We start from the raw sequence: 57,671 nt of genomic DNA, 5'->3' as shown, positions 1-57,671 counted from the left end.
CCACAATCCGTGCGCCTTAGCTCGTAGGTCGGCGCGGTCAGCGTTGTGCCCCAAGGCCCAAATGTCATCGGCTATCCGTGCGAGGGCCGTCAGGTGGTCGGCGTAGAGTTGGTGGCGCATCGTCCCACGGCGATCTGCCCTCAATCTGGCAGCACGAATCCGCTCTGTTAGAAGAGTGGAGCCGACTCCAATCACCGCACCCAAACTTGTGGCTAGAAGTGTGACCCACTCCATCGTCCGCCTCCTCGGCCGTGATCCCACCTTGAACCCGATTTAGGAGTTCGATCGGGGCCTGCTCCGGCTGCCACTGCTCACTGACACGACGGCCGGACAAGGAAGCTGACGTACATCTCCGTCCGGAGTCGTTGATGTCAGCCGTGGATGTCGGCGAGCTTCTGATCCGTAGCTCTCTGCGGATAGGCAGGGCGGTCATGCCGTCGCTCCGGTGTCTCCGGGGGACGTTGCTGGTCGAAGGCGGTGCTGGGGTTACTGTGCTGAAAGCGGACCCTACCGATTCTGCATCAGGCTCTCAACGTTGTCCCAGGCGATGGCCCGAATCTCTGGGTTTGCGTACAGGTAGAGGGCTCCGCCCACCAGTAGGAGTAGCAGGAGAATCCCCAAGGTCTTCTTTCCGCCGCTGGTACTGCCAGCATGGTGCGTGCTTCGACGCACGCGCCACATGTCATTTTGGGCACGCCACTGTTGATCGATCTGCTGCATGTGGTGCTTGTGGAACTGCTTGCGTGCTTGCTCGTGGGCAGAATTTTGATTCACAGGTGTTCCTCTCGCACTCCGTGATCGAAGTACCGGCGATCGGAATCCATGTGCAGGAGCCGAGCAACCAGTCGTCGGAGTAAGAGACATACACCTCTTCAGGGACGGTTCCGTTTTCAGGTAACGATCCTAAAATTTCGCCGTCATGATTCCATTCAATTGCCTCAATCGGCGCTTGGCCAACATGGTTCACACTCTAAACTCTGGTTGATTATCTGACACGGACACGCAATCAAAGATTGATTCATGCCCAATCTCTTGCTAAATGGGGATCTCAGGAGGATGCTCTGATGAGCGGCTGCTTGATACGGGTGACGACCTTCCCGGGGCGCTGCAATGCAGCACCCGAACGGTGGTATCAATGTCCACACATTCCATGTCTATGCCGCAACTGAAGATGTTGAATGGCCAGGTTTCGGGTCACATCTTCTATATCCCACAGGGACGCACCGAGATAGGACGCCTTCCCAATACCACAGTGCGAATCGACGACGATGGCGTGAGCCGCCGCCACGCCGAATTATGGCGCAACGGGGATCAGGTGGTTCTGACCGACACTGGCTCGAGTAACGGGACTTTCGTCAATGGACAGCGGATCTTCGGCAGCGCATGTCTGGCGGACCGCGACCGTATACGGGTGGGTAAAACTGTGCTGCTTTACTCGATCAAGCCGGTGGATTCCACTACAACAATGCCGCCTCCCGGGGTGCGTGACAGCAGGAGATACGGATTCGGAAATGTTCACGGACCAGTCCAACTAGGCAACGGTAGACAGAATTTGGCGGGGCGGGATCAGCACATATTTCATGGAAGTCAGATTCACGCAAACGACAACAGGGTCAGCGTGGACGCTAATGGCGATCCCATAGATGAACTGTTCCGGGGGCGAGGTTTTGGACGCGCAATGATGATATTTGGCACTTGCATTGCGCTGATAGGTTTCGGAATCTGGATGTATTTCATATTCAGCGCCACGGGCCATGGTCCGGATGGAGAGTTCGAGGACCCATTTAAGCGAGAGTTGATCCCAGGGGTATCAGTAGCAGTCGCGGGGTTCGCTCTTTTCGGTGGTGGTGCAATCCTTGCGGCCATGGGAAGCGCCACGTCAAAGGCATCTCGCATAAAGGCACAAGATCGCGAAATTCGATCTATTCGAAACAACTACTGGAGAGAGTGAGCTGCTATGGGGGACGCGCGCTACAGCTTTGGCAACGTTCAGGGTCCCATCCAAACCGGATCTGGATTCCAGAACGTTGTAGGACGTGATCAAGTGATCCACGGGGAGCAGAGCGGAGCGGTAATCAACGAAGTGGGCCGGTTGCGAGACTCCGTCGCGCAGCTCCAGCTGACCTCCGGCGAACGTAGTAGTGCTGAGCATGCGTTGATGACAGTGGAAGATGCGTTGCGCAGTGAGACCCCGGACAGTGAGCAGGCGGGACGCGGCCTGGAAGCTCTTACTGCGGGACTCCAAGATGCAGGCGCTCTCGCGTCCGCGGGATCGTCCCTCATTGAAACCTTGAGCAAGCTCGCACGCTGGCTCGGCCCCATGGGCCGTGGCGTGCTCACGCTGCTGGGCGCCTGACAATTGCGCGGCAGTTTAGGACGAGATGCGGGGCCGCCGCGGCGATGACGCTGTCGGCTGCAGCCCGGCACCCGCCTACTGTGGCACTCTCAGCCGCTAAGAACTTCCGCTGTTCGTGGTTTACCGCGTTGTTGTGGCACACCTGTGACACCTCGCAGTCGTTGGTCGCCTGCTGGAACTGCTACCGACAACGGCCTCGATCACGTGTCAAGGAATCCCATTCCTCGCCCAGAACCCAGCGCAAGGCTAAGAAATTTCTATGCATAGCACCCCACTCCCGGTAATTCACCAGGGGAAGGCCATCCAGCCCATAATTTTCCTCGATGCGGTTTCGAGCAGAAGTGAAGGTCTGCTTTAGCTCTTCCAAGAAGTCCGGATCTATTTACCCGCCCTCGGTATCCCTCGTCAGGCTTCGCCGTACCCGATCTTGTCGAAGCGTTCTTGCTCGGCAACGAAGTCGGACAAGGATTGAGTTTCCGATGCGCTTTGAATTAAATTGACTTCCTCAGCCTAGTCGAAGTAATCACTCCCCAGTCGATCGCCAGGATTTCAGTTAGACCATCGACAGCGTAAACACAGCTAGAATGCTCGCCTTCGAAGATATCTGCTAGGTCTGAATGTGGCTGCCGACGATCGCCTTTGGGAGCTGAGAAGTCTGTGTAGTTCGAAGTCGCAAACGCGTACTGGGCCTCCCGCCCTCGAGCCTTCACAGCTGTTGCGTACTGCTCGATGGGCAGCGCGTCCGCCGCGCCGCGTCGCACAACTGTGCCGAATGCGACGTACCGTCGAGCCATCGATGACTCGGTGTCGTCACTGTGCAACGCCGCTGTTGATGACGGAGTGATCAGGGCGAATCCCTGCCGCGCCCAGTCGGTCAAGGCTCCGGAGCCCGAACCCCGGCTGATCCATCCCTGCCCCGAGGAGCGCGTGTTCGCTGTTCGCGCAGGACTCCCACCGGTATGCCGCCACCGTGGACGCGGGCGGTGGTTGCGGGCTCCGTCAGGGAGAGGTGTTCGGCCTCGCTGAGGAGAACATCGATCTCGACACGGGCTGGGAGCACGTCCGTCAGCAGATCAAGCGCGTACACGGCACGCTGGTCTTCGCTCCGCCCAAGCGGGGCAGCTCCGGGAAACGCCACTCAGTCCGGTCGTAGCGACAGGCTTCCGTGAGCACATGGACCAATTCCCTCCGGTCGAGGTCACCTTGCCGTGGGAGACGCCGGACGGGCCGCTCGTGACCCGGAAACTCATCTTCACCAGCACGGTGGGCAAAGCCATCTGGAGCAGCTATTTCGACGATTAGGTCTGGAAGCCCGCCTTGGCCGTCGCTGGCGTGATTCCGCCCAAGGCGCGCGGCGAGAAGCGCTTCGCAGCCGCACCGGACGACGGCATGCACACCCTGCGGCACTTCTGCGCCTTGGTACTCCTGGACGCCGGTGAGAGCATCAAGGCGTTGAGCGTCTACCTGGGGCACTCGGACCCCAGGCTTCACTCTGCGGATCTACACGCACCTGATGCCGAGCAGCGAGGCCCGGACGCGGACCGCCGTATCCGCCGTCTTCCTGCGAAAGTCCGCCCCGGTCGTCGCCTCAGCGACCTGACGGCCCACAGACGGCACGCGGCCCGGCTCCGGCCACTGGTTAGCGGTTCCTCCGCTGGTCAGGGGCTACTTACATGATCAGGCTCGACAAAAGCACCCCCGGTAACCAGCCTGTCACTACCTGTCGACGTCGGCCGCTCCGGTGCGATGAACGTCCATCCGCTCAAGCAGTCAGTGCAGCCACAGGCTCATCAGGATGAGCGTGACGGTGGGCAAGGACGTGCCTGCTGCGCTGAGCAGCCAATAGTTCCGAGCGGTGAGTGCGGTCCGGCGAGCGAGCGCGCGGTTGGTGACGCACCACACCAGCGTGTAGAGGCCGACGATGGGCGCGATGATCACCAGCCAAAGCGCCATGCCGTCGTTCTCTTCCGGCTCGGGGCCCGTCACCCAGTTCGACGCGAGGAACCAGAGCAGCCAGATAGGCACCACCCCGGGGATTCCAAGCAGCAGATTCACGCCCACGGCCATCGGCCATCGTCTGAACATCGCTGTCCCTCCCCCGTGATCAACTGCGGAGACGGAAACGGAGACGGCACAGCGCAGGCCGGTGCTCCTTGGCGCCCCTGATGCGGCGGGAACCGCCGGGCCCCGCACGGTAGGGGCACAACTACCGTGCGGGCGCGGGCAGGTTCGCTTCTCAGTCCTCGGTCGGCGTCTCCGCCGTGGTCGTCGGGTCCTTCTTCTTGCGGAGGAAGAACATCGCCGCCGCGCCGAGCACGACCATGGCGACCGCTATTCCGGCGATCATCGGCGTCGCGCTGGAGCCGCCCGTTTCCGCGAGGTCGCCGCCACTGGTGCCGGTGCCGCCCGCTGATGCGGGGCTGGGGGCGGCGACAGGCTCCGTCTTGTTGCCGATCGTGCTGCCCTCGGTCTTGCAGTCGAGCACGCCCGTGAACCGCTTCTCGAAGCCGTTCGGCCCGTTGATCGTGAAGTCGTAGGGCTGGTCCTCCTGCAGCGGGATCGTCACCGTTCGCGACTCGTCGGCCTCGATCGTGTGCTTGAGGCCCATGAGGCGGAAGGTGAACGGCTCGTCGCCCTTGTTGCTCGCCGTGATGTCCACGCCGCTCTTGGCGCAGTTCTTCTCAGCGGAGAGCGCCGGTATCGCACCGTCCTTGGCCCACGTGGCGCTCGCCGTCGCGGAGACCGTGGACTCGCTGGAGCCCGCGAGGATCTGCGTCTGGCTCCGGGTCTCTGAGGCGAAGGCCCGGCCGACCGGCACCGTGGTCGACGCCTGTACGGCGAGTGTCGCCGAGCCGTCCGAGGCGTCCTTGGGGATGTCGAAGAACAGCTGGCTGCCGTTGGCCGCGGTGGTGACGGGCTTGCCGTCCTTGCCGACGACCTTCACTCCGCTCGCCGCCGAGTCCGCGGGCGGGGTCACGGACACGGTGCCCGCGTCCGTCCGCACGGTGACCGGACCGAGCCGCTCCCCCGCGCGCCCGGATACCGCGGGCGGGTCGAGCGTCAGCGAGGCCTTGGGCTCCGCCGCACCGCGGGCGCTCTTGTAGAGGTAGTCCGCGAGCTTCTCGGCCTGCGGGTCGGCCGCCTCCACGTCGGCGCCGTCCGAGTACCGCCAGATCGCCACCTGCGTGCCGGCCGCCGCCGTCTGCTCGGTGAGCGCTCGCGCGCCCGCCTTGTGGGCCAGCGCGGCGAGGTCGTTCACCTGGGGGTAGGAGTTCTGCAGGATCCAGCCGATCCTGCCCGCGTTCTTGTTGCCGTTCAGCGAAGTGCCGCTCCAGGGGGTCTCCTGGTACTTCGCGTCCTTCTGCGTGGGGTTGAGGATGTCGATGCAGTACGTCTGCAGGGTGCCGCCGCCGTCCACGGACATCTCGAAGAGTCCGGCGGGCACCTGCTGGCTCGACCCGTTGTCGCGGATGACCGCCTGGTCATACGTCTGAAGCCCGCCCAGCGTCGCGACGGCTCCGCCCCGGTGCTGAGGAACCTCTTCCGCCGCGGCGGGAACCGCGGTGGCTATCGCGCCCGCAGCGACGGCTCCGGTTGCCAGCGTCACCGCGGCGAGGCGCGCGGCGCCCCGTCTCCGCCGGGACGGCGCAGAGCACGCACGCCCCCCGGAGAGAGCAGAGAACGCAGAGAACACAGAACGCGCAAAAGACACAGAATTCCCCTCCGGACGGGACCCGTTCACTTCGAGGGGGGTGATCCCGCCAGCAGATCGAAAAGGGGCAGAATCACCTGCCACCTGCGTGGCATCCACTACCAACTGCCCCGTTAGCTACGTTCGGCATCCTAGGGAAGCGGCTGACCACGGTCCCCAGTACTGCCGTTCGATAACTGATCCGACTCGGAATCGTTATCGCCAACACCCTTTCCGAACTGGGCTTATCGACAAATCAACGGCACCCATTCGCCGATAAGCCGCACATCGGTCGCCACCCCCTGTCGGCCCATCACCCCACTGGCTCGGGCACCGGATCGGGCATCGGCTCGGGCATCGAATCGGGCTGCTGCTCGCGCGCCGTCGCCGGTTCCGTCAGTGACCCGTTCGCCTTGAACACGCGCCGGAACGCCGCCGTACCGCGCGAGAGATCGTGGCCCACGGTGATCGCGTCGATGTCCGCCGAGGTCCAGTGCTGGCCGCTCCGTTCCTCGTCGCGCACCTTCAACCTCCCCTGCACGATCACCGGTTCACCGATCGTCAAAGAGCCCTGCACATTCGATCCGAGCGATCGCTTCGCCCACACCGTGAAGAAGTTGGTGTGCCCGTCCGTCCAAACGTTCCGCACGGCGTCGTAGTACCGCGCGGTCACCGCGAGCCGGAACCGCGCCACCGGCCCGGATGCCAGCTCCCGGAACACCGGCGTCGTCGCGACGTTCCCCACCACCGTCACCAAGGTCTCGTTCATGCCGAACCCCTCCCTCATCCACTCCGCCTCCGCCGCCCGCGGCGGTCGGTCCCACGGCGGTCGGTCCCGCGGCTTCAGTTCCGCGGCTTCGATCTCAGAGTGGACCGGTCGGCGAGATGCCGCTGAGCCCTGTGGTCTACCGGGCGGTTGTGGAAAACTCCCTCACCCGAACAGGGGCCGACCGGGACCCGACCGGGGGCAGGGTCGGGACCCGACCGGGGGCAGGGTCGGGACCCGACCGGGGGCAGGGTCGAGAACAGGATCGGGGGCAGGGCCGAGGACAGGATCGGGCCCCCGTTTCAGCCCACCGACGCCCCCGTCACACGCACGTACTGCTCCCGAACCTCCCGGTAACGCAGCAGCTCCGCCGCCACCGGATCCAGGACCCTCGCCCGCCCGCACCCGGCAGCCGCCTCCCGCAGCCGTCGTTCCGCGTCCAGGCCGTAGCGTCTCGCCGGCCCCCGTGCCGCCATCCGGCTCCCCCACTCCACGCAGGGGCCGCCCACGATGCCGGCCAGCATCAGCAGTACCGGCACGCCCAGGTTCGGTACGGCGACCCCGATGATCTGTGCCGCCAACCACAGCCCGCCCACGACTTGGAGCAGCGTCATCGCTGCCTGGGCGAGCACCGCGACCGGCCACCACCCGGGCCGCGGCGGCTTCCCCTCCGGCACCCCGGCCGTCACCGTCAGCTGGTCGAGCGCCTCCGGCAGACCTTCCGCACCGCGCACCGCCGCCTCCCGCACGGCCTGCCCCCAGGGCTGGGGCAGCCCGGAAGCAGCCTCGTCGGCCACCGTGCGCACCGCGTGCTCCACGCGCTGCCGAGCCGTGGCCTCCTCGTCGGCCGGTACCTGCGACACGGGCCAGCCGAGACTCTGCGGCGAGCGCTGGGCCTCGTACCAACGCCACAGCCGTAGCCAGGGCGTCCCGCACGCCTTGCCCGCGTGGCGGCGCCAGGCGCGCTCGGCGGCCTGCCCTGCCGCCGCCGCGCCCACCGCGTCCGCGAGCCGGTCGGCGAACTCCTCGCGCGCCTCTTCGCTGAGCCCGATCCGCGCCCCGCCCCGGCCTCCGCCCGCCCCGGCCGCGTACACGGGCCACAGCCTGTCGGCGGCGGCGTCGAGGTCGGCCGAGACCCGTCGGGCGGCAGCGCCCCGCTCCTTGGTGAATTGACCGAGTGACTCCCGAAGTTCACCGACTCCGTCGCCGGTCAGCGCCGAGAGGGCGAGCACGGTGGCACCGGGTTCGCCGTGCTCGCCGAGGGCGATACCGTCCTCGTCGAGCAGCCGCCGCAGGTCGTCGAGCACCTGGTCGGCGGCGTCGCCCGGGAGCCGGTCCACCTGGTTGAGCACGACGAACGTGACCTCGGCGTGCCCCGCCATGGGCCGCAGATAGCGCTCGTGCAGCATCGCGTCGGCGTACTTCTCGGGGTCGACGACCCAGATGACCGCGTCGACGAGCGTGAGGATCCGGTCCACGTGCGCGCGGTGCTCGCCGACCGCCGAATCGTGGTCGGGCAGGTCGATCAGGACGAGCCCCTCCAGCGCGCTCGTGTCCGGGCCCTGGAGCGGGCGTCTGCGCAGCCGCCCCGGGATGCCGAGCCGGTCCAGAAGCCCCGCGGCGCCGTCGGTCCAGCTGCAGCCGATGGGGGCCGCCGTGGTCGGCCGGCGGACGCCGGTCTCCGAGATCGTCACCCCGGCCAGGGCGTTGAACAGCGTCGACTTGCCGCTCCCCGTGGCTCCCGCGATGGCGACGACGGTGTGCCGTCCGGAGAGCCTGCGCCGGGCCGCGGCCTCGTCGAGGACCCGGCCCGCCTCGGCGAGCGTGGCGCTGTCGAGGCGGGTTCGGGAGAGCCCGACGAGTTCGCGCAGGGCGTCGAGCCGGGCGCGCAGGGGCCCTTCGTAGGCGGTCGAAATGCCGGGCGGGGTGCTGGAGGGCGCACCGGACGGCGTACTGGAGGGCGCCCCGGAAGGGGTCTCCGCCGGAGCGTACGCGTCGGCGCCGCCTCCCATCCCGTGCACTTCACCACCGCGCACGCCACCACCGCGCACGCCGCCACCGCCACCGCCGCGCCTCGCGATCAGCCCGTCGTCCCAGACGCCTTCGGAGCCGTCACGGGCGTCACGGGTGTCACGGGTGTCATGGGCGTCACGGGCGTCTCCGGCAGCCCCTTCAGGACCTCTCGGCTCCTCGGAACGCTCACCGGAACCACCGGAACGCTCATCGTGCCGGCGCCCGTTCTCGCACTTCTCGCACCCGCCCTCGCGCTCACGTTCGTGTTCGGTGTGATCAGTGATGGCAGTCACCGCGGTCACCTCTCCTTCTGCAGTACGGACAGCGCGGCGATCAGGTCCGCCTGGGGTTCGGGGTTCACGTCGAGGGCGTCGAGAGGGGCGAGGCGTCGCTCTCGCTCCGCGTCCAGGACGTTGTCCAGGTAGGTGGTGAGCAGGCATCCGCCCCGGTCCCGCAGCCGGAGCGCTCCCTGGGCGCCGATCCGCTCGGCGAGCGTCTCGCCCGCCGAGCGCCCGCGATCCCCGCCGAGGAGGGCCGTGGCGAGCAGGGCGGCCACCATCTCGGGGTCGGGGAGGAAGTTCTTCTCGATCCTGTCGAGTCCGCGGATCTCTTCCTCGGCGTACTCCTCCAGGACGCGCCGCCAGCGTCGAACCGCCATCCCGATACGGTGCTCGGCGCTCTCCGCCTCCCGGTCGCGGTCGCCGAGCCCGGGGGCGTCGGCGGCCGGTTCACGCCGCCACGCCTCGTCGATCCGCTCGTCGGCGGCGGTCACCGCGCACAGCAGCAGCGCCTCCAGGCTCTCGGCGACGGCTTCCAGGAGCTCGCCGGCGCCGCAGTCCAGGGGGTAGCTGCGCCAGCGCTTGAGCGCGTCGCCCGCGAGGACGGCCCCCGTCTGCAGACGCTCCCGCACGCGCGCGTGCTCGTGTCCGTACGCCTCATCGACGGTGGAGGTGAGCCGCAACGCGGCCGCGTACTGCATGGCGACGGCGCCCGCGAGCTCCGGGACCCGCACGTTCAGGGACTGGATGACGCCGTACGCCGTCCGCGCGATGGCCTGTGCACGGGCCGTGGGCTCCTGGGACCGGTGGGTGAGCCAGGCCCGCAGCGGCGCGACGGCGGTGGACGGAAGCAGCCCGCCGCCGCCCGCGGACTCGGGCAGCTCGGGCACGGTGAAGCGCGGCACATCGCCGAGGCCCGCCTTGTCGAGCAGCGCTCCGTACTGCCGGGACACCTCGGCCACCAACTGGTGCGGCACCCGGTCGAGAACGGTGACGAGGGTGGCGTCGTGCTCCTTGGCGGTACGCAGCAGATGCCAGGGCACGGCATCCGCGTACCGGGACGCGGTGGTCACCATGACCCAGACGTCGGCCGCGGAGATCAGCTCGGCGGCGAGGATCCGGTTGTCGGAGAGGAGCGAGTCGACGTCGGGGGCGTCCAGGAGCGCGAGCCCGCGCGGCAGGGTCTCCGCGGTCTCGATGCGCAGCGCGCGCTCGCCGTCGGGCCCGATCGGCAGCAGGTCCTCGCTCCCGTCGTCCCCGTCGTCATCGGCATGCGAGGGGTCAGGACGCGGCACCCATACGCGTGTGAGGTCGGGCAGTACGCGCATGTCGGCGAACCAGTGATGATCCTCCGGATGGCACACAAGGACGGGCGTCCGAGTCGTCGGGCGCAGCACCCCCGCCTCACTGACCTGCCGCCCGACCAGGGAGTTCACCAGGGTCGACTTGCCCGCCCCGGTGGATCCCCCGATCACGGCGAGCAGCGGTGCTTCGGGGGCCCGCAGGCGGGGCACCAAATAGTCGTCGAGCTGGGCAAGGAGCTCGTCGCGGTTGGCACGCGCGCGTGGCGCCCCCACCAAGGGGAGCGGAAAGCGTGCGGCGGCGACACGCTCGCGCAGGGCGGAGAGTGCGTCGAGCAGTTTAGGCCGTACGTCCAAGGTCACCACATGCGAAGAATGCCCAATTTTGGCGGCATTATGAAGCATATGGGCACTACCTGCGCGCCGATCGGACACATGGGACGGAAGGGGCGACTGGGGCGCAGGCATAACGAGTGCACAACACCCGGGGCGTGAGACGCCAAAAGCGATGCGAGATTCGCACCTGCCTGCGATTATCAGGACCGCTTCACTGAACCTCCACATAGCGCCTCGGAGGCGAAGCACCAGGGACAAGGACCCGGGAGCCCTATCCTTGTCCCCGGCAAGGTCACGGCTCGTCCCCACCCGGGCTCCAGGCCACCGGCCACCATCCGGCCCCCGTAGCTCAGTGGATAGAGCAGGCGCCTTCTAAGCGCTTGGCCGCAGGTTCGAGTCCTGCCGGGGGCGCTTCAGCCATCCTTGTTCGGCCCTCCTCACCGGGAGGGCCTTTTTGCTGGTCAGGGCAACGTAGCGAGTGGCGGGTAGCGGACGCGTAAGTGCTCGGCCGCCCCCAGGTCAGCATGGGGGCGGCCGGGTGCTGTCCGGCTGTCACCGGTTTCCGCGGGTCGACAGAAGCGCGGAGTCCTCCTCAGCCGAGTTGTTCGGCAAGACCGACGATGATGCCCTCCGGGCCGCGGACGTAGCAGAGCAGGTAGCTGTCCTCGAACCGGGCCATCTCGCCGACGAGTTCTGCGCCGTGCGGGCGCAGGCGGGCGACGGTGTCCTTGATGTCGTCGACGGCGAACATGACGCGGTGCGTGCCCAGAATGTTGTGCGGCTGATTGCGCGGCTCGGTGCCGGACGCCGCGGGGCTGCGGTACCTCGCCAGCTCGAGCCGGCTGTGACCGTCCGGGGTCCGGACCATCGCGATGTCACAGTGGACGCCATCGAGTCCGGTGCACTGGTCGGCGACGGGGCCCTTGACCTCTGCCCTGCCCTCCAGCTCCATACCGAGTTCCACGAAGAACGCGATGGCGGCATCCATGTCCTCGACGACGATGCCCACGTTGTCCATCCGCTGAATCGCCATGCTGGTTTCTCCCTCTTCGTCGTACGGCCCGTGGTGGCCGCTGATGTCCCTGGGACGGAGCCGGTGACACGTTCTCGACATCCGCAGACTGCCGAACTCCGAAAAATTCCGGACCGCGCCTCGGGGGAGATTCATCCGGATGCACCAACCCACCCCGCACCCGCGCCCAGCAGGAACGAAGAAGCGCCGGACCGCCCCCAGGTCATCCGCGGGGAGGGTCCGGCGCTGCTTCTTTCAGGAGCGGTCAGCCATTGACTACTGCTTGACCGGCGGGCACGTGCCCGTGTCCTCGCCGATCGAGTTGATCTCGGCGTTGGAACGCGAGTCACCCGCGTAGTCGATCTGGTCCGTGCACTTCGTGTCGGCGTCCTTCGGCGTACCCGACGCCTTGTCGGACTTCTGGACCGGCGGGCACGTGCCCGTGTCCGCACCGATGGAGTTGATCTCCGCGTTGGAACGCGAGTCACCCGCGTAGTCGATCTGGTCCGTGCACTTCGTGTCGGACGGCGACTTCTGGACCGGCGGGCACGTGCCCGTGTCCGCACCGATCGAGTTGATCTCCGCATTGGAGCGCGAGTCACCCGCGTAGTCGATCTGGTCCGTGCACTTCGTGTCGGACTTGGCGGGCGCGCCCGACGACTTGCCGTCCGCGGAGTCGGACTTCGAGCTGTCCGACTTCGGGGTGCTCGCGGCGGACGACGATGAGCTGCTCGAGGAAGAGGACCCGCTGTCCGCGCCGTCGTTGTTGCATGCCGTCAGCGCCAGGCTGAGGGCCACCGCGGTCATGGTCAGTACCGAGATCTTCCGAGTGCGCATGTTGGTTCTGTCCTCTTCGTGTGGGGGTGTCGCTCCTGAGGAGCGGGCGGGCGGGCGAGCAAGCGGTCAAGCGGTCAAGCGGTCAAGCGGGGCGACTGTTCGGCTGTGTCGCTTTCTGCCCTCTTAGATAGTCAGTGTGGTTGCCTCAGTTGCCTCTTGATCGTTCTCAAGACACGTTCGTGACATGACAGTGGCCGCGTCGTGAAGTACGCATCAGGTGTGGCCTGCCGACCGGGCGTGCGGCCACAGGTTCGCGTCCCGCCAGGCCCCCCCCACAGGCGCCGACGCGTTACCGCGCTACCGACGCCCGTGGTCGGGCAGTACCGGCCGTGGAGGGGAGCTCAGCGCGGGCGGTACGCCCTGCATCCACCGTCCTCCCCCGACCGGGCACAGAACGGAGGAGACCGTCGCATTTCCTCTACGTCATGAGGCTCCCTGAGCGGCCTGCCCGCTCGGGGCCTACTCGGGGGCTCTACTCCGGTAGGCGCGGTTCCCCGTATGCCCCCGTCGCCTCACTCGCCGTAGAGCGCCTCGATCTCGTCCTCGTACGTCGCCGCCACCGCATGCCGCTTGATCTTCAGCGACGGAGTGAGCAGTCCGTTGTCCTCGGTGAACTCGCCCTCGATCACGCAGAACTTGCGGATGGACTCGGCCCGTGACACCGCCGTGTTGGCGTAGTCCACCGCCTTCTGGACCTCCGCGATCATCTTGGGATCCCGGCACAGTTCGGCGAGCGGGGTGTTCTTCGGGCGCTTGCGTACGGCGAGCCAGTGTTCGACGGCCTCCGGGTCCAACGTGATGAGCGCCCCGACGTACGAACGGTTGTCGCCGACGACGATGCACTGTCCGACCGGCGTCCGGCTGCGCAGCCGGTCCTCCAGGATCGCCGGGGAGACGTTCTTGCCCCCGGACGTGACGATGATGTCCTTCTTGCGCCCGGTGATCGTGAGATAGCCGTCGGCGTCGAGCGCCCCCAGGTCGCCGGTCGCGAACCACTCGTCCCGCAGTACGGCATCCGTCGCGGCCGGGTTGTTCCAGTACGAGCCGAAGACGATGCCGCCCTTGATGAGCACCTCACCGTCGTCCGCGATGCGCACCGCCGTGCCCGGCACCGGAAGGCCCACCGTGCCCGGGCGGGGCTTCAGCGGAGGCGTGATGGTCGCGGCGGCCGTGGTCTCCGTCAGGCCGTAGCCCTCGTAGATGACGATCCCGGCGGCGAAGAAGAAAAGGTTGAGGCGCCGGTCGAGAGGTGAGCCGCCGCTGATCGCGTACCGCAGTCTGCCGCCGACCTCCTTGCGGATGCGGCGGTAGACGAGCGCTTCGTACAGCGCCCAGCCGAGGCGGAGCCCGATCGAGGGGCCGGGGCCGCGCCTGTCGAGGAACTTGTTCAGATACGCCTCCCCGAACCGCACCGCGATCCCCTCGGCCCGGTCGAAGGACGCGCCGCGCCCGATCTTCTCCGCGGTCGCGCGGCCCGTGTCGTGGATCTTCTCGAAGAGGTACGGGACGCCGACGACGAACGTCGGCTTGAACGAGCGCAGTTCGGGACGCAGATCGTCCGGCTTGATGCTCGGGCAGTGGGCGAGTTCGATGCGGGCGAGCATGCAGGCGATCTGGATGGTGCGGCCCAGGATGTGGGCGAGCGGCAGGAAGAGGAGCGTGGAGGCGACCTGGCCCGTGATCTCCTGGAAGATGGGGTGCAGCAGGTCGACCGTGTTCGCGGCCTCGGCGTGCAGATTGCCGTGGGTCAGGACGCAGCCCTTGGGCTTGCCTGTCGTGCCCGATGTGTAGCAGATGGTGGCGACGGAGTCCGGAGTGAGGGCGGACCTTCGCTTGGTCACTTCCTCGTCCGGCAGATCCCGTCCACCGGCTTCGAGTTCGCTCAGAACGGCGTCGTCGACGCAGAGGACGCGCGGCGGCTCGGCGAGGCCGCCTATCGCGGATTCGGCCGTCGCCACGTTCTCCGCCGTCTCCGTGACCAGCAGCGTCGCGCCGGAGTCCCGTACGATCCACTCGATCTGCTCCGCCGCCGACGTCGCGTACACGGGCACGGTCTGCCCGCCCGCCGCCCAGATCGCGAAGTCCAGTACGGCCCACTCGTACCGCGTGCGGGACATCAGGGCGACCCGGCCGCCCGGTTCGAGCCCGGCGGCCATCAGCCCCTTCGCCGTGGCCGTGACTTCGCGCGCGAAGGCCGCCGCGGTGACCGGATGCCACTGGTCGCCCCGCTTGCGGCGCATGACGATCGCGTCGGGCGCCTCGGCGGCGTTGGTGAAGGGGATGTCGGCGGTGCTGCCCGCGGTGGCCTTCGCCGCGAGCCGGGCGGTACGCGCCTCGCGCACGGTGCCGTGCTCGTCCCGGACGAGCTCCACCGTGGTGCGCTCCGCCAGCTCGCCGTGGCGTTGTGCCCGTTTCAGATCCTTGCGTACACCCATGACGGCTCCCGGCTCCCGGCGGCTGCTACCAGCTGACGTGCAGAGGTGGTGCGTGGTGCGGAGGTGGTGCGTGGTGCGGACGTCGTACTTACTGGGAGGTCAACTTACTCACGCGTAAGGAAAGTTCAATGGGGCGGGCAGCGAAGAAGGCCGTAGGCGGTCGTCACTTCGGTGACAAAGGGCGGCCATCACGTCGGTGACAAAAGGCGGTCATCACGTCGGTGACATGAGTGCTCACTCGGGTGAGGAAGTCGGCGCGGAGGCCGGTTCGGAGTACAGCGCGCAACCATGGGCGGAGTACGGCGTGCAACCGTGGGCGGAGCCCAGCGCAACCATGCGCGGAGCCCCTGCCCGGGTCACTCTCCGGGCACCCAGACCTCGCCCTCGAGCACCCGCCCCATCCCCACCCACACCATGTTCATCAGCCGCAGCGTGACGCCTTCCGGCGACTGGCCCGGGTGGCCGCTCATCCAGTCGGTGAGCGAGTCCGCCGCGCCGACCAGCGCGTACGCGACGAAGTCGGCGTCCTCGTCGTCGAGTTGCGAGCCACCGGCGCTCTCCGTGATGCCGTCCCGGACCAGGCCCGCGACCTCGGCCATCACCGCGCGCCGCGCGTCGGCGACCGCTGACGCGATCGCCTCGCTCAGTTCCGACGCCTGGCGGTGCAGGACGACCCAGCTGTCGCGGTGCTCCGCGACGAAGGCGAAGAACGCCGAGAGGCCCGCGTGCAGGCGCAATTCCGGCGCGCCACCACCGGCCTGCGCGCCCCCCACCGCCTGTGCGGCGCCCTGGAAGGCGGCCACGAGGCGGTCGGCCTCGCGTCGCAGGCAGGCGAGGAAGAGCCCCTCCTTCGAGTCGAGGTAGAGGTAGACCATCGGCTTGGAGATCCCGGCCAGTTCGGCGATCTCGTCCACGGACGCGGCGTGGTAGCCGCGCTTGGCGAAGACCGCCACCGCCACATCGATGATCTGCTGCTCGCGCTCCTGGCGCGGAACGCGCTTCCGCCGTCCCTCAGTTCTCCCGTTGACCGTCACCCTTGCAGCCTCCCAGACTCGGGGCTACCTTACCCTTTAGTAAGTTTACTGTTGAGTAAGGAGATTGCCATGACGGACGGTGTCGGCGGTGTCGGCGGTGCGGAAGGTGTGGCCGGTCTGGACTTCGCGAGCGTCACCCCCGAGGAGTTCGCGAAGATCGTGAAGGGCCTGTCCGGCAAGGAGCTCACCGAGATCGCCCGGGACGCCGAGCTGCGCGCCCGCGTCCTGCAGGAGGTGTTCGGGCGGATGGGCCGACAGTTCAAGCCGGAGGCCGCGGGCACGCTCAAGGCCCTGATCCGCTGGAAGATCACGGGAGTCGACGAGGCGGCCGAGGTGGTCTACGAGACGGACATCTCGGAAGGCACCTGCACCGTCCGCGAAGGCCGCTCGAACGCCGAGCCGCGCGTCACGCTCGTCCTGGCCGACGCCGAGTTCCTCAAGCTGGTCTCCGGCAACGCCAACCCCGTGACGATGTTCATGATGCGCAAGCTCAAGGTCGCGGGCGATGTGGCGCTCGCCGCCGGGCTCACCCGCTACTTCGACATCCCGAAGGCCTGACCCGATCTCTCCCCTCCCCCTCCCCTCCCCTCCCCTCCCCCACACACGTTCCGAACCCGACACGCCGACTGGCACACCGACTGACACGTCGGCTGACACACCGACCGTCACACCGACTTCCGGAAGGGGCCGCACCATGGCCTTCTCGCTCGAACTGACCGAGGAACAGCGGGACCTGCGCGGCTGGGTGCACGGCTTCGCGGCCGATGTGGTGCGGCCTGCGGCCGCCGAGTGGGACGAGCGCGAGGAGACGCCCTGGCCCGTCATCCAGGAGGCCGCGAAGATCGGCCTGTACGGATTCGAGTCCCTGGCCGATCTGTTCGGCGACCCCACCGGGCTCTCGCTGCAGATAGCCAACGAGGAACTGTTCTGGGGCGACGCGGGCATCGGGATGGCCCTGTTCGGCACGTCGCTCGCGGTGGCCGGGATCTTCTCCGCGGGCACGCCCGACCAGCTCGCCGAGTGGGTACCCCAGTGCTTCGGTGACGAGGACGAGCCCAAGGTCGCGGCGTTCTGCGTCTCCGAGCCCGACGCGGGCTCGGACGTGTCGGCGATGCGAACCCGCGCGACGTACGACGAGGCACGCGACGAGTGGACCCTGTCCGGCCAGAAGGCGTGGATCACCAACGGCGGTATCGCGAACGTCCATGTGGTGGTCGCGTCCGTCGATCCGGCCCTTGGCTCGCGGGGACAGGCGGCGTTCATCGTGCCGCCCGGCACGCAGGGCCTCGAAGGCGCCAAGAAGATAAAGAAGCTGGGGCTGCGGGCCTCGCACACCGCGGATGTCTTCCTGGACGACGTACGCGTGCCGGGGCACTGTCTGCTCGGCGGCAAGGAACGGCTCGACGCCCGGCTCGCCCGGGCCCGCGAGGGGAGCAAGACGAGTTCCGGAGGCGGCGCGAAGGCGGGTGCCGGAGGCGGAACGAAGGCAGGTGCCGGAGGCCGCGGGCAAGCCGCCATGGCGACCTTCGAGGTGAGCCGGCCGACGGTGGGGGCGCAGGCGCTCGGCATCGCGCGGGCCGCGTACGAGTACGCCCTCGACTACGCGGGCTCCCGGGTCGCCTTCGGCCGCCCCATCATCGAGAACCAGTCCATCGCCTTCGCGCTCGCCGATCTGCGGACCGAGATCGAGGCGGTGCGGCTGCTGATCTGGCAGGCGTCGTGGATGGCGCGGAACGACAAGTCGTTCGACGCGGGGCAGGGCTCCATGTCCAAGCTGCGGGCCGGGGAGCTCGCGGTGGCGGCCACGGAGAAGGCCGTGCAGGTGTTGGGGGGCGCGGGGTACAGCAGGGAGCATCCGGTGGAGCGGATGTATCGGGACGCGAAGATCTACACGATCTTCGAGGGGACGAGTGAGATTCAGCGGCTTGTGATCGCTCGGGCGATTTCTGGGCGGCAGATTCGCTGAGGGGGCTGGCCGTGGGCCTGGAGCCGGGGCCCTGGCGCTGTGGGCCTTGCGCTGTGGGCCTGGCGCCGTGGGCCTGGCGCCGCAGGCCTGGAGCTGTGGGCCTCGCGCCGTGGCCAGAGGTCGTGGCGCCGTGAGGTCGTGGGTTCGTGGCGCCATAGCCAGAGTCGTGGCGTCGTAGCGCCGTAGCCAGAGATCGTCGCGTCGTGGCGTCATGGCGTCCTAGCCAGAGATCGTCGCATCGTGAGCGCCGCGATCACCGGCTTCGCCTGGGCCGCCCCCAGGCGCCGTGCGGGCCGGATATCGAGCCCGTCCCGGTTCCGCCAAGGTGCCGGATCGAGGAAAATCCTTCAAGCAACCCCTGACCTGCGCCGATGAAAAGATCATGACGTCGACGCAACCCTCACTCCGCGAGCCCGACGCCGTCCTCGGGCTGCTCAACAGCCGCCGCGACATCGGGCGCAGTATCCGGCGCGGCGTCCTCTGTCTCCTCCCGGCCTGCGTCATCGCGTTCGCCGGGTTCCAGCGGCGCTGGATGTCCGACGACGGGCACATCTACGTCCGTACGGTCCGCCAGATCCTGGCCGGCAACGGCCCCGTCTTCAACGCGGGCGAGCGCGCCGAGTCCTCCACCGGCACCCTCTGGCAGTGGCTGCTCGTGCTTGCGGGGCTGCCGGGCATCGACATCGCGAGGGCGGCGATGTACGGGGGGCTGCTCCTGACCGCCGCCGGGTTCGCGTTCGCCTCGCTCGGGGCGCTGCGGCTGTACGCGGACAAGGCGGTCCTTCCTCTCGGCTGCCTCGTCCTGCTCGCCCTGCCTCCCGTCTGGGACTTCGCCACCTCCGGCCTGGAGACCGGCCTCGCCACGTGCTGGATCGCGGGGGCGTGGCTGCTGCTCGTCTCGCGGGCGCACTCACCCGCCACCTGCGTGGTCATCGGACTCGGCCCGCTCGTACGGCCCGACCTGGCGCTGGTGTCCGCGGTCTTCCTCGGGGCGCAGTGGCTGATGGTGCGGCCCTCGCGGCGGACCGCTTTCGGCGGACTTGGAGCGGCCATCGCGCTGCCGGTCGCGTACGAGATCTTCCGGATCGGGTACTACGGACAGCTGATGCCGCTGCCCGGCGTGACCAAGGAGGCCTCGCAGAGTCTGTGGGGGCGCGGGTTCGACTACCTCGTGGACTTCGGCGGGCCCTATCTGCTCTGGATGCCCGCGCTGTTCCTGCTCGCGGCCCTGCTGCCGTCGGCTGCGGAGAGGCGTGACGCCGCACCGCTCGTCCCCGCGCTCGCGCCCGTCGTCGCGGGGCTCCTCTGCTGGGGCTACGTCATCAAGGTCGGCGGCGACTTCATGCACGGCCGGATGTTCCTGCCGGGGCTGCTGCTCATGCTCCTGCCGGTCTTCCTGGTGCCGCTCACGCGCGCGTGGGCCATCGCGGCGGTGGGCATCGGGATCTGGGCCGTGGCCTGCGCGAGCTTGCTGCGGATCCCGTACGAGGGGCGGATCGGGCCCGGCGGGGTGGCGGACGAACGCGGTGTGTACGTCCAGCAGAACGCCGCCGCTCACCCCCTCCACCACGACTTCGCGGGCTATCCGGGCAACGTCGAGTACGCACGTCTCGTACGCGACGCCGGTCGCGCGGGAACCCCGAGCCTGTTCCTCGCCAGAACCCCGGCCGCCGCCAACTCCCCCACCGTCACCGGCGTCTACAGCACCCTCGGCTTCAGCGGAACCGTGGTCCCCTTGAACGGAGCCGCCCTCGATCCGATCGGCCTCGCCTATCCGCTGGCCGCCCACTCCGAGCGCATCGACGGCCGCGTGGGCCACGACAAGCGGCTGCCCGACACGTGGATCTTCGCCGACCGTGGACGCGGCCCCCTCCCCGATGGCCTCGACCCGGCGGACGTCGCCGCAGCCCGGCGGGCACTCGGCTGCGGGCCGCTGGCCGAGCTGCGGGCGGCTACGCGGGATCCGATGACACCGGGGCGGTTCCTGCGCAATGTCACCGGGGTGTGGGAACGGACGTCGTTCCGCTTCCCGAACGACCCGGTGCGGGCCGAACGGGAGCTCTGCGGCGACTGACCGGAGCGAGCCGGAACAAGCCGGAACAAGCCGTGATGATCCTGGATGAGCCGAGCCGAGCCGGTACCAGCAGGACACACCTGGGCGATCCAGAGCGATCCACAACGACCCACAACGACCCGGAGCGATCCCGAGCGCCCCTGTCGACGGCTGGATCACGCCGGTCCCGTGCGACCCGTCGAACGTCAGATTCCGCTGGCTACACGGGTCTTGAATGTTGAGTGGTCGCGTCCGATGCTGGCGGTTCTTGTTGCCTTACGTTCGGAGTTGCAGCATGGGCGCACGTCTGCCGAGCCGTCGATCGTTCCTCGCCACCGGCACCGCCCTCGTGGGCTGGGCCGCCTTCGCAGCGCAGAAACAGGCCTTCGCAGCGGAGGCGGAGGCGAAGGCCGCTCAGACGCCCGAGTGGAACGCCGACCCGCGCGTCTTCCAGGTCAACAGAGAACCCGCCAGGCCACAGCTCGTCCCGTACGCCTCCACGGCCGACGCCCTGCGCGGCGAACTCACCAAGTCGCCGTACTACCGCTCCCTGAACGGCAAGTGGCGCTTCCACTGGTCGAAGAACCCGGAGCAGCGCCCCACCGGCTTCGAGGCCGACGCCTACGACGTCAGCGGCTGGGACCACATCCCCGTGCCCTCCAACTGGGAGATCGAGGGCTACCCGGAGCCGATCTACCTCAACATCAAATATCCGTGGGAGGGCTACGAGAAGCCCGACTTCCCGGACGTGCCCAAGGACTTCAACCCCGTCGGCTCCTACCGCCGCACCTTCACCGTCCCCGACGACTGGTCAGGGCGGCGCACCCTGATCTCCTTCCAGGGCGTGAAGTCGGCCTTCTTCGTCTGGGTCAACGGCAAGAAGGTCGGCTACAGCGAGGACAGCTACACCCCGGCCGAGTTCGACATCAGCCCCTATCTGCGGCCCGGCGCCAACTCCCTCTCGGTGGAGGTCTACCGCTGGTCCGACGGCAGCTGGCTGGAGGACCAGGACATGATCGACCTGTCCGGGATCTTCCGGGACGTGTATCTGTACGCGGTCCCCCTCGTGCATGTGCACGACGTCTTCGTACGGACGGATCTGGACGCGGCGTTCCGCGACGCGACGCTGTCCGTCACCACCGTCGTACGCGACCGGACCGGCAAGGCGCGCAAGGCGGAGCACCGCGTCACGGCCCGGCTCCACGACGCCAAGGGCCGCCCCGTGCCGGGCACGGAGCTGACCGGCGTGCCCGAATTCGACGAGCCGCTCACCCTGAAGACCGATGTCGACGCGCCCGCCCTCTGGTCCGCCGAGGACCCGAATCTCTACACCCTCGTGGTCACCCTCACCGACGGCAAGGGCCGTACGACCGACATCCAGCGGACCCGCATCGGGTTCCGCCAGGTCGACTTCGGCCCCGGCAAGTGGACGGTCAACGGCAAGCACGTCATGCTCCACGGCACCAACCGGCACGAGTCGACCCCCGAGCACGGGCAGGCCGTACCGGAGTCGGTCATGGTCGAGGACGTCCTGCTGATGAAGCGGCACAACATCAACGCCGTCCGGACCTCGCACTACCCCAACCACCCGCGCTGGCTTGAGCTGTGCGACGAGTACGGCCTGTACGCCATCGACGAGACCAACCTGGAGACGCACGGGGTGCGCGACAAGCTCCCCGCCTCCCTGCCCGACTGGACCGACGCCTGCGTGGACCGGATCCGCTCGATGGTCGAGCGCGACAAGAACCACGCCTGCGTGGTGGCCTGGTCACTGGGCAACGAGGCCGGCGAGGGCGACAACTTCAAGTCGATGGCGGACTGGGTGCGCTCCCGCGACGACTCCCGGCCCGTGCACTACGAGGGCATGAACTCCGTCGCCGACGTGCACAGCGAGATGTACACGAAGCCCGCAGACGTCGAGAAGTACGGCAAGTCCGGCAACCCCAAGCCGTACATGCTCTGCGAGTACACGCACGCGATGGGCAACAGCAACGGCAATCTGCCCGAGTACTGGGAGATCTTCGAGAAGTACCCGAACCTGCACGGCGGTTTCGTCTGGGACTGGGTCGACCAGAACATCAGCCTCCCCATTCCCGGCGACCGCAGGCACAGCTATCTCTCGTACGGCGGTGACTGGCACCCCGGCTATCCCACGGACAGCAACTTCAGCTGCAACGGTCTTGTGGCGTCGACCCGCGCACCCCACCCCGGCCTCATGGAGATCAAGAAGGTCTACCAGCCCCTTGCCGTCACGGCCGACAACCTCGGGAAGGGGACCGTCAAGGTCCGCAACAAGCACCTCTTCAGCGGTCTGGACGCGTACGAGCTGCGCTGGAGCGTGACGCGCGACGGTAAGGAGGTCCAGCACGGCACCCTCCGCGCGCCCGATGTGGCGCCGGGCACCTCCGAGGCCGTACGCATCCCGTACAAGAAGCCGGGCCGCCTCGAACCCGGGTCCGAGTACTGGCTCGACGTCACCTTCACCCTGCGCCACAAGACCCGCTGGGCTCCGGCGGGGCACACCGTCGCCGCCGAGCAGCTCCCCCTGGACTGGCACGCCCCCGCCCCCGCCGACCCCGGGCCCGGCTCACTGCCCGCCCTGGAACTCACCGAGAGCGGCACCGAGGTGAAGGTCACGGGGCGGGACGTCGAGGTCGTCCTGTCCAAGGAGACCGGCACCCTCTCCTCGTACAAGGTCAAGGGGAAGGCGCTGCTGGCGAGCGGCCCCGTACCCAACTTCTGGCGCGCCCCCACCGACAACGACATCGGCCGCAAGTTCCACGAGGAGGCGGCCACCTGGCGCGAGGCGGGCGCCAAGGCGAAGATCACGGAGGTCAAGGCCGCACGGCCATCGCCCGGCGAGGTCACCATCGAGGTGAGCTCCACGCTCCCGACCGAGCCGCAACCGTCCTCATGGCACACGGTGTTCACGGTGCGCGGTGACGGCGAGGTGCGGGTCAGGCACACGCTGAAGGCGGCGGCCGGGCTGCCCGACCTACCCATGGTGGGCGCCCTGCTGACCGTGCCCGCCGGGTTCGAGCGGATCGACTGGTACGGGCGTGGGCCGCACGAGAACTACCAGGACCGCAAGTCGTCGGCGTTCGTGGGCCGTTACCGCTCCACGGTGAACGACCAGGTCGCGCCGTACGTCCGGCCGCAGCAGACCGGCAACATGACGGACGTACGCCGCTTCTCGCTCGCCGACCGCTCGGGCGGCGGCCTGACCGTGCTCGCCGACCCGGCCGAGGGCGAACCACTCCTTGAGACCAGCGCGCTGCACCACGCACCGACGGACCTGGACGGACCAAGGCACCCGCACGAGGTGAAGCGACGCAAGGAGACGGTACTCGGCATCAACCACCGTCAGATGGGAGTCGGCGGCAACGACTCCTGGGGCGCACCACCACTGGAGGCGTACCTGCTGCGTTCTGGCCGAACCTACACATACGCCTACCGCCTCCGCCCCCTAACCCCGTCCTGATCGGTGGACTGCAGGAAAGTCCCGCCCGGCCACGGTGTGTCGTGGCGTGTCGTGGGACTTTCCTGCAGCTGACCCCGTGAGGCGCCCCCTCAGCTGACCACGTCCTTCCGCGCGAACCCCCGGAACGCCAGCGCGAACAGCACCAGCGCGTACGCCACCGAGACGGCCGAGCCCTGGATCATCCCGCCCCACTCCATCTTCGGCTGGATCGCGTCCGCCCACGCGAACTGCCAGTGCGCCGGCAGGAAGTCGCGCCAGCTGCCCAGTGCCGTCACCGCGTCCAGGACGTTGCCGACGATCGTCAGGCCCACCGCGCCGCCCACCGCGCCAAGCGGCGCGTCCGTCTTCGTCGAGAGCCAGAACGCGAGCGCCGCCGTCACCAGTTGGGAGATGAAGATGTACGCCACGACGATCACCAGGCGCTGCGCGGCCGTGCCCGACGGGAGGGTGCCGCCCGTCGGGATCTGCAACGGCCCCCAGCCGTACGTCGCCGATCCGACCGCCAGGGCGATCAAGGGGAGCAGTACCATCGCCGCCGCGCTGAGGCCCAGCGCCACGGCCAGCTTCGACCACAGCAGGCGGGCCCGTGGCACCGGAGCTGCCAGGAGGTAGCGCAGGGACGACCAGCTCGCCTCCGAGGCGACCGTGTCCCCGCAGAACAGGGCGACGGGGATGACCAGGAGGAAGCCCGCCGAGACGAACAGGCAGGTCGCCGCGAAGTTCGCGCCGGATGCGGTGGCCGTGTCCATCAGCGTCACTCGGCCGCTTCTGGACTCCGGGGAGCCTGCGATGGTGAACGCGAGGACGAGGACGAAGGGCAGCAGGCCCATCACCCCGGCCATCACCAGCGTCCGGCGCCGCTTCAGCTGACGGATCGCCTCGACCCGTAGCGGCAGTGTGCGGCTGGGGCGGTATCCGGGAGCCGTGGCGCGTGCCGTGCGCGGTTCCGTACCCGGCTCTGTGCCCGGCCCCGTGCCCGGCCCCGTAGCTGTGGCGCTCATGCGGTGCCTCCGTCGATCAGGGTCAGGAACGCGTCTTCGAGGCGGCGGTGCGGGCCCATGGACTCCACGGGCAGTTCCAGGCGCACCAGTTCGGCCAGGAGGCGTGCGGCGCTGCCCGACTCCGTGCCGTCCAGCCGTACGAGGAGGCCGCCGTCCGCGCGGACCGCCGACGCGACGCCCGGCAGCGCGGCCACCTTCTCGACGAGGGGATCGGAGATGTCCTCCGCGAGCCCCACCAGGAGCGTGTCGCCGGAGCCGACGATCTCGGAGACCGGGCCCGCCTGGATGAGACGGCCGCGGTCCATGACCACCAGATGCGTGCAGGACTGCTCGACCTCGGCGAGGAGGTGGCTGGAGACTATGACCGTGCGGCCACCCCGCGCGTACCGGATCATGACCTCGCGCATCTCGCGGATCTGTGGCGGGTCGAGGCCGTTGGTCGGTTCGTCGAGGATCAGCAGGTCCGGCATGCCGAGCATGGCCTGGGCGATCGCGAGCCGCTGCCGCATGCCCTGCGAGTACGTCCGCACCGCGCGGGCCAGCGCGTCGCCCAGCCCGGCGATCTCCAACGCCTCGTCCATGCGGGCGTCTTCGGCGGGGCGTCCCGTGGCCTTCCAGTACAGCTCCAGGTTCTCGCGCCCGGAGAGGTGCGGCAGGAAGCCCGCGCCCTCGACGAACGCGCCGACCCGGGAGAGGACGGGTGCGCCCGGCCGGATCGCCTGCCCGAAGACGCGGATCTCGCCCGCGTCGGGGCGGATGAGGCCCATGAGCATGCGCAGGGTCGTCGTCTTGCCCGCGCCGTTCGGGCCGAGGAGGCCGAGCACTTGCCCCTTCTCGACGCTGAAGGAGACGTCACGGACGGCGTAACGGTCCACCGACTTCGCGTACCGCTTGCTCAAGTCCGTGATCCGCAGCGGTACTTCAGCGAGCTCCGGGTCCGGCGCGGGCGCCGTCGTCCGGCGCCGTGCGGTGATCAGGAGCAGCACCGCGATCACCGCTCCGGACGCCGGGAGCCACCACACCCAGGCGGGCAGCGGTGTCGCGGCCGTCTTCACGCCGGGCGCGGTGGGGACCGACAGGTCGCCCTTCATGGACACCGTGTACGTGGCGGGCTGCGTCGGGGAGGCGTAGCCCAGGTCCGTCGAGGCGAGGACGAGGCGGAGGCGGTGGCCCTTCTGTACGTCGTGGTCGACGGCGGGCAGGGTGACGGTGACGTCCTTGCCCGCCTTCGCGCCCTCCACGCGGATCGGCGAGACCAGTTGGGAGGGCAGCACCTTCTGGCTGCCGCCCGGCCCGACGTCGTACACCTTTCCGAAGAGCACGGCGTCCTCGCTGCTGGACTTGACGTGCACCCGCGCCTTCGGCGATCCGGTGATGCGCAGGTCGTCCTTGAACGGCGCCGACTCGAAGCTCGCGTTCTGGCCGGGGAAGTCGAGGGAGACGCCGACGCCGAGCGAGGAGAGCTGGTTGAGCCCGCCGCCGCCCGCGCCCGGGAGCGCGGAGATGGCGGGTGGTGCGGCGCCCGCGGGGTTCGCGAAGCGCTGCGGCTCGCGCCCGGTGAGCGCGATCTTCCGCTGCCCGCTCTCCAGGCCGGGGTACCGGTCGCCGCTCGCTCCCCGCGTCGTCGCCGACCCATTGGTGGAGTCCATGCCTCCGGTGCGGGTGACCCGGAACCCGGGGCCGGTGTCCGCGCTCTTGTCGTCCTTCAGATAGCGGTCGAACCACGATCCGATACGGCCGTTGATCCGTCCCGTCTCGGGGTTGCCGCCGTCGTGGCCGCCCGAGATCCAGTCGACGGAGACGGGTGCGTGGTTGGCGCGGATCGCCTTGGCGGTGGCATCTGCCTGGCCGAGCGGGAAGAGGGAGTCGGTCTGGCCCTGCACGACAAGGGCGGGCACCTTGATGCGGTCGCCGACGGCGGCGGGGCTGCGCTCGGCGAGGATCTCGCGCGCCGCGGCGTCGGGCTTGCCCGCCTCCGCGACGCGGTTGTACATCTCGCAGAGCTGCTTCTCGAACCGCTCGCAGCCACCGCCGGTGTTGATGAAGAGGCCTGCCCAGAGCTTCTTGAAGACGCCGTTGGGGAAGAGGGCGTCGCTGAGGTTCCAGTACGTGATCTGGGGCGCGATGGCGTCCACGCGGTCGTCGTACCCGGCGGTGAGGAGGGAGATCGCGCCTCCGTACGAAGCGCCGGTCATGCCGACACGGGGGTCGCCCTTCTTGTCCAGCTGCACCTCGGGTCGCTTCGCCAGCCAGTCGATCAGATGGGAGGCGTCGGCGACCTCGCCCTTCGGGTCGTTGAGGCCGATCTTGCCGGTGGACTTGCCGAAGCCGCGGGCTGACCAGGTCAGCACCGCGTACCCCTTGTCGGCCAGGCCTTCCGCCTGTGCGCGCAGCTCGTCCTTGTTGGCTCCGAAGCCGTGGCCGATGAGGACGGCGGGGCGCTTCTTCGAGGCGTCACCCGCGGTGAAGTACGACGTGTCGATCTTCGCGCCGCCCGCGCCCGTCATCCGCATGACGTGGTCCTCGCGGTGCACGGCGGGTCCGTCGTCCGAGGCGGCGGCGGACCAGGTGCCCGCGCCCGCGAGCAGCGCGACGGCGGCCACCGCGGCGAGCAGTCTGCGCTTGGGCAGCTTCGGCAGTCGTAGATCCATACGTCAACCGTACGGGCGAGGGCTGACATCCGAGGCAGCCGGTGGTGTGAACCCGGTTGTCTCCCTGGGGAGTAGGCAGAGGGCCCGTGTACCGCCGCCGCAGTACACGGGCCCTCTGTTCTCCCTCAGTGGTTGCGCGGGAATCCCAGGTCCACGCCCTCGGGTGCGTCCGACGGGTCGGGCCAGCGCGTGGTCACGACCTTGCCCCGGGTGTAGAAGTGCGTCCCGTCATTTCCGTAGATGTGGTGATCTCCGAAGAGCGAGTCCTTCCAGCCACCGAAGGAGTGGTAGCCGACCGGCACCGGAATCGGGACGTTCACGCCCACCATCCCGGCCTCGATCTCCAGCTGGAAGCGCCGCGCGGCGCCGCCGTCGCGCGTGAAGATCGCCGTGCCGTTGCCGAAGGGCGACGCGTTCATCAGCGCCACCCCCTCCTCGTACGTGTCGACCCGCAGCACACAAAGGACGGGGCCGAAGATCTCGTCCTTGTACGCGTCGGCCGTCACCGGAACGCGGTCCAGGAGCGAGAGCCCGATCCAGTGGCCGTCCTCGAAGCCCTCGACCGTGTGGCCGGTGCCGTCCAGGACGACCTCGCAGCCCTCGGCCGCCGCACCCGTCACGTACGACGCGACCTTGTCGCGATGTGCCGCCGTGATGAGCGGGCCCATCTCCGAGGCCGGGTCGTTGCCGGGGCCGATCTTGATCTTCTCGGCGCGTTCCTTGATCTTCGCGACCAGTTCGTCGCCGATCGAGCCGACCGCGACCACGGCCGAGATGGCCATGCAGCGCTCGCCCGCCGAGCCGTACGCCGCCGAGACGGCGGCGTCGGCCGCCGCGTCGAGGTCCGCGTCCGGCAGGACCAGCATGTGGTTCTTGGCGCCGCCGAGCGCCTGGACGCGCTTGCCGCCCGCCGTCGCGGTGGTGTGGATGTGGCGGGCGATCGGCGTGGAGCCGACGAAGGAGACGGCCGCCACGTCCGGGTGCGCGAGCAGCCGGTCCACGGCCACCTTGTCGCCGTGCACGACGTTGAAGACGCCGTCCGGAAGACCCGCTTCCGAAAGGAGTTCCGCGATCTTCATCGCCGCCGACGGGTCCTTCTCCGACGGCTTCAGTACGAAGGTGTTGCCGCACGCGATGGCGAGCGGGAACATCCACATCGGCACCATGGCCGGGAAGTTGAACGGTGTGATGCCCGCGACGACGCCGAGGGGCTGGCGGATGGACGAGACGTCCACGCGCGAGGCGACCTCCGTCGACAGCTCGCCCTTGAGCTGGACCGTGATCCCGCAGGCGAGGTCCACGATCTCCAGACCGCGGGCGACCTCGCCGAGCGCGTCCGAGTGCACCTTGCCGTGCTCGGCGGTGATCAGCTCGGCGATCGCGTCACGGTTGGCGTCGAGCAGCGCACGGAAGGCGAAGAGCACCGAGGTGCGCTTGGCGAGCGAGGACTTGCCCCACGTGGCGTACGCCTCGCGCGCGGAGGCGACGGCGGCGTCCACCTCGTCCACGGACGCGAAGGCGACCTGCGTGGTGACGGCGCCGGTCGCCGGGTCGGTCACCGGGCCGTACGTACCCGAGACACCCTCGACGGACTTCCCGCCGATCCAGTGATGGACGGTCTTCGTCATGACAAGCATCCCTACTCTCACAGGTGGCGGCGTCGGGCTGAGACGTGCCGGTCGTACTCTTTCCTGGCCTTGATCGCGGACGGCCGGTCCGCGGTCTCGGCCACGGGCACATCCCACCACGCCTGCGCCGGGGGCGGGGGCGACACTGTGTCTGCCGTTTCCGTCTCCACGTAGACACATGTGGGACCGTCGGCCACCCGCGCCTCGGCAAGAGCATCGCGCAGGTCAGCCACTGTTTTGGCGCGGATCACCCGCATCCCGAGCGAGGCCGCGTTGGCCGCGAGGTCGACGGGCAGCGGGGCACCCGTGTACGTGCCGTCGGGCGCCCGGAAGCGGTAGGCGGTCCCGAACCGCTCGGCGCCCACGGACTCGGAGAGCCCGCCGATGGACGCGTACCCGTGGTTCTGGAGGATGACGACCTTGACCGGGATGTTCTCCTGGACCGCCGTGACGATCTCGGTGGGCATCATCAGATACGTCCCGTCGCCCACAAGCGCCCAGACCGGACGCTCCGGCGCGGCCATCGCGACGCCGATCGAGGCGGGGATCTCGTAGCCCATGCAGGAGTAGCCGTACTCGACGTGGTACTGCCGGGGCGAGCGCGTCCTCCACAGCTTGTGGAGATCCCCGGGCAGGGATCCGGCCGCGTTGATGATCACGTCCTCGTCCGTGACCAGCGCGTCGAGCAGGCCGAGGACCTGGAGCTGTGTGGGCCGTACGTCGGGTTCGTCGGCCGCGTACGCGGCGTCCACACGCTGCTCCCAGCGCACCTTGTCCTCGGTGTACTCCGCGATGTACGCGGGCGGGACGCGCCACCCCTCAAGGGCGCCGGTCAGGGCCTCCAGGCCCGCGCGCGCGTCCGCGATCAGGGGCGCGCCCGCCATCTTGTGGCCGTCGAACGCGGTGATGTTGAGGTTGAGAAAGCGGACGCCGGGCTCGGTGAAGAGCGTGTGGGACGCGGTGGTGAAGTCGCTGTAGCGGGTGCCGACGCCGATCACCAGGTCGGCGGTGCGGGCCAGTTCGTCGGCGGTGGCGGTGCCCGTGTGCCCGATGCCGCCGACGTCCGACGGGTGGTCGAACCGCAGAGCCCCCTTGCCGGCCTGGGTGGAGGCGACGGGGATCCCGGTCGCGTCCGCGAGGTCCCGCAGCGCCTCCTCGGCCGCGCTGTGGTGGACTCCGCCGCCCGCGACGATCAACGGGCGCCGCGCCTCGCGCACGGCCCGCGCGGCGGCGGCCAGTTCACGCGGGTCGGGGGCCTGACGGCGGACGCCCCACACCCGCTCCTCGAAGAACTCCTCCGGCCAGTCGAAGCCTTCCGCCTGCACGTCCTGCGGAAGCGCGAGGGTGACGGCGCCGGTGGCGGCCGGGTCGGTGAGCACGCGCATCGCGGCGAGCGCGGCCGGGATCAGGGCCTCGGGCCGGGTGATCCGGTCGAAGTACTTCGACACCGGGCGCAGACAGTCGTTGACCGACACGTCGCCCGCGTACGGGACTTCGAGCTGCTGGAGCACCGGGTCGGCGGGGCGGGTCGCGAAGGTGTCGCCCGGCAACAGGAGCACCGGGAGGTGGTTGACGGTCGCGAGCGCGGCGCCGGTGACGAGGTTGGTCGCGCCGGGTCCGATGGACGTCGTGACGGCGTGCGTGGACAGGCGGCCCGACTGACGGGCGTACCCGACGGCGGCGTGCACCATGGACTGTTCGTTACGTCCCTGGCGGTAGGGCATGTCGTCGCCGTACTCCAGGAGTGCCTGGCCGATGCCCGCCACGTTGCCGTGCCCGAAGATGCCCCAGGTGGCACCGATGAGCCGCTGCCGCTCGCCGTCGCGTTCGGTGAACTGCCGGGACAGGAAGCGGACGAGGGCCTGCGCGGTGGTCAGCCTGATCGAGGTCATCGATTTCGCTCCCCAGTCATCGGTATTCCTCCGCCGTCATCGGTACCCCTCCGTGTGATCGGGATGGAAGCAGATCCGCCACTCCCGCTCATCCCCGGGACCGGCCATCACATTCAGGTAGTACATGCTGTGCCCCGGCTGGGCGATCGACGGGCCGTGCCAGCCGTCGGGGACGAGCACGGCGTCGCCCGTACGGACCTCGGCGAGGACGTCGGTGCCGCCGGGCCTGGACGGGAAGACCCGCTGATAGCCGAAGCCCTCGGGCCCGCCGTCCGGCGCGGCCTCGATCTCGAAGTAGTAGATCTCTTCGAGCTCGGCCTCGACTCCCGGGCGGTGCTCGTCGTGCTTGTGCGGCGGGTACGAGGACCAGTTGCCGCCCGGGGTGATCACCTCGACGGCGATGAGGCGGTCGCAGTCGAAGGCGGCGGCGGAGGCGAAGTTGCGGACCTCGCGGGCGCAGGTGCCGCTGCCGCGGTGCTCGACGGAAACCTCCGGCGCGGAGCCGTAGCGGGCGGGGAGTCGACGCTCGCACTTCGCTCCTGCCAGGGCGAAGCGGCCTCCCGCGCCGGAGGCGATCTGGATGTGGGCGTCACGGGGCACGTAGGCGAAGTCGCTCACTCCGCTGAACACGCTCTCTCTGCCCAGCAGTTCGATGATCTCGTCTTCCGCGTGCACCGTACAGCCGCCGGTCAGCGGGAGCACGATCCATTCACTCTCCCCGGTGGCGAAGGAGTGCGTGGCGCCGGGTTCGATGTCGACCACGCGGAGCGCGGAATAGACCAGACCGGACCGTTTCGGGTCGAGTTCGAGGGCGTACGGCCCCTCGGCCGCGCTGCCCTTCGGTACGTACGTCATGTGCCTCTCCCGCTCATGTGGCTCTCCTGCCCATGTGGCCCGCCCGCTCATATGGCCCTCCTACAGCAGTCCGACGGCGGTGTCGACGGCGCCCGACACATCGCCGTCCGCCGGGTACAGCAGCGTGCGCCCCGCCACGAGTCCGTGCACGGTGGGCAGTTGGAGCGCGCCCCGCCACTTCTCGTACGCGGCGTCGCTGTCGTCACCCAGGTCGCCCCCGAGGAGGACGGCGGGCAGCGTCGAGGCCTCCATGACCCGCGCCATGTCGTCCGGATTCTCGGTCACGGGGACCTTCAACCAGGTGTACGCCGATGTCCCGGCGAGCCCCGACGCGATGGCGATGGACGTGGTGACGGCCTCGGCGCTCAGGTCGTTGCGCGGCGGACCGCCGTCGGGCGCGCGTCGGCAGAGGAAGGGCTCGACGAAGACGGGCAGCTTCCTTGCCGCCATCGCGTCGATGGCGCGGGCGCTGGAGTGCAGGGTCGCGAGGGAGCCGGCGTCTTCGTAGTCGACACGCAGCAGGAGCTTGCCCGCGTCGAACCCGAGCCGGTCGATGTCCTCGGCCCGGTAGCCCGTGAACCGGTCGTCCAGCTCGAACGAGGCCCCCGCGAGCCCGCCCCTGTTCATCGACCCCATGACGATCTTGCCGTCGAGGGCGCCGAGCAGGAGGAGGTCTTCGAGGATGTCGGCGGTGGCGAGCACGCCGTCCACGCGGGGGCGCGAGAGCGCGAGGCAGAGCCGTTCGAGCAGGTCCGCGCGGTTGGCCATCGCCAGCTTGTCGCCGCCGACGGAGAGGGCACCCCGGGCGGGGTGGTCGGCGGCAATGATCATCAGCCGTCCGCTGCCGCCGAGGAGCGGGCGGCGGGGGCGACGGGCGGCGGCCTCCGCGATGGCTTCGGGGTGCCGGGCCCGGATCCGGACGAGTTCGGCGACGTCGACCCTGCGGTCGACCCCGTGGCCACCCCTGCGGTCGACCCCGTGGCCACCCACGTGGTCACCCCCGCGCTCGCCCATGCGGTCACTCATGCGTCACGGCTCCCGCGGCGAGGGCCGCCTCGACCTCGTCCGGGAACGGCATCGCCGACGAACACTCCAGGCGCGACGCGACGATCGCGCCCGCCGCGTTGGCGTACCGCATGATCCGCTCCAACTCCCATCCTTCGAGCAGCCCGTGGCACAGCGCACCGCCGAAGGCGTCCCCGGCCCCGAGGCCGTTGAGCACCGTCACGGGCAGCGGCGGCACCTCGGCGGCCTCGCCCGAGCTGTTCATCGCGAGCACCCCCTTGGGCCCCTGCTTGACCACGGCGAGTTCGACACCGGCGGCCAGCAACGCGCAGGCGGCGGCGCGGGGTTCGCGCTCTCCCGTGGCCACCTCCACCTCGTCGAGGTTGCCCACAGCGACGGTGGCCTGCGCGAGCGCCTGCGCGTAGAAACCGCGCGCGTCATCGGCCCGCTCCCAGAACATCGGCCGCCAGTCGAGGTCGAAGACGGTGAGCCCGGCCTTCGCCCGCCCACGGAGCGCGGCCAGCGTCGCCGACCTGCTCGGCTCGGCGCACAGCCCGGTACCCGTCATCCAGAACACCCGTGCGGACGCGATCGCGCCGAGGTCGAGTTCCTTCTCGTACATCTCCAGGTCGGGGGCTTTCGGCTGCCGGTAGAAGTAGAGCGGGAAGTCGTCGGGCGGGAAGACCTCGCAGAAGGTCACCGGGGTCGGAAGCCCCGCGACCCCGCTCACCCACCGGTCGTCGACCCCGAACTGCCGCAGTTCCCGGTGCAGATACTCCCCGAACGGGTCCTCGCCGGTGCGCGTGAGGACCGCGACCCGGTGGCCGAGGCGGGACGCGGCGACGGCGACGTTCGACGCCGAGCCGCCCAGGAACTTGCCGAACGTGCTGACATCGGCGAGAGACACCCCGGCCTGCAGGGGATACAGATCCACCCCGATCCGGCCCATCGTGATGACGTCATACGGATCGATGACGTCGTTCGGATCGATGACGCCGTTCGGATCGGTCACCCTGCACTCCTTGTCGACATCGCCCCCTCGGACGCGGCCCTCAGAACCGGTCCTCGGAACCGGCCCTCGGACCCTCCCTAGGTCTATGCCGCCCCACGAACCCTGTCAACACATTGTCCTTACATTCGGACCACTCCTTGACATCGTTCCGCGGCGCCCTGAAAGCTGGCGGGCATGACGACGCTGTCACGCATCCGGATCGGCTCGGCACCCGACTCGTGGGGCGTGTGGTTCCCCGAGGATCCGGGCCAGGTCCCCTGGAGCCGCTTCCTCGACGAGGTGGCGGACTGTGGATACGAGTGGATCGAGCTCGGCCCTTACGGCTACCTGCCCACGGATCCGGCCGAACTGACCGCCGAGACCCAGCGCCGTGGCCTGCGGGTCTCGGCCGGCACGGTCTTCACCGGCCTGCACCACGGGCCGTCCGTATGGGACAAGACGTGGGCCCATGTGGCCGACAACGCCGCACTCGCGCAGGCGATGGGCGCCGAGCACCTCGTCGTCATCCCGTCCTTCTGGCGCGACGACAAGACCGGCGAGGTCCTGGAGGACAGCACGCTCACGCCGGAGCAGTGGCGTCAGCTCACGCTCCAGACCGAGCGGTTGGCGTACGAGGTGCGCGAGCGCTACGGCCTGCGCGTGGTCGTCCACCCCCATGCCGACACGCACATCGACGACGAGGAGAACGTCACCCGCTTCCTCGACGCGACCGACTCCGACCTCGTCTCGCTCTGCCTGGACACGGGCCATTACGCCTACTGCGGCGGCGACAACGTCAAACTGATCGAGACGTACGGCGAACGCATCGGCTATCTGCACCTCAAGCAGGTCGACCCGGCCGTCCTCGCTGAAGTACGCGACCAGGAAATGCCGTTCGGGCCCGCCGTGGCCCGCGGCGTGATGTGCGAGCCGCCGACCGGAGTGCCCGCGATCGAGCCGGTCCTCGCGGCGGCCCAGAAGCTGGGCGTCGACCTGTTCGCCATCGTCGAGCAGGACATGTACCCCTGCCCGCCGGACAAGCCGCTGCCCATCGCCCGCCGGACACGCTCGTACCTGCGCTCCTGCGGCGCGTGACGCCGCGCTGGACAGCGGTGAGGGATCCGCGGGCCGGTAGGGGCTGATCCTCGCCACCCGAGCACGCCGACGGCCGCTTTCGCCACGGAGGTGTGCCCGCCCGGCGGACCAGTGTGCCCGGAATGCATCACAAGCGTCACAAACAACCTCTCCGCGTCACACATGTCGCGTATACGCGGGTCTTCCGTCACAGCCGGTCGACAGCCACCCTCCTGCGCTCACTCCGTGTCGTTCACCGGGCACAGGCTGAGTGATCGCCAGCGTCGCACCGCAGCTCCCCCGACGGCTCCCCCCGAGCCGCCCCTGCGGCGCCCGCAGGGAGGTGCCACAGATGACCGACCGAAGGCTCTGGTCGTACAAAGAGATCGCCGCACACATCCGCGTGCAGCCCGACACCGTGCGCTCCTATCGCAAGCACGGCCTGCTCCCCGACCCCGACCACGTGGAGTCCGGAAAGCCCTACTGGTACGCGGACACCGTCCGCGCCTGGGTGGCCGCGAGGCCGCGCAACCGCGGGCGCGACAGATGACCGCCCGGCGAATCGCCACCCCCGGCCTCCTCACCCCTTCATCGAGGTGTACCCCCTAGGGGTATAGTGTGGTGAGTGTCAGGGGGTCTCCGGGAACACCGGGACCACTCCCGCACATTACGACGCATAAGTACGCACACACGCCGCACCCTCATCGAGGAGAACGACATGAGCGCCCAGACCGAGCTCCCGCAGGCCGAGACCTCCGGCTCCTGCTGCTCCCCCAGCGGTTCCTGCCACTCCGACGGCGCCGCCGAGACGCCGCAGGGTGCCGTGACGACCGTGTACGAGGTGACCGGCATGACCTGCGGTCACTGCGAGGGTGCTGTCTCCAGTGAGATCTCGGAGATCGCAGGCGTCAGCTCCGTCAAGGCGGTGGCCGCAACCGGCCAGGTGACCGTGGTCTCCGACGCCCCGCTCGACGAGGCCGCGGTCCGCGCCGCGGTCGACGAGGCGGGCTACGAACTCACCGGCGTCAGCAAGGCCTGACCCACCCCCTGCCGGGTACCCCGGGCCCTGTGACACCGTCACAGGGCCCGCAGCCGTTACCTCCCCGACCCAGCCGTACGAGAGAGCCATGAACGAAGTCGAACTCGCCGTCGGCGGGATGACCTGCGCCTCCTGCTCCGCCCGCATCGAGAAGAAGCTGAACCGCGTGGAGGGCGTGACCGCGTCGGTCAACCTCGCCACGGAGAAGGCCAGAGTCTCGTACGCGGAAGGGGTCGAGGTCGCTCAGCTGATCGCGACGGTCGAGAAGCTGGGCTACACCGCGCAGGAGATCGTCCCCGCTCCCCCGGAGCCGGACCCCGATTCGGGCGCGCCGCCCGCCACGACCGCCGACATCACCGAGCCCGACACCCTGCGCCAACGCCTCATCGGCTCGGCGGTGCTCTCGCTGCCCGTGGTCCTGCTGGCGATGATCCCCGCGTCGCAGTTCGACAACTGGCAGTGGCTCTCGCTGACGCTGGCCGCGCCCGTCGTGGTGTGGGGCGGATCCCCCTTCCACCGGGCCGCCTTCACAAACGCGCGGCACGGCGCGGCGACCATGGACACGCTGGTGTCGGTGGGCACGCTCGCCGCGTTCGGCTGGTCGCTGTGGGCGCTCTTCCTCGGGGACGCGGGGATGCCGGGCATGCGGCACGGCTTCGAGTTCACGGTCTCGCGCGCCGACGACGTGTCGACGATCTATCTCGAAGTCGCCGCCGGTGTCATCACGTTCATCCTGCTCGGGCGCTGGCTCGAGGCCCGCTCGAAGCGGAAGGCGGGCGCGGCCCTGCGCGCGCTGCTCGAACTGGGCGCCAAGGACGCGGCCGTACTGCGGGACGGCTCGGAGGTCCGTGTCCCGGTCGCGCGTCTCGTGGTCGGCGACCGTTTCGTCGTACGTCCCGGGGAGACCGTCGCGACCGACGGCACCGTCGTCGACGGCGCGTCGGCGGTCGACGTCTCGATGCTGACCGGTGAGTCCGTCCCGGTGGACGTGGCCGCGGGCGACGCGGTGACCGGGGCGACCACGAATGTGTCGGGGCGGCTCGTCGTGGACGCCACGCGTGTCGGCGCCGACACGCAACTGGCCAGGATGGCCAAGCTCGTCGAGGACGCGCAGACCGGCAAGGCTCGGGTGCAGCGCCTCGCCGACCGGATCGCCGGGATCTTCGTGCCGGTGGTGCTGCTGATCGCCGCCGCCACGCTCGGCGCCTGGCTCGGCGTCACCGGCGATGTGACCGCCGCCTTCACTGCGGCCGTCGCGGTCCTGATCATCGCCTGCCCGTGCGCACTCGGCCTGGCGACGCCGACCGCCCTGATGGTCGGCACGGGGCGCGGCGCGCAGCTCGGCATCCTCATCAAGGGCCCCGAAGTCCTGGAGTCCACACGCCGGGTGGACACCGTCGTCCTGGACAAGACCGGGACGGTGACGACGGGGCGCATGACGCTGCGGGACGTGTACGCCGCCGGGGAGACCGAGGAGAAGCAGCTGCTGCGCCTCACAGGGGCCCTGGAGCACGCCTCAGAGCACCCCGTGGCGCGGGCGGTCGCTGCGGGCGCCGCGGCCGAGTTGGGGCTCCCGGTGGGCGCCCTGCCCGCCGTGGAGGGGTTCGAGAACGTCGCGGGCTCCGGCGTACGCGGCACGGTGGAAGGGCACTTCGTGCTCGCGGGGCGTGAGCGGCTCCTCGCGGACGCGGGAGTCGAGGGGCTCGCAACGGTGGCCGCGCTCAAGGCGGAGGCCGAGGAGGCGGGACGTACGGCCGTCCTGGTCGCCTGGGACGGCGTGGCACGCGGCGTCCTCGCCGTCGCCGACGCGGTCAAGGACACCAGCGCCGAGGCGGTGCGCGAGCTGCGCGCCCTGGGCCTGACGCCGGTGCTGCTCACCGGGGACAACCAGGCTGTCGCCCAGGCGGTGGCGAAGGCCGTCGGCATCGACGCGGACGCCGTGTACGCCGAGGTCCTGCCCGAGGAGAAGGTCGATGTCGTACGACGGCTGCGGGGCGAGGGCAAGGTCGTCGCGATGGTCGGGGACGGGGTCAACGACGCCGCCGCGCTCGCCACCGCCGATCTGGGGCTCGCGATGGGCACGGGCACGGACGCCGCCATCGAGGCGAGCGATCTGACGCTGGTGCGCGGGGACTTGCGCGGAGCCGCAGACGCGATCAGGCTCTCCCGTAAGACCCTCGCCACGATCAAGGGCAATCTCTTCTGGGCCTTCGGCTACAACGTCGCGGCGCTGCCGCTGGCGGCGGCCGGACTGCTGAATCCGATGATCGCGGGGGCCGCGATGGCGTTCTCCTCGGTCTTCGTCGTGACCAACAGCCTTCGTCTCAGAGCTTTTACATAGTCCCTTCACATCCTGGTTGCAGTATTCTCACTCATGAGTCCCGATCGGCATATCGGGCCGCTTGCGCATGTACAGGACATATGCAAGAGACGCAGATCACAGGCATCCGAACGTAACCATTCAGGGGGTTCGCGAGTCTAAGAAGCGATGCCAGGGACGTCTTGGGGGACGTCTCTAGACATCGGGGACATCTTGGGGGATGTTCCTAGGAATGCGTTGGCCGGGGCACGTGCACCGGGGAGCTTTGAGCGGCCCTCCCGATCCGTACGCGTCCCGGCAGATCGCAGCACGAGCAGTTCAGGCAGCACGAGAAGTACAGGCAGTACAAGAAGTTCAGGAAGTACAGGCAGTACCAGCAGTACAACTGGCGCGCTGCCACCACAGACGCCCGGCCGGATCCCGTGGGGGGAATCCGCACCGGGAAACAGGAAAGCGCCCCGACCGTCGACCCGTGGGGGGATCGGCGGCGGGGCGCTTTTCGCTTGCTGAGCTCCTGCTTGCCGAGCTCCCGCTTGCTGAGTTCCTGATCGCGCCTACGGCGTGCGGGTCAGCGACCCTCGACCGGGACGAAGTCCCGAAGAACCTCACCCGTGTAGATCTGACGCGGACGCCCGATGCGGGATCCGGGCTCCTTGATCATCTCGTGCCACTGCGCGATCCAGCCCGGAAGACGGCCGAGCGCGAACAGCACGGTGAACATCTCGGTCGGGAAGCCCATCGCGCGGTAGATGAGGCCCGTGTAGAAGTCCACGTTCGGGTAGAGCTTGCGCTCGACGAAGTAGTCGTCGGCCAGCGCGTGCTCTTCCAGCTTCAGCGCGATGTCGAGCAGCTCGTCATCCTTGCCGAGAGCCGAGAGGACGTCGTGCGCCGCCGCCTTGATGATCTTCGCCCGGGGGTCGAAGTTCTTGTAGACGCGGTGCCCGAAGCCCATGAGCTTCACGCCGTCTTCCTTGTTCTTCACCTTGCGGATGAAGTTGTCGACGTCGCCGCCGTCCTGCTTGATGCCCTCGAGCATCTCCAGGACGGACTGGTTGGCGCCACCGTGCAGCGGGCCCCAGAGGGCCGAGATACCGGCGGAGATCGAGGCGAACATGTTCGCCTGCGACGAGCCCACCAGACGCACGGTGGAGGTCGAACAGTTCTGCTCATGGTCCGCGTGCAGGATCAGGAGCTTGTCGAGCGCGGAGACGACGACCGGGTCGAGGTCGTACTCGGCGGCCGGCACCGAGAAGGTCATGCGCAGGAAGTTCTCGACGTAGCCGAGGTCGTTGCGCGGGTAGACGACCGGGTGGCCCACGGACTTCTTGTAGGCGTACGCCGCGATCGTCGGAAGCTTGGCGAGAAGGCGGATCGTCGAGAGGTCGCGCTGCTCCTCGTCGAACGGGTTGTGGCTGTCCTGGTAGAACGTCGACAGCGCACTGACCACGGACGACAGCATCGCCATCGGGTGGGCGTCGCGCGGGAAGCCGTCGTAGAACCGCTTGACGTCCTCGTGCAGCAGGGTGTGCTGCGTGATGTCGTTCTTGAAGCTGGCGAGCTCGTCGACCTTGGGCAGTTCACCGTTGATCAGCAGGTACGCCACCTCGGTGAAGGTGGAGCGCTCGGCCAGCTGCTCGATCGGATAGCCGCGGTACCGGAGGATGCCCTGCTCGCCGTCGAGGTAGGTGATGGCGGATTTATAGGCGGCGGTGTTGCCATATCCGCTGTCCAGAGTCACCAGACCGGTCTGGGCGCGGAGCTTCCCGATGTCGAAGCCCTTGTCGCCGACAGTTGAGTCGATCACCGGGTAGGTGTACTCGTCGCCATCGCCGTACCGCAGTACTACAGAGTTGTCGCTCACGTCATCCCTCACCGACGTTGTGCCTCTTCTTCGAGGTGCCCTGACTGTCTCTACCATCCCCCATTTGGCCCTGGAGAGTGCACTCGGGGTCGACCATTGGGCCTATCGGCGGCACTGAGTGCCGCCAACTTACTCATCCTGCCCCTCTTCGCCCCGGTTGCGGAAGTGCTCTGTGACCTTTCCTACTCGTTTGATCGATCAAAATTTCGGGAGGTGGATCTGGGGGTGAATCCTGGAGTGGACCCTGGGGTCGAGCTTGGGGTGGAACCACGGCCTCCGGCGAGCCGGAAGTCCAGGGCCGTACAGCGTCTGCCCGCGGAGACCGTGCGCACCGCTTGTCCCAGAGCCTTGCGCGAACCGACCAGGACGACCAGCTTCTTGGCACGCGTGACCGCCGTGTAGAGCAGGTTCCGTTGCAGCATCATCCACGCCCCCGTGGTCACGGGGATCACCACGGCCGGATACTCGCTGCCCTGGGAGCGGTGGATGGTGACCGCGTACGCATGAGCCAGTTCGTCCAGTTCGTCGAAGTCGTACGGAATCTCCTCGTCCTCGTCCGTCAGGACCGTGAGCCGCTGTTCGTCGGAGTCGAGCGAGGTGACTACTCCGACGGTGCCATTGAAGACGCCGTTCTGCCCCTTCTCGTAGTTGTTGCGGATCTGGGTGACCTTGTCGCCGACGCGGAACACCCGGCCGCCGAAGCGCTTCTCCGGTACGTCCGGTCTGCTGGGGGTGATGGCCTGCTGGAGCAGTCCGTTCAGGTTCCCGGCGCCCGCGGGGCCGCGGTGCATGGGCGCGAGCACCTGGATGTCGCGGCGCGGGTCGAGGCCGAACTTCGCCGGGATGCGGTGCGCGGCCACGTCCACCGTGACCCGTCCGGCGTCCTCGGTCTCGTCCTCCACGAAGAGGAAGAAATCCTTGAGCCCCTGCGTGATGGGCGGCACTCCGGAGTTGATCCGGTGGGCGTTCGTGACGACGCCGGACTGCTTGGCCTGGCGGAAGATGTGGGTGAGCCGGACCGCGGGGACGGGGCTCCGCTCGCTGAGCATGTCGCGCAGGACCTCGCCGGCGCCGACGCTCGGCAGCTGGTCGACGTCTCCGACGAACAGGAGGTGGGCGCCGGGGGCGACCGCCTTCACCAGCTTGTTGGCCAGGAGCAGGTCGAGCATGGACGCCTCGTCGACCACCACGAGGTCGGCGTCGAGCGGCCGGTCCTTGTCGTAGGCGGCGTCTCCTCCCGGCTTGAGCTCCAGGAGGCGGTGGACGGTGGAGGCCTCGGCTCCGGTGAGCTCGGCGAGGCGCTTGGCGGCTCGGCCCGTGGGGGCGGCGAGGACGACCTTGGCCTTCTTGGCGCGGGCCAGCTCCACGATGGACCGGACGGTGAAGGACTTGCCGCAGCCGGGCCCTCCGGTGAGGACGGCCGCCTTCTGCGTCAGCGCGAGCCTGACGGCTTGCTGCTGCTCGGGGGCGAGGTCGGCGCCCGTACGGGTGGCGAGCCAGGAGAGGGCCTTGTCCCAGTCGACGTCCTGGAAGGCGGGCATGCGGTCGTCGGGGGTTCTGAGGAGGCGCAGGAGCTGGGCCGAGAGGGAGATCTCCGCGCGGTGGAAGGGGACCAGGTAGACGGCGGTGACGTCCTCTTCGCCGTGCGGGCCGCTGTGGAGACCGTTCGGGTCGTTGTCGGGGCCGCTGTTGGGGCCCGGGACCCTCTCCCGTACGACCCCCTCGTCTTCGGTGGCGAGCTCCGCCAGGCAGTCGATGACCAGGCCCGTGTCCACCTGGAGCAGCTTCACCGCGTCCGCGATGAGGCGCTCCTCCGGCAGATAGCAGTTGCCCTGGTCGGTGGACTGGGAGAGTGCGTACTGCAGGCCTGCCTTGACCCGTTCCGGGCTGTCGTGCGGGATGCCCACGGACTGGGCGATGCGGTCCGCGGTGAGGAAGCCGATGCCCCAGACGTCGGCGGCGAGGCGGTAGGGCTCGTTCTTCACTATGGAGATGGAGGCGTCCGCGTACTTCTTGTAGATGCGGACGGCGATGGAGGTGGAGACGCCTACGCCCTGCAGGAAGACCATCACCTCCTTGATGGCCTTCTGTTCCTCCCAGGCCGCGGCGATCATCTTGGTGCGTTTGGGGCCGAGGCCGGGGACTTCGACGAGACGCTTCGGCTCCTTCTCGATGATGTCGAGGGTGTCCACGCCGAAGTGGGTGGTGATGCGGTCCGCCATGACGGGGCCGATGCCCTTGATGAGGCCCGAGCCCAGATAGCGGCGGATGCCTTGGATGGTGGCGGGGAGGATCGTCGTGTAGTTCTCCACCGTGAACTGCTTGCCGTACTGCGCGTGGGAGCCCCAGCGGCCCTCCATGCGGAGGGACTCCCCCACTTGTGCGCCAAGGAGCGCGCCTACGACGGTGAGCAGGTCACCGGCGCCGCGGCCCGTGTCCACGCGGGCGACCGTGTACCCGTTCTCCTCGTTGGCGTAGGTGATCCGCTCCAGGACCCCTTCGACCACCGCTGCGGACGGTGCGGACGCTGCCGCTGCTGGACTCGACATGACCCGACGCTATCGCTCACCGCTGACAGCGTGGAAAGCCTGTGGATAACACTCCGCCTGTGGACAACGCTTCGAAGGGGCCCGGTCTTTCGACCGGGCCCCTTCGGGTCTCCCCTCCCCTGTCGGCACTCCGCGATCCCCCCAGATCCCCCTCCGGAAGCCCCGACGCACAGTACGACCCGCGTCGGGCGGGAAGGGTTGCACGGGCGAGGCCACGAGTTTTCGGGGTGCCGACGAACTGGGGCGGAAGTAGCGTTCTGCGCATGAGTGAAGAATCTTCCGAAACCGCTCCTGGAACTTCGCCCGACCCGAGGAGTTCGCCCGGAACTTCGCCCGGCCCTTCGCCCGAGACTTCGCTGGAGAAGGACGTCCTCGACGAACTCGGCGACGACAAGCTCCAGGAGATCGCGGGACTGCTCGGTACGGACGCCGCGGGGGCGCAGGACGTGGTGGGCACCACGGTGACCGCCCTTTCGGGGAACCTTCAGGAGAAGGCGGAGGATCCCGCGGGGGCGGAGGAGGTCGAACAGGCCTTCGCCGAGGCGTCGCCTCCGCAGGGGATCGCCGGGTTCGGAGGGTTCGGGGGGTTCGGGGGGCTTGCTGCGGGCGGGATGCTGTCCGGGGTCCTCGCGAAGATGAGCAGGCCGGTGGCGAACGCGGTGGCGAAGAAGACGGGGTTGCCCGCGGCTTCTGTGACCCGTGTGATCGAGCTGCTGATCCCGGTGTTGCTCACGGTGCTGACGAAGCGCGCGCGTACGTCGTCGAAGCCGGGCGCCGGAGGAGTTGGAGGCGGGGGCACCGGAAGCAGGGGAGCTGGAGGCGGGGGTGGGGGCGGGCTCGGTGACTTGCTGGGCCAGATCCTGGGTGGCGGCAAGAAGAGATAGCCCCCTCCCCCACCGACTAGCAGGCGTGCCGCACGTACCCCTTGGTCGTCTCCGACAGGAGCTCGTGGCCGTCTCCTGACCACAGCTCATCGTTGAAGAGTTCGACCTCGATGGGGCCCTCGTAGCCCGCCTCCTCGACAAGGGCGCGCCACGATCGCAGGTCGACCGAGCCCTCCCCCAGCTGGCCCCGCCCGTTCAGCACGCCCTCGGGCAACGGGGTGATCCAGTCGGCCAGTTGGAACGCGTGCAGGCGCCCGCCCCGTCCCGCGCGGGCGATCTGCGCGGGCGCCTGGTCGTCCCACCACACGTGGTACGTGTCCACGCAGACCCCGACCTGCGCCGCGGGGAAGAGCTCCGCCAGGTCGAGGGCCTGGGCCAGCGTGGAGACCACGCAGCGGTCCGAGGCGAACATGGGGTGGAGGGGTTCGATGGCCAGCCGGACGCCCCGGGACTCCGCGTACGGGGCGAGTTCCGCCAGCGCGTCGGCGATCCGCGCACGCGCCCCGTGCAGGTCCTTGTCCCCGGCGGGCAATCCGCCGGAGACGAGGACCAGCGTGTCCGTGCCGAGGACCACCGCCTCGTCGATCGCCGCCTTGTTGTCGGCGACCGCGACCGCGCGCGCCTCGGCGTCGATGGCCGTGAGGAACCCTCCCCGGCAGAGCGTGGTGACCGTCAGACCCGCGTCGCCCATCAGCTTGGCGGTCCGCTCAAGGCCGTACGCCTTGACCGGTTCGCGCCAGAGGCCCACCCCGGTCACGCCCAAGTCCGCGCACGAGGAGACCAGTTCGGGCAGCGAGAGCTGCTTGACCGTCATCTGGTTGATGGAGAAGCGCGCCAAGGCCTCGCTCATTGCTGGACTCCGTACACGTTGAGCAGGGATTTCATGCGGGTCTCGGCGAGGAGCGGGTCCGGGAACAGGCCCAGCTCGTCCGCCAGCTCGTACGCGCGCGCCAAGTGCGGCAGCGAGCGTGCCGACTGGAGGCCGCCCACCATCGTGAAGTGGCTCTGGTGGCCCGCGAGCCACGCCAGGAACACCACGCCCGTCTTGTAGAAGCGGGTGGGAGTCTGGAAGAGATGGCGGGACAGGTCGACCGTGGGGTCCAGGCAGGCGCGGAACGCCTCCTTGTCGCCGGTGTCGAGACGGCGTACCGCCTGGGCCGCCAGCGGAGCCAGCGGGTCGAAGATGCCGAGGAGGGCGTGGCTGAAGCCCTGCTCGTCGCCCGCGATCAGCTCGGGGTAGTTGAAGTCGTCTCCCGTGTAGCAGCGGACGCCGTCCGGGAGGCGGCGGCGCAGGGCGATCTCTCGCTCCGGGTCGAGGAGGGAGATCTTGATGCCGTCGACCTTGTCCGGATGCGCGGCGATTACCTCCAGGAAGGTGTCGGTCGCCGCGTCCAGGTCCTCGCTGCCCCAGTAGCCGGTGAGCGCCGGGTCGAACATCGGGCCGAGCCAGTGCAGGATCACGGGCTCGCTCGCCTGGCGCAGGAGGTGGCCGTACGTCTGAAGGTAGTCGTCCGGTGACTTCGCCACCGCGGCGAGCGCACGGGACGCCATCAGGATCACCTGTGCGCCGCTCGACTCGACCAGGGCCAGCTGTTCCTCGTAGGCGGCGAGGACTGTCGGCAGATCGGCGGCGACCGTGAGCTGGTCCGTGCCCACGCCGCAGGCGATCGCGCCGCCCACCGACTTCGCCTCCGCCGCGGAACGCGTGATCAGTTCCGCCGCGCCCTTCCAGTCGAGGCCCATCCCCCGCTGAGCCGTGTCCATCGCCTCGGCCACGCCCAGGCCCTGCGCCCACAGGTGGCGGCGGAAGGCGAGGGTCGCGTCCCAGTCGACGGCAGCCGGGGAGTCCGGGGAGACATCGGCGCGGGGGTCCGCGACCACGTGGGCCGCGGAGAACACCGTGCGGGAGGTGAGGGGGGAGCCGACCCCGGACGCCGCCTGCGAAGGGGCCTTCCGGGGCTCGTACGGGCGCGTGGTGCCGTCCGCGCGCGGGAGCAGAAGCGTCACTGTGCGATCTCCGGCACCTCGATGCGGCGGCCCTCCGCGGAGGACTTCAGGCCCAGTTCCGCGAGCTGCACGCCGCGCGCGCCCGCGTGCAGGTCCCAGTGGTAGGGCGCGTCCGCGTACACGTGCTTCAGGAAGAGTTCCCACTGCGCCTTGAAGCCGTTGTCGAACTCCTGGTTGTCGGGGATCTCCTGCCACTGGTCCCGGAAGGAGTGGGTGACGGGCAGGTCCGGGTTCCAGACCGGCTTGGGGGTCGTACTGCGGTGCTGTACGCGGCAGTTGCGCAGGCCCGCCACCGCCGAGCCCTCCGTGCCGTCCACCTGGAACTCGACCAGCTCGTCGCGGTTGACGCGGACCGTCCAGGAGGAGTTGATCTGCGCGATCGCGCCGCCCTCGAGTTCGAAGATGCCGTACGCGGCGTCGTCCGCCGTCGCGTCGTAGGGCTTGTCCTGCTCGTCCCAGCGCTGCGGGACGTGGGTCGCGGCCAGCGCCTGGACGCTGCGTACGCGGCCGAACAGCTCGTGCAGGACGTACTCCCAGTGCGGGAACATGTCGACCACGATGCCGCCGCCGTCCTCCGCGCGGTAGTTCCACGAGGGGCGCTGGGCGCTCTGCCAGTCGCCCTCGAAGACCCAGTAGCCGAACTCGCCCCGGATGGACAGGATCTTGCCGAAGAAGCCGCCGTCGATCAGGCGCTTCAGCTTGAGCAGCCCCGGTAGAAAGAGCTTGTCCTGGACCACGCCGTGCTTGATGCCGGCCGCCTGGGCGAGGCGGGCCAGTTCCAGGGCTCCGGCGAGGCCTGTCGCGGACGGCTTCTCCGTGTAGATGTGCTTGCCCGCCGCGATGGCCCGCTTGATGGCCTCCTCGCGCGCGGACGTGACCTGCGCGTCGAAGTAGATGTCGATGGTGGGGTCGGCGAGGACCGCGTCCAGGTCCGTCGAGACGCTCTTCTCGACGTCAAGTCCGTGGCGCCGCGCGATCTCCCGCAGTGCGTGCTCTCTGCGGCCCACCAGGACCGGCTCGGGCCACAGCACCGTGCCCTCGGCGTCGCCGAGGGGGAGTCCGCCCTGCTCGCGCAGGGCGAGCAGTGAGCGGATGAGGTGCTGGCGGTAGCCCATCCGTCCCGTCACACCGTTCATGGCGATGCGCACCGTCTTGCGAGTCACAGGGGTCCCTCCGTACGCAGGTAAGCGTATAGCAAGCGCTTTCTATCCAAGGAGAAGCTAGCCTGCCGCACAAGGTTCGGACAAGGGCTTCGGACCAGAGCCGTGACCGGAGGACGACGAGATGACCGTGACCCTGGCGGACGTGGCGGCACGCGCCCAGGTCTCCCCCGCTACCGTCTCCCGCGTACTGAACGGCAACTACCCCGTGGCGGCCGCCACCCGGGAGCGCGTCCTGCGCGCCGTGGACGATCTCGACTACGTCCTCAACGGGCCCGCGAGCTCGCTCGCCGCGGCCACCTCCGACCTGGTCGGCATCCTCGTGAACGACATCGCCGACCCCTTCTTCGGGATCATGGCGGGCGCCGTCCAGTCCGAGATCGGCGGTCCCGGCGGGCGCGCGGGCGGCGAGCGGATGGCCGTGGTCTGCAACACGGGGGGCTCCCCGGAGCGCGAGCTGACCTATCTGACCCTGCTGCAGCGCCAGCGCGCCGCCGCGGTGATCCTGACCGGCGGCGCCCTGGAGGACCCCGCCCACGCCGCCGCGATGTCCGCGAAGCTGGCGCGCCTCGCGGACGCGGGCACCCGGATCGTGCTCTGCGGACGGCCGCCCCTTGAGGACTCGGACGCGGTGGCGGCCACGCTCACCTTCGACAACCGCAGCGGCGGGCGGCGGCTCACGGAGCATCTCCTGACGCTGGGGCACCGCAGGATCGGGTACGTGGCGGGCCCGCTGGAACGGACGACCACCCGGCACCGGCTTGAGGGCCACCGGGACGCGCTCGCGGCGTCCGACGCGGGTCGGGCCGAGAACGGCGCCCAGGACGAGCTGACCGTCCACGGCCCCTACACCCGCCGCTCCGGCTACGAAGCGACCCTCGAACTCCTGCGCCGCGACCCGGACCTGACCGCCATCGTGGCCGCCAACGACACGGTCGCCCTGGGCGCGTCCGCCGCCCTGCGCGACCGCGGCCTGCGCATCCCCGAGGACATCTCGGTGGCGGGCTTCGACGACCTGCCCTTCTCGGCGGACGCCGTCCCCGCCCTGACGACCGTACGACTGCCGCTGCACGAGGCGGGCGCCCGCGCGGGCCGCCTCGCCACGGGTGTGGAGGAGGCACCGCCCGGGGGCGTGGCGACGATCGCGGCGGAGCTGATGGTGCGGGGGTCCACGGCGCCGCCGTGTCGCTGAGCCTTCGATGTCGTTGACATCACCGGGAAAAGGAGGCTCATATGGCAGTCATGGTCATGGATGCACCCAGCGCCTGGGACGTACTGGACGGCGTCAACCTTCCCCGCGGCTACCGCGTCGAGATCACGGAGGGGAAGATCATCATGACGCCGCAAGGTGAGTACCAGTGGAAGGTCATCCTGAAGGCAGCCCCTCAGATCGAACAGCAGCTCGCCGCACACGGCGACATCCTCTCGGATGTCATGATCGACTTCCCCTCCAGTCAGTACGGCTACGCACCCGACCTCGCGATCGTCGCCCCCGGCGCCGAGCGCAACAGCCGTGGCCGCTTCGAGTGGCACAGCCTGGAGGCGGTCATCGAGGTCGTCTCGAAGAGCAGCCGGGACAACGATTTCGCCAAGAAGGTCCACCTCTACGCGGAGTGCGGCATCCCGGTCTACGTGGTCATCGACCCGGAGGACGGCGTCTGCACCGTCCAGCGCGGACCGAACAGGACCGGGAGCTACGAGGACGCGGCGAAGATCCCCTTCGGCCAGGATCTGATCCTGCCCCTGCTCGGTCGCGACATCACCATCACGACGGACGGTTTCCCGAGGGCCGGGGACCTCGACTGATCCGCACCGCTCGTTCGGCGCCGACCTGATGGGGCAGGACTGGCAACTGTGTCTGGGGGAAACCCCCTAGGGTCGGCGTCATGAAACTCGCCTTCTCCACCCTCGGCGTGCCCGGGCTCCCCGTCGCCGACGTGCTGAACCTCGCCACCACCCACGGCTATCACGGCGTCGAACTGCGCGCGCATCCCGAGGAGCCGGTCCACCCGGGGATCGGCCTCACCGAACGGGCCGATGTGGCGGCCCAGTTCAAGACCTCGGGCATCGAGATCCTCGGAATCTCCGGGTACGCGCGCGTGGCGGCGCCCGGCGCCGACGAGCCCGTCCTCGAAGACATACGTTCCCTGCTCACCCTCGCCCGCGACCTCGGTGCCCCCTTCATCCGCGTCTTCCCCGGCGGCGGCACCGAACAGAGCCCCGAGGAGGCCGACGCGACGGCTGCCCGACGGCTCGGTACCGCGGCCGAGCACGCCGCGGACTTCGGCGTACGCATCCTCCTGGAGACCCACGACTCGCACCGCACGGGCGCCGCCGCGACCCGCGTGCTCGGCGCGGTCGGCCACCGTCACGTGGGCGCGCTGTGGGACGTGATGCACACCTGGCTCGGCGGCGAGTCGCCCACCGACAGCCACGCCGCGCTCTCCCCGTACCTCGGCTACGTACAGGTGAAGGACATCGCGTCGGCCGACGACAAGACGCCACTGGCACTCGGGGAGGGGGTGCTGCCGCTCGCCGAGTGCGTGGACGCGCTGCTCAGCGGGGAGCAGCGGGACGGCTGGCTGTGCTGGGAGTACGAGAAGCGGTGGTACGAGGGTGCGGCGCCGCTGCCCGAACTTCTGGGCCCGGGGCGTGACTTCCTGTCGCGGCTCCTGAACCGGCCCGCCTGACACCGGGCTGCCGGGTTTCCTAGCCGCCCTGCCCGGCTGGCACGACCATGTAGGGCCAGCGCGGATCTCTGCATGATGGGATGTAGCAACGCTAACGAATTGGGCGACGCCCACGGGCGTCGCCGACCAAGGGGAGGGCTTCCCGTGCTCGATCTCGCCCGGCTGCGCGCCCTGCACGCCGTCTCCGTGCACGGCACCGTCGGCGCCGCCGCCACCGCGCTCGGCTACACCCCGTCCGCGGTCTCCCAGCAGATCGCCAAACTGGAGCGCGAGACCCGCACCACCCTCCTCGAACGGCAGGGCAGGGGCGTCGCGCTCACCGAGGAAGCACGCCATCTCGCCGCCACCGCGCAGGAGTTGATGGCGATCGTGGAGCGCGCGGAGACCGAGCTCGAAGAGCGTCGCGGGCTGCCCGCGGGGCGTCTGACCGTCGCCGCGTTCGCCTCGGCGGCGCGCGGCCTGCTGCCCGGCGTCCTCGCGGACCTCGCCCGGCGGCATCCCGCGCTCGACGCCCGGATGTCGGAGATCGACCCGCACCTCTCCATCGATCTGGTGGCCAAGGGCGCGGTGGACATGGCCGTCGTGCACGACTGGGACATCGCGCCGCTGCCGACACCGCCCGGCGTCGAACAGGCCGTCATCGGGGACGACCTCTGCGACCTCGTCGTGCCCGTCGGCCACCGGCTCGCGGGCCGCGATTCCGTGCGCCGCGAGGAGCTGAAGGGCGAGCGGTGGATCACCCAGCCGCCGGGGCTCGTCTGCCACGAGTGGCTGGTACGCACGTTGCGCGAGGCGGGCTGCGAGCCTGACATCGCGCACACGGCGGAGGAGAACCCCACCCTGGTCGCCCTTGCCGCCGCGGGGCTCGGCATCGCCCTGATCCCCCGCCTCGGCCGCGGCCCGGTCCCGGACGGCGCGGTCACCGTGCGGCTCGATCCGCTGCCGGTGCGGCGGCTGTACGCACTGTGGCGGGCCGGGGCGTCGCGGCGCCCCGCGATCGCCGAGACGGTACGCACGTTGCAGGCCTTCTGGAGCGGCGACGGCCCGGGGCCCGGGGCCACGATCGCGGGACCCGAGACCACGGAAATTACGGAAATCGCGGAATGGGCCGCCTCCTGAACCTCAGGATTCTCCTCCGCACCACTTTCCGGAATTCGTCCTCTGCCGGGAACCCACGCGCGGACACCACCGTCCAAACGCCGTGCTGTCGGGTGAGTCTCCGCGAGGCGGTGTCGGCATCGCTGCTGGCTGCGAACGCTGACCACCCTCTCTGCCGCCCGTGGCCGACAGCATGCCGTCACCGGTGCGCCCCCCTTCAACAGCACCGGTGACGGCCCCTCTCCTCCACCGTGGCTGCCGACTGTCTTGACCGGCAGAAATCTTCGGGATATCCGTGACACTCGGAAAGTTTCCTTCAGCCGGCGTCCGTCTCCGAAGGAGCGCACATGTCCCACCGAAACGCCTCCAGACGTACTCTGCTCACCGCCACGGCCGTCGCGGCGACGGCCCTCGCCGCGCCCACCGGCGCCCATGCGGCGGGCAGCGGAGACCGCGGCCGTGACCGGAAGCTGCGGGAGATCATCTCCCGCATGAGCCTCGCGGAGAAGGTCGGCCAGCTCTTCGTGATGCATGTGTACGGCCACTCCGCCACCGAGCCCGACCAGGCGGACATCGACGCCAACCTCGAGGAACTGGGCGTCCGCACCGCCGCCGAAGCAGTCGCCAAGTACCACCTCGGCGGCATCATCTACTTCGGCTGGGCCCACAACACCCGTGCCCCGCAGCAGATCGCCGACCTCTCGAACGGCATCCAGCGCGCTGCCCTCACCCCAGACGACCCGGAGCAGTCCCCCACCTCCCGCGTCCCGCTGCTCATCTCCACCGACCAGGAGCACGGCGCCGTGGCCCGCGTGGGCATCCCCGCCACGCTCCTGCCCGGCGCGATGGCCCTGGGCGCCGCGGGCTCGCACTCCACCGCGCGCAAGGCGGCCCGGATCGCCGGGGCCGAACTCCGCGCGCTCGGCATCCGCCAGAACTACGCCCCGGTAGCCGACGTGAACGTCAATCCGGCCAACCCCGTCATCGGCGTACGCTCCTTCGGCTCGGACCCCGAAGCGGTCGCCGGTCTGGTCGCCGCCCAGGTCAAGGGGTACCAGGGCACGGACATCGCGTCGACGTCCAAGCACTTCCCCGGGCACGGCGACACCAAGGACGACAGCCACTCCCAGCTGCCGTACATCCACCACACCCGTGAGCAGTGGGAGACCCTGGACGCCCCGCCGTTCCGGGCGGCGGTGGCCGCGGACATCGACTCGATCATGACCGCGCACATCGTGGTCCCTGCGCTCGATCCCGCGGAGGACCCGGCCACGCTCTCGCATCCCATCCTCACCGGCATCCTGCGCGAGGAACTCGGCTACGACGGGGTCGTGGTGACGGACTCGCTCGGCATGCAGGGCGTCCGCACGAAGTACGGCGACGACCGCGTGCCGGTGCTCGCCCTGAAGGCGGGCGTCGACCAGCTCCTGAACCCGCCGAAGCCGGAGATCGCCTGGAACGCGGTGCTCCAGGCGGTACGGGACGGCGAGTTGACGGAGGCGCGGCTCGACGTGTCGCTGCTGCGGATCCTGCGCCTCAAATCGAAACTGGACCTGTTCTCCGACCCGTACGTCACCTCGCGCGGCGTCGACCGGGCGGTCGGTACACGCGCGCATCTCAGCGCGGCCGACCGGATCGCCGACGAGACGACGACGCTGCTGCTCAACGAGGACGGGCTGCTTCCGCTGTCACGGCGTACGCAGCGTGACGTACTCGTCGTGGGCGCGGATCCGGCGTCGCCGTCGGGGACCACGGGGCCGCCGACGACCGTCATCGGGCGCGAGCTGACGGACCTCGGCTTCTCGCCGACCGTGCTGCCGACGGGCACGGCTCCCTCCGCGTCGAAGATCGCCGAGGCGGTGGCGGCCGCCGCGGGCAAGGACGCGGTGCTCGTGGGCACGTACAACGTGGGGGCGGGCAGCGCTCAGATCGCCCTGGTGGAGGCTCTTGTGGCGACCGGCGTCCCGGTCGTCGCCCTCGCGATCCGCAATACGTACGACGTGGCGTGGGTGCGGACCGTGGGCGCGTCCCTCGCCGCGTACTGCTGGACGGATGTCGAACTGCGGGCCGCGGTACGGGTGATCGCGGGGCGCGCGGAGCCGCAGGGGCGGCTGCCCGTGCCGGTGCAGCGGGCGGACGATCCGGCGCAGGTGCTGTATCCGGTCGGGTACGGCCTGACGTACTGAGGCGTACGCCCCGCCACCGGCGTGCCACCTCCACCTGGCCCAAAGCACCCCACGCACCTGGCGTGCGCCCGCTCCCGCGGGTCACGCTGGCTGCACCTATCGGGGGGTTCGCCATGCTGCTCACCCTGCTTGGCAGGAACATCGCGGTGGTGGCGGTGCTCGCGGTGTGCGCCGCCGTGACCGGCTGCCAGAAGTCCTCGGATCCGGGGGCGGGATCGGGTCCCGGGGCGTCGGGGCGGCTGGACGACCGGAATCCCTCGTCGTCGGTGTCGTCGTCCGGCTACGGAGCCGTGTTCCTCGCCGTGGACGAGTGCGGTTCGCGGGGGCGCGGGTCCTTCACCGAAGTGCCCTGCACGAGTGAGCGGGCGGCGGCGCGGGTCATCGCCCGCTACGACGGCAAGGTCGCCGAGGGCCCGCCGTGCCCTGCCCGCACGGACTTCGTGCTCCACATCAATGAGAACCGGCCCGCGAGGGACGAGGACGGGAACGGGAAGGTGCCGCGGGGGTACGCCTGCATGCGGAACCTGGAGTCGCCGCATCCTGGGGATCCCGGGGGCGGGGGCGGGCCTCGGACCGGGGTGGGGGACTGTGTGTACGGCGCGGGGCGGGGGGAGGTCCGGGAGACCGCCTGCGACGGGTCAGGGGCGAAGGCCCCGGAGTACCGGGTGACGGTGGCGGTCTCGCAGCGGGCCCTGTGTCCTGCTGCCACGCAGCTGTATGTGTCGCTGGGGGGTGCGCGGCCGGTGGGGTGTGCGGTGCGGGTGTGAGCAGGGTTCTTTTCCCCCACCCCGCCCCGGACCCCGGCCCCCGATCGCCGGACGGCTGAAGGATTCTCAGCCTGTCCGGCGATCGAGGACGAACTCGGCGGAGCCGGTGATCGACGGTGCGATCTCCGCTAGCGGCGCAGGGTCAGCTCCCGGTCCGCGTCCTTGCGGTCGAGCTTCGCGTCGTACGGAGCCAGGGGCTTGGGGGACTCCGTGGTGGAGACTCCGGCCCACGCCTGGATCCGCTCGGTGGCCTTGGCCTTCTCCGCGGGGGCGAGGCCTGCCACGTTCGCGCCGTGGTTGGCGCCCGGGGCGGTGAAGACGTACGAGTCGTGCTTGGCGCCCTTCGCGGGGCGGAACGGCTCCGCACCCCACGGGTCGTTCGCGCCGTAGACGTACAGCATCCGCTGCGAGTTGTGCCGCACCCAGCGGTCCACGTCCGCCATGGCACCGGACTTGAACTTCATCGGGATGTCACGCGGCACGAAGTTGCGCGGCGGCTGGTAGCCGTAGCGGCTCAGGTTTCCGAGCCAGGGCTGGGAGATGTCGGGCGAGCCCAGCTGCGTACCGGCCTGGTAGTAGTACGGCGTGTACGGGGTGAGGCCCTGGTCCGTGTAGGAGGTCCAGCCGCCGACCTCGTCGACGTAGTCGAAGATCACCTGGTCGGAGGCGGACTTGGCGTCGGGGACGTCGGCGCACGCGGACTCCGGCTGGTACTGCCAGAAGCCCCACACCAGGTCCAGGACGACGGCCTCGTACGCCTTGTCCAGGTTCCCGATGGTCTTGAAGGTGTAGTTGCCCGCAGCGGCGAACGCGGCGTACTTCTTCTCCAGCGGCTCGCGGCGCACCAGCGCCTCGCGCTGCACGGCCTCCAGCTTGGCGCGGCACTCCTTGGTGCCGACCGTCTTGAAGAACTCGTCGTAGCGCGAGTCCTCCTTGTTCACCACGTCGTTGGGGGCCACGTACGCGACGACGCCGTCCATGTCACGCGGGTAGAAACGCTCGTAGTACGTGGCTGTCATGCCGCCCTTCGAGGCGCCGGTCGTCAGCCACTTCTTGTCGTAGATGGGCTTGAGCGCCTTGAAGATGCGGTGCTGGTCGCTCGCGGCCTGCCAGATGTCCAGCTTGGACCAGTCGGCGGGCTCGGGGCGGGACGGCGTGAAGTAGCGGTACTCCAGGGAGATCTGGTTGCCGTCGATGATCCGCGTCGGCTCGCTGCGGCTGGGGGTCGTCGAGACTCCGTAGCCGCTGGTGAAGAAGGCCGTGGGGCGGGTGGTGTCCTTGTGCAGGACCGTCAGGCGCTGCTTGAAGGTGCCCTTGGAGGGGTGCCGGTGGTCGACCGGCTGGGTGTAGTTGAGGACGAAGTAGCGGTAGCCGGCGTACGGCTTCTCCTCTATCAGGCTCATGCCCGGTATCGCGAGGAGCCGGTCCTTGATGTCCGCGGCCCGTGTGTCGGCGGCCTGTGTGTCGATGGCCCGCGGCTCGGCGGCGGTGGCCGCCCCTGCCGTGCTCAGTGTGCCCGCGGTGCCTATCAGCACCACGAGCGACAGCAGCCATCTGAGCGCCTTGCGCATGCACTCTCCCCTAGGTTTCGCGATTGCGTCCGCCGGAACTTATCGGAGCAACTCGCTCACGCCTAGGGGCTCTTGCGTCACATCAGAACGCAGTACGTCACAAAGGGGGCGCAAAGGGAGTACGTGTGCTCAGTACGGCCTCAGCACAGGATCCAGCCCGAGCTGGTGCTCCCCCGGCCCACCTTCCCCTTCACCCACACACACCGATGCCCCGCGTGCACCGTCACCGGCCCCGCGTGATGCGTGTAGCTGCCCTTGTCCCTGGCCGGGCGGTTGCCGCGGGCCTGGACGCTGACCGACATCGTCTTGCGGGCGCCGGGGCGCTTGGCGAGGGTGACGGCGCAGACGTAGCCGCGGATCTTGTAGACGACGACCTTGCCCGTGCTGAAGGAGAGGGTGCGCACCTTGTGCCCGGCGCAGCGGCCCGCCGACGCCTGTGCCTGTGCCGTGCCGGCGCCCGCGGCACCGAGCAGGACGGCAGCCGCAAGGACGGCCGCGCCGAGCGCGAGGCTCCGCCGTATTCGACCACTGCTCACCAGTTTCCCTCCCGACACTTCCGCCTCAGCGTACTGATGTACGGACGCGGACCATGGCGCCTCCGGTTGCGTGCCCGCCCCGATTCGTTCGACGGGCCGACCCGATGTGTTCGGTGGCTGACCCAATGTGCTCGGTGGGCCGACCCGATGTGCTCGACGGGCCGACCCGATGTGCTCGACGGGCTACGCGGTCGACGGCTCGGTCTCCCCCACGAACGTCCGCCACAGTGTCGCGTACCGCCCGTCGAGCGCGAGCAGCTCCTCGTGTGTGCCGTCCTCCGCGACCCGGCCGTGGTCCATCAGGATCACGCGGTCCGCGCGGGCTGCCGTGGTGAGGCGGTGGGCGACGACCAGCGTGGTGCGCTTGCCCGCGATGCGGTCGGTGGCCTGGTTGACCTGCGCTTCCGTGGCGAGGTCGAGAGCCGCGGTCGCCTCGTCGAGGAGCAGGATGTCCGGGTCGACGAGCTCCGCGCGGGCCAGCGCGATCAGCTGGCGCTGTCCGGCGGAGAGGTTGCGACCGCGCTCGGAGACCTCGTGGAGGTAGCCGCCGTCCAGGGTGGCGATCATGTCGTGCGCGCCGACCGCGCGGGCCGCGGCCTCCACCTGGGCGTCGGTGGCGTCGGGCCGCCCGTAGGCGATCGCGTCGCGCACCGTCCCCGCGAAGAGATAGGCCTCCTGCGGTACGACACCGAGACGGTGGCGGTACGAGGTGAGGTCGAGGGAGCGCAGATCGGTGCCGTCGACGGTGACCCGGCCGCCGGTCGGGTCGTAGAACCGGGCGACGAGCTTGACCAGGGTCGACTTGCCCGCGCCGGTCTCGCCGACGAAGGCGACGGTCTGGCCTGCGGGGATGCGCAGCGCCACGTCGCTCAGCGCCTCCTCCGGTTCGTCGTCGGAGCCGTACGCGAAGTCCACGTCCTCGAAGGCGATCTCGCCGCGCAGGGACAGGACGTCGAGCGGCTCGTCCGCGGCCTCGGTCGATGTCGGCTCCTGGAGCAGTTCCTGGATGCGGCCGAGCGAGACGGTGGCCTGCTGGTAGCCGTCGAAGACCTGGGAGAGCTGCTGGACGGGCGCGAAGAACAGGTCGATGTAGAGGAGGTAGGCGACCAGGGCGCCGGTCGTCAGCGTCCCCGCCTCCACGCGGCCCGCGCCGACCATCAGGACCGCCGCCGCGGCGACCGCCGAGAGCAGCTGCACGAACGGGAAGTAGATGGAGATCAGCCACTGCCCGCGGATGCGGGCGCTGCGGTAGTCGGCGCTGCCCTTGGCGAACTTCTCGCGGCCCGAGCGCTCGCGCCGGAAGGCCTGCACGATGCGGAGCCCGGCGACGGACTCCTGGAGATCGGCGTTGACCACCGAGACACGCTCACGCGCCAGCTCGTACGCCTTGACGCTGGAGCGGCGGAAGAAGAACGTACCGATGATCAGCGGCGGCAGCGTCGCGAAGACGACGAGGGCGAGCTGCACGTCGATGACGACGAGCGCGACCATGATGCCGAAGAAGGTGACGACGGAGACGAAGGCGGTGACCAGACCCGTCTGCAGGAAGGTGGACAAGGCGTCCACGTCCGTCGTCATCCGGGTCATGATGCGCCCGGTCAACTCACGCTCGTAGTAGTCGAGTCCGAGCCGCTGGAGCTGGGCGAAGATCTTCAGGCGGAGGGAGTACAGCACCCTCTCGCCCGTCCGTCCCGTCATCCGCGTCTCGCCGATCTGCGCGGTCCACTGGACGAGCACGGCAAGGAGCGCGAGTCCGGAGGCCGCCCCCACGGCGCCGAGCGCGAGCTGTGAGACGCCCTCGTCGATGCCGTGCCGGATCAGGATGGGCAGGAGCAGGCCCATGCCCGCGTCGATGGCGACCAGGAGCAGCGCGAGCAGCAGGGGCTTGCCGAATCCGGCGAGGAGGCGGCGGAGCCCGTACGACTCCTCCGTGCTGACCGCGCGCGCCTCGTCGATGCCGGGGGTGTCGGTGGCCGGGGGCAACGCGTCGACCTGCGCGAGGAGTTCGGGCGTCGCGGGCATCCCGGACATCGCGGTGTCCTTGGGCTCCCGGTCGCCGACCCAGAGCTGTGGGGTGATGCCGCGCTCGGCGTCGAACTCCGCGTCCAGCTCGTCGCGTACGGAGGTGTCCTCGGGAAGTTCGACCGGGACCGCGTGTCCCGGCGAGACGCCGCCGAGCTCGTCGGGGTCGGTCAGCAGGCGCCGGTAGAGCGGGGAGTCCTCCGTCAGCTCCTCGTGCGTGCCGATCGCGGCGAGCTTTCCGCCGTCGAGCACGGCGATGCGGTCGGCGAGGTTCAGGGTGGAGCGGCGGTGGGCGATGAGGAGGGTCGTGCGCCCGGCCATGACG

Annotated in this window: 45 protein-coding genes and 1 tRNA gene (2 of these 46 only partly in view); 20 read left to right on the top strand and 26 right to left on the bottom strand. The window is 69.4% G+C overall.

Translation table 11 applies throughout. The features are described from left to right. Together ACZ5CR_RS06170 and ACZ5CR_RS06165 are read right to left on the bottom strand one after the other, a co-directional pair. A protein-coding gene (locus ACZ5CR_RS06170) for a hypothetical protein (RefSeq protein ID WP_468854084.1) crosses the window boundary here: on the bottom strand, positions 1-234 show its 5' portion. 225 nt of this gene lie to the left of the window's left edge; 234 of the gene's 459 nt are visible here — the first part of the coding sequence; its start codon is at positions 232-234; its stop codon lies beyond the left edge, outside the window. 273 nt (positions 235-507) lie between these two features. Then, entirely contained in the window at positions 508-774 is a 267-nt protein-coding gene (locus ACZ5CR_RS06165; RefSeq protein ID WP_468854082.1) for a hypothetical protein, read from the bottom strand. Between the two features lie 382 nt (positions 775-1,156). Between ACZ5CR_RS06165 and ACZ5CR_RS06160 the strand changes: the two genes are divergently transcribed. The 4 genes from ACZ5CR_RS06160 (at position 1,157) to ACZ5CR_RS06145 (ending at position 3,658) form a co-directional block, all read left to right on the top strand. Next, a complete protein-coding gene (locus ACZ5CR_RS06160; protein WP_468854079.1) occupies positions 1,157-1,951 on the top strand; it encodes an FHA domain-containing protein in 795 nt (264 codons plus the stop codon). A 6-nt stretch (positions 1,952-1,957) separates the two neighbouring features. Further along, complete coding sequence (locus ACZ5CR_RS06155; protein WP_468854078.1) at positions 1,958-2,356, top strand: hypothetical protein; 399 nt, start codon at positions 1,958-1,960, stop codon at positions 2,354-2,356. Positions 2,357-3,365: 1,009 nt separating this feature from the next. Then, on the top strand, positions 3,366-3,509 hold the full coding sequence (locus ACZ5CR_RS06150) for a hypothetical protein (RefSeq protein WP_468854077.1): 144 nt from the start codon (positions 3,366-3,368) through the stop codon (positions 3,507-3,509). 20 nt (positions 3,510-3,529) lie between these two features. Further along, positions 3,530-3,658, top strand: a complete 129-nt coding sequence (locus ACZ5CR_RS06145; RefSeq protein ID WP_468854075.1) for a hypothetical protein — start codon at positions 3,530-3,532, stop codon at positions 3,656-3,658. 468 nt (positions 3,659-4,126) lie between these two features. Here the strand turns inward: ACZ5CR_RS06145 and ACZ5CR_RS06140 are convergent, their stop codons facing one another. The 5 genes from ACZ5CR_RS06140 to ACZ5CR_RS06120 form a co-directional block, all read right to left on the bottom strand. Then, positions 4,127-4,441 (bottom strand): hypothetical protein, encoded by a 315-nt coding sequence (locus ACZ5CR_RS06140; RefSeq protein WP_468854074.1) that lies wholly within the window; start codon positions 4,439-4,441, stop codon positions 4,127-4,129. Between the two features lie 151 nt (positions 4,442-4,592). Further along, complete coding sequence (locus ACZ5CR_RS06135) at positions 4,593-6,050, bottom strand: Cys-Gln thioester bond-forming surface protein (RefSeq protein ID WP_468854072.1); 1,458 nt, start codon at positions 6,048-6,050, stop codon at positions 4,593-4,595. Positions 6,051-6,360: 310 nt separating this feature from the next. Next, positions 6,361-6,816, bottom strand: coding sequence for a single-stranded DNA-binding protein (locus tag ACZ5CR_RS06130; protein ID WP_468854070.1), 456 nt, complete (start codon positions 6,814-6,816; stop codon positions 6,361-6,363). A gap of 299 nt (positions 6,817-7,115) precedes the next feature. Beyond that, positions 7,116-9,128 (bottom strand): YfjP family GTPase, encoded by a 2,013-nt coding sequence (locus tag ACZ5CR_RS06125; protein ID WP_468854068.1) that lies wholly within the window; start codon positions 9,126-9,128, stop codon positions 7,116-7,118. Further along, positions 9,125-10,771 (bottom strand): dynamin family protein, encoded by a 1,647-nt coding sequence (locus tag ACZ5CR_RS06120; RefSeq protein ID WP_468854067.1) that lies wholly within the window; start codon positions 10,769-10,771, stop codon positions 9,125-9,127. Before ACZ5CR_RS06120 ends, ACZ5CR_RS06125 begins: the two co-directional genes overlap by 4 nt. A gap of 308 nt (positions 10,772-11,079) precedes the next feature. Here ACZ5CR_RS06120 and ACZ5CR_RS06115 point away from each other — a divergent pair. Further along, a tRNA-Arg gene (locus ACZ5CR_RS06115) sits at positions 11,080-11,152 on the top strand. A 181-nt stretch (positions 11,153-11,333) separates the two neighbouring features. Here the strand turns inward: ACZ5CR_RS06115 and ACZ5CR_RS06110 are convergent. The 4 genes from ACZ5CR_RS06110 to ACZ5CR_RS06095 all read right to left on the bottom strand — a co-directional run bounded on the left by ACZ5CR_RS06110 (position 11,334) and on the right by ACZ5CR_RS06095 (position 16,059). Then, the gene (locus tag ACZ5CR_RS06110; RefSeq protein ID WP_468854066.1) at positions 11,334-11,774 is read right to left on the bottom strand and encodes a VOC family protein; all 441 of its coding nucleotides are present in this window, start codon (positions 11,772-11,774) and stop codon (positions 11,334-11,336) included. 255 nt (positions 11,775-12,029) lie between these two features. Next, entirely contained in the window at positions 12,030-12,590 is a 561-nt protein-coding gene (locus ACZ5CR_RS06105; protein WP_468854064.1) for a hypothetical protein, read from the bottom strand. A 512-nt stretch (positions 12,591-13,102) separates the two neighbouring features. After that, the gene (locus tag ACZ5CR_RS06100) at positions 13,103-15,025 is read right to left on the bottom strand and encodes an AMP-dependent synthetase/ligase (protein WP_468854062.1); all 1,923 of its coding nucleotides are present in this window, start codon (positions 15,023-15,025) and stop codon (positions 13,103-13,105) included. Between the two features lie 356 nt (positions 15,026-15,381). After that, the gene (locus ACZ5CR_RS06095) at positions 15,382-16,059 is read right to left on the bottom strand and encodes a TetR/AcrR family transcriptional regulator (RefSeq protein WP_468854061.1); all 678 of its coding nucleotides are present in this window, start codon (positions 16,057-16,059) and stop codon (positions 15,382-15,384) included. A 69-nt stretch (positions 16,060-16,128) separates the two neighbouring features. Between ACZ5CR_RS06095 and ACZ5CR_RS06090 the strand changes: the two genes are divergently transcribed. The 4 genes from ACZ5CR_RS06090 to lacZ all read left to right on the top strand — a co-directional run bounded on the left by ACZ5CR_RS06090 (position 16,129) and on the right by lacZ (position 23,559). Beyond that, a complete protein-coding gene (locus ACZ5CR_RS06090; protein ID WP_468854059.1) occupies positions 16,129-16,617 on the top strand; it encodes an SCP2 sterol-binding domain-containing protein in 489 nt (162 codons plus the stop codon). 136 nt (positions 16,618-16,753) lie between these two features. Further along, entirely contained in the window at positions 16,754-18,025 is a 1,272-nt protein-coding gene (locus tag ACZ5CR_RS06085; RefSeq protein ID WP_468854058.1) for an acyl-CoA dehydrogenase family protein, read from the top strand. 382 nt (positions 18,026-18,407) lie between these two features. Beyond that, on the top strand, positions 18,408-20,099 hold the full coding sequence (locus tag ACZ5CR_RS06080) for an arabinofuranosyltransferase AftB family protein (RefSeq protein ID WP_468854057.1): 1,692 nt from the start codon (positions 18,408-18,410) through the stop codon (positions 20,097-20,099). A gap of 274 nt (positions 20,100-20,373) precedes the next feature. Next, entirely contained in the window at positions 20,374-23,559 is a 3,186-nt protein-coding gene (gene lacZ, locus ACZ5CR_RS06075; RefSeq protein ID WP_468854054.1) for a beta-galactosidase, LacZ type, read from the top strand. A gap of 89 nt (positions 23,560-23,648) precedes the next feature. Here lacZ and ACZ5CR_RS06070 read toward each other — a convergent pair whose 3' ends face one another. From ACZ5CR_RS06070 to iolC, 7 genes are all read right to left on the bottom strand, one after another. Continuing rightward, positions 23,649-24,560: an ABC transporter permease gene (locus ACZ5CR_RS06070; RefSeq protein ID WP_468854052.1), complete on the bottom strand. Its 912-nt coding sequence runs from the start codon at positions 24,558-24,560 to the stop codon at positions 23,649-23,651. Further along, positions 24,557-27,211 (bottom strand): alpha/beta fold hydrolase, encoded by a 2,655-nt coding sequence (locus ACZ5CR_RS06065; protein WP_468854050.1) that lies wholly within the window; start codon positions 27,209-27,211, stop codon positions 24,557-24,559. Before ACZ5CR_RS06065 ends, ACZ5CR_RS06070 begins: the two co-directional genes overlap by 4 nt. Positions 27,212-27,336: 125 nt before the next feature. Continuing rightward, positions 27,337-28,839: a CoA-acylating methylmalonate-semialdehyde dehydrogenase gene (gene mmsA, locus ACZ5CR_RS06060; RefSeq protein ID WP_468854048.1), complete on the bottom strand. Its 1,503-nt coding sequence runs from the start codon at positions 28,837-28,839 to the stop codon at positions 27,337-27,339. A 17-nt stretch (positions 28,840-28,856) separates the two neighbouring features. Next, on the bottom strand, positions 28,857-30,731 hold the full coding sequence (iolD, locus tag ACZ5CR_RS06055) for a 3D-(3,5/4)-trihydroxycyclohexane-1,2-dione acylhydrolase (decyclizing) (RefSeq protein WP_468854046.1): 1,875 nt from the start codon (positions 30,729-30,731) through the stop codon (positions 28,857-28,859). Positions 30,732-30,767: 36 nt separating this feature from the next. Next, complete coding sequence (iolB, locus tag ACZ5CR_RS06050; protein ID WP_468854045.1) at positions 30,768-31,586, bottom strand: 5-deoxy-glucuronate isomerase; 819 nt, start codon at positions 31,584-31,586, stop codon at positions 30,768-30,770. Positions 31,587-31,646: 60 nt separating this feature from the next. Next, complete coding sequence (locus ACZ5CR_RS06045) at positions 31,647-32,612, bottom strand: Cgl0159 family (beta/alpha)8-fold protein (protein ID WP_468854044.1); 966 nt, start codon at positions 32,610-32,612, stop codon at positions 31,647-31,649. Beyond that, positions 32,605-33,603 (bottom strand): 5-dehydro-2-deoxygluconokinase, encoded by a 999-nt coding sequence (gene iolC / locus ACZ5CR_RS06040; RefSeq protein WP_468854042.1) that lies wholly within the window; start codon positions 33,601-33,603, stop codon positions 32,605-32,607. Before iolC ends, ACZ5CR_RS06045 begins: the two co-directional genes overlap by 8 nt. 174 nt (positions 33,604-33,777) lie before the next feature. On the opposite strand from iolC, the gene ACZ5CR_RS06035 reads away from it, so the two are divergent. The 4 genes from ACZ5CR_RS06035 (at position 33,778) to ACZ5CR_RS06020 (ending at position 38,036) form a co-directional block, all read left to right on the top strand. Continuing rightward, complete coding sequence (locus ACZ5CR_RS06035) at positions 33,778-34,677, top strand: sugar phosphate isomerase/epimerase family protein (RefSeq protein WP_468854039.1); 900 nt, start codon at positions 33,778-33,780, stop codon at positions 34,675-34,677. Between the two features lie 331 nt (positions 34,678-35,008). Further along, on the top strand, positions 35,009-35,206 hold the full coding sequence (locus ACZ5CR_RS06030; RefSeq protein ID WP_389906990.1) for a MarR family transcriptional regulator: 198 nt from the start codon (positions 35,009-35,011) through the stop codon (positions 35,204-35,206). Between the two features lie 168 nt (positions 35,207-35,374). Next, positions 35,375-35,695, top strand: a complete 321-nt coding sequence (locus ACZ5CR_RS06025) for a heavy-metal-associated domain-containing protein (protein ID WP_468854037.1) — start codon at positions 35,375-35,377, stop codon at positions 35,693-35,695. Positions 35,696-35,783: 88 nt separating this feature from the next. Next, the gene (locus ACZ5CR_RS06020) at positions 35,784-38,036 is read left to right on the top strand and encodes a heavy metal translocating P-type ATPase (RefSeq protein ID WP_468854035.1); all 2,253 of its coding nucleotides are present in this window, start codon (positions 35,784-35,786) and stop codon (positions 38,034-38,036) included. A gap of 547 nt (positions 38,037-38,583) precedes the next feature. On the opposite strand, the gene ACZ5CR_RS06015 is transcribed toward ACZ5CR_RS06020, so the two are convergent. Together ACZ5CR_RS06015 and recD2 are read right to left on the bottom strand one after the other, a co-directional pair. Next, a complete protein-coding gene (locus ACZ5CR_RS06015; RefSeq protein ID WP_363211302.1) occupies positions 38,584-39,876 on the bottom strand; it encodes a citrate synthase in 1,293 nt (430 codons plus the stop codon). A gap of 182 nt (positions 39,877-40,058) precedes the next feature. Continuing rightward, the gene (recD2, locus tag ACZ5CR_RS06010; protein ID WP_468854033.1) at positions 40,059-42,425 is read right to left on the bottom strand and encodes an SF1B family DNA helicase RecD2; all 2,367 of its coding nucleotides are present in this window, start codon (positions 42,423-42,425) and stop codon (positions 40,059-40,061) included. Positions 42,426-42,688: 263 nt separating this feature from the next. Here recD2 and ACZ5CR_RS06005 point away from each other — a divergent pair, with 263 nt between their 5' ends. Further along, positions 42,689-43,309 carry a DUF937 domain-containing protein gene (locus ACZ5CR_RS06005; protein WP_468854031.1) on the top strand — a complete coding sequence of 207 codons (621 nt, stop codon included), beginning with the start codon at positions 42,689-42,691 and terminating at the stop codon, positions 43,307-43,309. 16 nt (positions 43,310-43,325) lie between these two features. Here the strand turns inward: ACZ5CR_RS06005 and ACZ5CR_RS06000 are convergent, their stop codons facing one another. The 3 genes from ACZ5CR_RS06000 to ACZ5CR_RS05990 are packed head-to-tail and all read right to left on the bottom strand — an operon-like array spanning position 43,326 to position 46,479. Then, positions 43,326-44,159, bottom strand: a complete 834-nt coding sequence (locus ACZ5CR_RS06000; protein WP_468854029.1) for a sugar phosphate isomerase/epimerase family protein — start codon at positions 44,157-44,159, stop codon at positions 43,326-43,328. Continuing rightward, positions 44,156-45,316 carry a dihydrodipicolinate synthase family protein gene (locus tag ACZ5CR_RS05995; protein ID WP_468854028.1) on the bottom strand — a complete coding sequence of 387 codons (1,161 nt, stop codon included), beginning with the start codon at positions 45,314-45,316 and terminating at the stop codon, positions 44,156-44,158. The genes ACZ5CR_RS06000 and ACZ5CR_RS05995 overlap by 4 nt, the downstream gene beginning before the upstream one ends. Further along, the gene (locus ACZ5CR_RS05990) at positions 45,313-46,479 is read right to left on the bottom strand and encodes a Gfo/Idh/MocA family protein (RefSeq protein ID WP_468854026.1); all 1,167 of its coding nucleotides are present in this window, start codon (positions 46,477-46,479) and stop codon (positions 45,313-45,315) included. Before ACZ5CR_RS05990 ends, ACZ5CR_RS05995 begins: the two co-directional genes overlap by 4 nt. A 121-nt stretch (positions 46,480-46,600) precedes the next feature. Here ACZ5CR_RS05990 and ACZ5CR_RS05985 point away from each other — a divergent pair, with 121 nt between their 5' ends. From ACZ5CR_RS05985 to ACZ5CR_RS05960, 6 genes are all read left to right on the top strand, one after another. Further along, the gene (locus ACZ5CR_RS05985) at positions 46,601-47,668 is read left to right on the top strand and encodes a LacI family DNA-binding transcriptional regulator (protein WP_468854024.1); all 1,068 of its coding nucleotides are present in this window, start codon (positions 46,601-46,603) and stop codon (positions 47,666-47,668) included. Positions 47,669-47,709: 41 nt separating this feature from the next. Further along, positions 47,710-48,282: a Uma2 family endonuclease gene (locus tag ACZ5CR_RS05980; RefSeq protein ID WP_468854022.1), complete on the top strand. Its 573-nt coding sequence runs from the start codon at positions 47,710-47,712 to the stop codon at positions 48,280-48,282. Between the two features lie 80 nt (positions 48,283-48,362). Next, on the top strand, positions 48,363-49,166 hold the full coding sequence (locus ACZ5CR_RS05975) for a sugar phosphate isomerase/epimerase family protein (protein WP_468854020.1): 804 nt from the start codon (positions 48,363-48,365) through the stop codon (positions 49,164-49,166). A gap of 144 nt (positions 49,167-49,310) precedes the next feature. Next, positions 49,311-50,285, top strand: a complete 975-nt coding sequence (locus tag ACZ5CR_RS05970; protein WP_468854018.1) for a LysR family transcriptional regulator — start codon at positions 49,311-49,313, stop codon at positions 50,283-50,285. 326 nt (positions 50,286-50,611) lie between these two features. Further along, a complete protein-coding gene (locus tag ACZ5CR_RS05965) occupies positions 50,612-52,450 on the top strand; it encodes a glycoside hydrolase family 3 protein (protein ID WP_468854017.1) in 1,839 nt (612 codons plus the stop codon). Between the two features lie 113 nt (positions 52,451-52,563). Then, entirely contained in the window at positions 52,564-53,217 is a 654-nt protein-coding gene (locus tag ACZ5CR_RS05960) for a hypothetical protein (RefSeq protein WP_468854015.1), read from the top strand. A 128-nt stretch (positions 53,218-53,345) separates the two neighbouring features. Here ACZ5CR_RS05960 and ACZ5CR_RS05955 read toward each other — a convergent pair whose 3' ends face one another. The 3 genes from ACZ5CR_RS05955 to ACZ5CR_RS05945 all read right to left on the bottom strand — a co-directional run. Continuing rightward, a complete protein-coding gene (locus tag ACZ5CR_RS05955; RefSeq protein ID WP_468854012.1) occupies positions 53,346-54,788 on the bottom strand; it encodes a S28 family serine protease in 1,443 nt (480 codons plus the stop codon). Between the two features lie 140 nt (positions 54,789-54,928). Continuing rightward, on the bottom strand, positions 54,929-55,324 hold the full coding sequence (locus ACZ5CR_RS05950; RefSeq protein ID WP_468854011.1) for a hypothetical protein: 396 nt from the start codon (positions 55,322-55,324) through the stop codon (positions 54,929-54,931). A 183-nt stretch (positions 55,325-55,507) separates the two neighbouring features. Continuing rightward, positions 55,508-57,671, bottom strand: the 3' portion of a protein-coding gene (locus ACZ5CR_RS05945) for an ABC transporter ATP-binding protein (RefSeq protein WP_468854009.1). The gene runs 1,574 nt beyond the window's last position; 2,164 of the gene's 3,738 nt are visible here — the last part of the coding sequence; the start codon falls outside the window, past its right edge — the gene reads right to left on this strand; the stop codon is at positions 55,508-55,510.

Source organism: Streptomyces sp. NPDC031274, from assembly GCF_055570235.1.
This window is presented reverse-complemented; position numbering and strand designations above follow the sequence as displayed.

What these genes read in the sequence shown, in the direction of transcription:
- ACZ5CR_RS06160 (WP_468854079.1), top strand. Translation starts at nt 1,157, where the DNA reads ATGCCGCAACTGAAGATGTTGAATGGCCAGGTTTCGGGTCACATCTTC.
- ACZ5CR_RS06155 (WP_468854078.1), top strand. Translation starts at nt 1,958, where the DNA reads ATGGGGGACGCGCGCTACAGCTTTGGCAACGTTCAGGGTCCCATCCAA.
- ACZ5CR_RS06145 (WP_468854075.1), top strand. Translation starts at nt 3,530, where the DNA reads ATGGACCAATTCCCTCCGGTCGAGGTCACCTTGCCGTGGGAGACGCCG.
- ACZ5CR_RS06140 (WP_468854074.1), bottom strand. Translation starts at nt 4,441, where the DNA reads ATGTTCAGACGATGGCCGATGGCCGTGGGCGTGAATCTGCTGCTTGGA.
- ACZ5CR_RS06130 (WP_468854070.1), bottom strand. Translation starts at nt 6,816, where the DNA reads ATGAACGAGACCTTGGTGACGGTGGTGGGGAACGTCGCGACGACGCCG.
- ACZ5CR_RS06110 (WP_468854066.1), bottom strand. Translation starts at nt 11,774, where the DNA reads ATGGCGATTCAGCGGATGGACAACGTGGGCATCGTCGTCGAGGACATG.
- ACZ5CR_RS06105 (WP_468854064.1), bottom strand. Translation starts at nt 12,590, where the DNA reads ATGCGCACTCGGAAGATCTCGGTACTGACCATGACCGCGGTGGCCCTC.
- ACZ5CR_RS06100 (WP_468854062.1), bottom strand. Translation starts at nt 15,025, where the DNA reads ATGGGTGTACGCAAGGATCTGAAACGGGCACAACGCCACGGCGAGCTG.
- ACZ5CR_RS06090 (WP_468854059.1), top strand. Translation starts at nt 16,129, where the DNA reads ATGACGGACGGTGTCGGCGGTGTCGGCGGTGCGGAAGGTGTGGCCGGT.
- ACZ5CR_RS06085 (WP_468854058.1), top strand. Translation starts at nt 16,754, where the DNA reads ATGGCCTTCTCGCTCGAACTGACCGAGGAACAGCGGGACCTGCGCGGC.
- ACZ5CR_RS06080 (WP_468854057.1), top strand. Translation starts at nt 18,408, where the DNA reads ATGACGTCGACGCAACCCTCACTCCGCGAGCCCGACGCCGTCCTCGGG.
- lacZ (WP_468854054.1), top strand. Translation starts at nt 20,374, where the DNA reads ATGGGCGCACGTCTGCCGAGCCGTCGATCGTTCCTCGCCACCGGCACC.
- ACZ5CR_RS06070 (WP_468854052.1), bottom strand. Translation starts at nt 24,560, where the DNA reads ATGAGCGCCACAGCTACGGGGCCGGGCACGGGGCCGGGCACAGAGCCG.
- ACZ5CR_RS06065 (WP_468854050.1), bottom strand. Translation starts at nt 27,211, where the DNA reads ATGGATCTACGACTGCCGAAGCTGCCCAAGCGCAGACTGCTCGCCGCG.
- mmsA (WP_468854048.1), bottom strand. Translation starts at nt 28,839, where the DNA reads ATGACGAAGACCGTCCATCACTGGATCGGCGGGAAGTCCGTCGAGGGT.
- iolD (WP_468854046.1), bottom strand. Translation starts at nt 30,731, where the DNA reads ATGACCTCGATCAGGCTGACCACCGCGCAGGCCCTCGTCCGCTTCCTG.
- iolB (WP_468854045.1), bottom strand. Translation starts at nt 31,586, where the DNA reads ATGACGTACGTACCGAAGGGCAGCGCGGCCGAGGGGCCGTACGCCCTC.
- ACZ5CR_RS06045 (WP_468854044.1), bottom strand. Translation starts at nt 32,612, where the DNA reads ATGAGTGACCGCATGGGCGAGCGCGGGGGTGACCACGTGGGTGGCCAC.
- ACZ5CR_RS06035 (WP_468854039.1), top strand. Translation starts at nt 33,778, where the DNA reads ATGACGACGCTGTCACGCATCCGGATCGGCTCGGCACCCGACTCGTGG.
- ACZ5CR_RS06030 (WP_389906990.1), top strand. Translation starts at nt 35,009, where the DNA reads ATGACCGACCGAAGGCTCTGGTCGTACAAAGAGATCGCCGCACACATC.
- ACZ5CR_RS06025 (WP_468854037.1), top strand. Translation starts at nt 35,375, where the DNA reads ATGAGCGCCCAGACCGAGCTCCCGCAGGCCGAGACCTCCGGCTCCTGC.
- ACZ5CR_RS06020 (WP_468854035.1), top strand. Translation starts at nt 35,784, where the DNA reads ATGAACGAAGTCGAACTCGCCGTCGGCGGGATGACCTGCGCCTCCTGC.
- recD2 (WP_468854033.1), bottom strand. Translation starts at nt 42,425, where the DNA reads ATGTCGAGTCCAGCAGCGGCAGCGTCCGCACCGTCCGCAGCGGTGGTC.
- ACZ5CR_RS06005 (WP_468854031.1), top strand. Translation starts at nt 42,689, where the DNA reads ATGAGTGAAGAATCTTCCGAAACCGCTCCTGGAACTTCGCCCGACCCG.
- ACZ5CR_RS06000 (WP_468854029.1), bottom strand. Translation starts at nt 44,159, where the DNA reads ATGAGCGAGGCCTTGGCGCGCTTCTCCATCAACCAGATGACGGTCAAG.
- ACZ5CR_RS05985 (WP_468854024.1), top strand. Translation starts at nt 46,601, where the DNA reads ATGACCGTGACCCTGGCGGACGTGGCGGCACGCGCCCAGGTCTCCCCC.
- ACZ5CR_RS05980 (WP_468854022.1), top strand. Translation starts at nt 47,710, where the DNA reads ATGGCAGTCATGGTCATGGATGCACCCAGCGCCTGGGACGTACTGGAC.
- ACZ5CR_RS05975 (WP_468854020.1), top strand. Translation starts at nt 48,363, where the DNA reads ATGAAACTCGCCTTCTCCACCCTCGGCGTGCCCGGGCTCCCCGTCGCC.
- ACZ5CR_RS05965 (WP_468854017.1), top strand. Translation starts at nt 50,612, where the DNA reads ATGTCCCACCGAAACGCCTCCAGACGTACTCTGCTCACCGCCACGGCC.
- ACZ5CR_RS05960 (WP_468854015.1), top strand. Translation starts at nt 52,564, where the DNA reads ATGCTGCTCACCCTGCTTGGCAGGAACATCGCGGTGGTGGCGGTGCTC.
- ACZ5CR_RS05955 (WP_468854012.1), bottom strand. Translation starts at nt 54,788, where the DNA reads ATGCGCAAGGCGCTCAGATGGCTGCTGTCGCTCGTGGTGCTGATAGGC.